This is a genomic window from Streptomyces scabiei 87.22 (assembly GCF_000091305.1).
Lineage (GTDB): Bacteria > Actinomycetota > Actinomycetes > Streptomycetales > Streptomycetaceae > Streptomyces > Streptomyces scabiei.
In genome coordinates this window covers 2,418,482-2,476,152 of record NC_013929.1, presented here as the reverse complement: position 1 = coordinate 2,476,152, position 57,671 = coordinate 2,418,482, and the positions used below count along the sequence as shown (strand labels likewise).

The 57,671-nt window shown below is 67.0% G+C and carries 46 protein-coding genes and 1 pseudogene (2 of these 47 running past the window's edge); 17 read left to right on the top strand and 30 right to left on the bottom strand.

Annotated elements, in window-relative coordinates:
* A protein-coding gene (locus SCAB_RS10260; RefSeq protein ID WP_013000002.1) for an amidase family protein crosses the window boundary here: on the top strand, positions 1-60 show its 3' end. Its footprint begins 1,371 nt before the window's first position; only the last 60 of its 1,431 coding nucleotides appear in the window; the start codon falls outside the window, past its left edge; it ends in the stop codon at positions 58-60.
* Between the two features lie 37 nt (positions 61-97).
* Here SCAB_RS10260 and SCAB_RS10255 read toward each other — a convergent pair whose 3' ends face one another.
* The 13 genes from SCAB_RS10255 to SCAB_RS10205 form a co-directional block, all read right to left on the bottom strand.
* Positions 98-610, bottom strand: coding sequence for an NUDIX domain-containing protein (locus SCAB_RS10255; RefSeq protein WP_041670503.1), 513 nt, complete (start codon positions 608-610; stop codon positions 98-100).
* A 54-nt stretch (positions 611-664) separates the two neighbouring features.
* Entirely contained in the window at positions 665-1,045 is a 381-nt protein-coding gene (locus SCAB_RS10250) for a hypothetical protein (protein WP_148274191.1), read from the bottom strand.
* A gap of 62 nt (positions 1,046-1,107) precedes the next feature.
* Positions 1,108-1,395, bottom strand: a complete 288-nt coding sequence (locus tag SCAB_RS43725; protein WP_012999999.1) for a hypothetical protein — start codon at positions 1,393-1,395, stop codon at positions 1,108-1,110.
* 51 nt (positions 1,396-1,446) lie between these two features.
* On the bottom strand, positions 1,447-1,719 hold the full coding sequence (locus tag SCAB_RS43720; protein WP_049875687.1) for an NUDIX domain-containing protein: 273 nt from the start codon (positions 1,717-1,719) through the stop codon (positions 1,447-1,449).
* A 77-nt stretch (positions 1,720-1,796) separates the two neighbouring features.
* Entirely contained in the window at positions 1,797-3,686 is a 1,890-nt protein-coding gene (locus SCAB_RS10240; protein ID WP_012999997.1) for an ATP-binding cassette domain-containing protein, read from the bottom strand.
* A gap of 294 nt (positions 3,687-3,980) precedes the next feature.
* Entirely contained in the window at positions 3,981-4,157 is a 177-nt protein-coding gene (locus SCAB_RS44645) for a TauD/TfdA family dioxygenase (RefSeq protein ID WP_078580092.1), read from the bottom strand.
* A gap of 36 nt (positions 4,158-4,193) precedes the next feature.
* The gene (locus tag SCAB_RS10235) at positions 4,194-5,174 is read right to left on the bottom strand and encodes a phosphotransferase enzyme family protein (protein WP_231884944.1); all 981 of its coding nucleotides are present in this window, start codon (positions 5,172-5,174) and stop codon (positions 4,194-4,196) included.
* 71 nt (positions 5,175-5,245) lie between these two features.
* Complete coding sequence (locus SCAB_RS10230) at positions 5,246-6,046, bottom strand: class I SAM-dependent methyltransferase (protein WP_041670502.1); 801 nt, start codon at positions 6,044-6,046, stop codon at positions 5,246-5,248.
* On the bottom strand, positions 6,043-6,894 hold the full coding sequence (locus tag SCAB_RS10225) for an aminoglycoside phosphotransferase family protein (RefSeq protein WP_231884940.1): 852 nt from the start codon (positions 6,892-6,894) through the stop codon (positions 6,043-6,045). The genes SCAB_RS10230 and SCAB_RS10225 overlap by 4 nt, the downstream gene beginning before the upstream one ends.
* Positions 6,895-7,397: 503 nt before the next feature.
* The gene (locus SCAB_RS10220; RefSeq protein ID WP_106437247.1) at positions 7,398-8,822 is read right to left on the bottom strand and encodes a glutamine synthetase family protein; all 1,425 of its coding nucleotides are present in this window, start codon (positions 8,820-8,822) and stop codon (positions 7,398-7,400) included.
* Positions 8,822-10,354 carry an amino acid permease gene (locus tag SCAB_RS10215; protein ID WP_012999992.1) on the bottom strand — a complete coding sequence of 511 codons (1,533 nt, stop codon included), beginning with the start codon at positions 10,352-10,354 and terminating at the stop codon, positions 8,822-8,824. The genes SCAB_RS10220 and SCAB_RS10215 overlap by 1 nt, the downstream gene beginning before the upstream one ends.
* A 51-nt stretch (positions 10,355-10,405) precedes the next feature.
* Positions 10,406-11,410 carry a hypothetical protein gene (locus SCAB_RS10210; protein WP_041670496.1) on the bottom strand — a complete coding sequence of 335 codons (1,005 nt, stop codon included), beginning with the start codon at positions 11,408-11,410 and terminating at the stop codon, positions 10,406-10,408.
* A gap of 200 nt (positions 11,411-11,610) precedes the next feature.
* The gene (locus SCAB_RS10205) at positions 11,611-11,805 is read right to left on the bottom strand and encodes a hypothetical protein (RefSeq protein ID WP_041669016.1); all 195 of its coding nucleotides are present in this window, start codon (positions 11,803-11,805) and stop codon (positions 11,611-11,613) included.
* Between the two features lie 459 nt (positions 11,806-12,264).
* Here SCAB_RS10205 and SCAB_RS10200 point away from each other — a divergent pair, with 459 nt between their 5' ends.
* The 5 genes from SCAB_RS10200 (at position 12,265) to SCAB_RS10180 (ending at position 17,842) form a co-directional block, all read left to right on the top strand.
* On the top strand, positions 12,265-13,662 hold the full coding sequence (locus SCAB_RS10200) for a helix-turn-helix domain-containing protein (RefSeq protein ID WP_012999989.1): 1,398 nt from the start codon (positions 12,265-12,267) through the stop codon (positions 13,660-13,662).
* Between the two features lie 11 nt (positions 13,663-13,673).
* Positions 13,674-14,384: an HAD family hydrolase gene (locus SCAB_RS10195; RefSeq protein ID WP_012999988.1), complete on the top strand. Its 711-nt coding sequence runs from the start codon at positions 13,674-13,676 to the stop codon at positions 14,382-14,384.
* 149 nt (positions 14,385-14,533) lie between these two features.
* The gene (locus SCAB_RS10190) at positions 14,534-15,976 is read left to right on the top strand and encodes a helix-turn-helix domain-containing protein (protein WP_231884937.1); all 1,443 of its coding nucleotides are present in this window, start codon (positions 14,534-14,536) and stop codon (positions 15,974-15,976) included.
* Entirely contained in the window at positions 15,967-16,842 is an 876-nt protein-coding gene (locus SCAB_RS10185) for a phosphotransferase family protein (RefSeq protein ID WP_041669015.1), read from the top strand. Before SCAB_RS10190 ends, SCAB_RS10185 begins: the two co-directional genes overlap by 10 nt.
* A gap of 169 nt (positions 16,843-17,011) precedes the next feature.
* A complete protein-coding gene (locus tag SCAB_RS10180; protein WP_012999985.1) occupies positions 17,012-17,842 on the top strand; it encodes an RNA methyltransferase in 831 nt (276 codons plus the stop codon).
* A 10-nt stretch (positions 17,843-17,852) separates the two neighbouring features.
* Here the strand turns inward: SCAB_RS10180 and SCAB_RS10175 are convergent, their stop codons facing one another.
* The 10 genes from SCAB_RS10175 to SCAB_RS10130 all read right to left on the bottom strand — a co-directional run bounded on the left by SCAB_RS10175 (position 17,853) and on the right by SCAB_RS10130 (position 28,312).
* Complete coding sequence (locus SCAB_RS10175) at positions 17,853-18,854, bottom strand: glycosyltransferase (protein ID WP_012999984.1); 1,002 nt, start codon at positions 18,852-18,854, stop codon at positions 17,853-17,855.
* Entirely contained in the window at positions 18,851-19,750 is a 900-nt protein-coding gene (locus tag SCAB_RS10170; protein ID WP_012999983.1) for a glycosyltransferase family 2 protein, read from the bottom strand. Before SCAB_RS10170 ends, SCAB_RS10175 begins: the two co-directional genes overlap by 4 nt.
* The gene (locus SCAB_RS43715; RefSeq protein WP_148274190.1) at positions 19,747-20,502 is read right to left on the bottom strand and encodes an HAD family hydrolase; all 756 of its coding nucleotides are present in this window, start codon (positions 20,500-20,502) and stop codon (positions 19,747-19,749) included. Before SCAB_RS43715 ends, SCAB_RS10170 begins: the two co-directional genes overlap by 4 nt.
* Positions 20,499-21,521, bottom strand: coding sequence for an NAD-dependent epimerase/dehydratase family protein (locus SCAB_RS10160; RefSeq protein WP_012999981.1), 1,023 nt, complete (start codon positions 21,519-21,521; stop codon positions 20,499-20,501). The genes SCAB_RS43715 and SCAB_RS10160 overlap by 4 nt, the downstream gene beginning before the upstream one ends.
* Before the next feature lie 113 nt (positions 21,522-21,634).
* The gene (locus tag SCAB_RS10155; RefSeq protein WP_078580090.1) at positions 21,635-22,867 is read right to left on the bottom strand and encodes a polysaccharide pyruvyl transferase family protein; all 1,233 of its coding nucleotides are present in this window, start codon (positions 22,865-22,867) and stop codon (positions 21,635-21,637) included.
* Complete coding sequence (locus SCAB_RS10150) at positions 22,864-23,919, bottom strand: glycosyltransferase (protein ID WP_012999979.1); 1,056 nt, start codon at positions 23,917-23,919, stop codon at positions 22,864-22,866. Before SCAB_RS10150 ends, SCAB_RS10155 begins: the two co-directional genes overlap by 4 nt.
* A complete protein-coding gene (locus SCAB_RS10145; protein ID WP_231884934.1) occupies positions 23,916-24,959 on the bottom strand; it encodes a glycosyltransferase family 2 protein in 1,044 nt (347 codons plus the stop codon). Before SCAB_RS10145 ends, SCAB_RS10150 begins: the two co-directional genes overlap by 4 nt.
* A complete protein-coding gene (locus tag SCAB_RS10140; protein WP_012999977.1) occupies positions 24,956-25,648 on the bottom strand; it encodes a phytanoyl-CoA dioxygenase family protein in 693 nt (230 codons plus the stop codon). Before SCAB_RS10140 ends, SCAB_RS10145 begins: the two co-directional genes overlap by 4 nt.
* A 17-nt stretch (positions 25,649-25,665) precedes the next feature.
* Positions 25,666-26,670 carry an NAD-dependent epimerase/dehydratase family protein gene (locus SCAB_RS10135; protein ID WP_046773411.1) on the bottom strand — a complete coding sequence of 335 codons (1,005 nt, stop codon included), beginning with the start codon at positions 26,668-26,670 and terminating at the stop codon, positions 25,666-25,668.
* A 976-nt stretch (positions 26,671-27,646) separates the two neighbouring features.
* The gene (locus SCAB_RS10130) at positions 27,647-28,312 is read right to left on the bottom strand and encodes a YdcF family protein (RefSeq protein ID WP_012999973.1); all 666 of its coding nucleotides are present in this window, start codon (positions 28,310-28,312) and stop codon (positions 27,647-27,649) included.
* Positions 28,313-28,529: 217 nt separating this feature from the next.
* On the opposite strand from SCAB_RS10130, the gene SCAB_RS10125 reads away from it, so the two are divergent.
* From SCAB_RS10125 to SCAB_RS10105, 7 genes are all read left to right on the top strand, one after another.
* Entirely contained in the window at positions 28,530-29,732 is a 1,203-nt protein-coding gene (locus tag SCAB_RS10125; protein WP_173402855.1) for a helix-turn-helix domain-containing protein, read from the top strand.
* A gap of 117 nt (positions 29,733-29,849) precedes the next feature.
* A complete protein-coding gene (locus SCAB_RS44640) occupies positions 29,850-30,299 on the top strand; it encodes an ATP-binding protein (protein ID WP_078580305.1) in 450 nt (149 codons plus the stop codon).
* Positions 30,289-30,849, top strand: a complete 561-nt coding sequence (locus tag SCAB_RS49005) for a helix-turn-helix domain-containing protein (protein WP_078580088.1) — start codon at positions 30,289-30,291, stop codon at positions 30,847-30,849. Before SCAB_RS44640 ends, SCAB_RS49005 begins: the two co-directional genes overlap by 11 nt.
* A gap of 467 nt (positions 30,850-31,316) precedes the next feature.
* Positions 31,317-31,505, top strand: coding sequence for a hypothetical protein (locus SCAB_RS10120; protein WP_012999971.1), 189 nt, complete (start codon positions 31,317-31,319; stop codon positions 31,503-31,505).
* Positions 31,506-31,513: 8 nt separating this feature from the next.
* Positions 31,514-32,704, top strand: a complete 1,191-nt coding sequence (locus tag SCAB_RS10115) for a JmjC domain-containing protein (protein WP_012999970.1) — start codon at positions 31,514-31,516, stop codon at positions 32,702-32,704.
* Complete coding sequence (locus SCAB_RS10110) at positions 32,638-33,471, top strand: aldo/keto reductase (protein WP_078580087.1); 834 nt, start codon at positions 32,638-32,640, stop codon at positions 33,469-33,471. Before SCAB_RS10115 ends, SCAB_RS10110 begins: the two co-directional genes overlap by 67 nt.
* Positions 33,471-34,304, top strand: a complete 834-nt coding sequence (locus SCAB_RS10105; RefSeq protein WP_012999968.1) for a protein kinase family protein — start codon at positions 33,471-33,473, stop codon at positions 34,302-34,304. The genes SCAB_RS10110 and SCAB_RS10105 overlap by 1 nt, the downstream gene beginning before the upstream one ends.
* Positions 34,305-34,308: 4 nt before the next feature.
* Here SCAB_RS10105 and gltX read toward each other — a convergent pair whose 3' ends face one another.
* Together gltX and SCAB_RS49000 are read right to left on the bottom strand one after the other, a co-directional pair.
* Positions 34,309-35,580 (bottom strand): glutamate--tRNA ligase, encoded by a 1,272-nt coding sequence (gene gltX / locus SCAB_RS10100; protein ID WP_012999967.1) that lies wholly within the window; start codon positions 35,578-35,580, stop codon positions 34,309-34,311.
* Positions 35,580-35,695: pseudogene (locus tag SCAB_RS49000) on the bottom strand (glutamate--tRNA ligase family protein); the annotation flags it as partial. The gene gltX and the pseudogene SCAB_RS49000, both read right to left, overlap by 1 nt.
* A 450-nt stretch (positions 35,696-36,145) precedes the next feature.
* Here SCAB_RS49000 and SCAB_RS10095 point away from each other — a divergent pair.
* Together SCAB_RS10095 and SCAB_RS10090 are read left to right on the top strand one after the other, a co-directional pair.
* On the top strand, positions 36,146-37,378 hold the full coding sequence (locus SCAB_RS10095; RefSeq protein WP_012999966.1) for a helix-turn-helix domain-containing protein: 1,233 nt from the start codon (positions 36,146-36,148) through the stop codon (positions 37,376-37,378).
* A gap of 5 nt (positions 37,379-37,383) precedes the next feature.
* Positions 37,384-37,938, top strand: coding sequence for a flavoprotein (locus tag SCAB_RS10090; protein ID WP_012999965.1), 555 nt, complete (start codon positions 37,384-37,386; stop codon positions 37,936-37,938).
* A 1,383-nt stretch (positions 37,939-39,321) separates the two neighbouring features.
* On the opposite strand, the gene SCAB_RS49380 is transcribed toward SCAB_RS10090, so the two are convergent.
* A complete protein-coding gene (locus SCAB_RS49380; RefSeq protein ID WP_078580086.1) occupies positions 39,322-39,831 on the bottom strand; it encodes an ATP-binding protein in 510 nt (169 codons plus the stop codon).
* Between the two features lie 425 nt (positions 39,832-40,256).
* On the opposite strand from SCAB_RS49380, the gene SCAB_RS10075 reads away from it, so the two are divergent.
* Entirely contained in the window at positions 40,257-41,312 is a 1,056-nt protein-coding gene (locus tag SCAB_RS10075; protein ID WP_012999962.1) for a PDDEXK family nuclease, read from the top strand.
* Positions 41,313-41,455: 143 nt separating this feature from the next.
* Complete coding sequence (locus SCAB_RS10070; RefSeq protein WP_041669013.1) at positions 41,456-41,986, top strand: hypothetical protein; 531 nt, start codon at positions 41,456-41,458, stop codon at positions 41,984-41,986.
* Positions 41,987-42,245: 259 nt separating this feature from the next.
* On the opposite strand, the gene SCAB_RS10065 is transcribed toward SCAB_RS10070, so the two are convergent.
* The 4 genes in view from SCAB_RS10065 to SCAB_RS10050 are tightly spaced (each overlapping or abutting the next) and all read right to left on the bottom strand, a layout consistent with a single transcriptional unit that may run on beyond the window.
* On the bottom strand, positions 42,246-44,540 hold the full coding sequence (locus SCAB_RS10065) for a UvrD-helicase domain-containing protein (RefSeq protein WP_012999960.1): 2,295 nt from the start codon (positions 44,538-44,540) through the stop codon (positions 42,246-42,248).
* Positions 44,537-51,259 carry a DEAD/DEAH box helicase gene (locus SCAB_RS10060; RefSeq protein ID WP_012999959.1) on the bottom strand — a complete coding sequence of 2,241 codons (6,723 nt, stop codon included), beginning with the start codon at positions 51,257-51,259 and terminating at the stop codon, positions 44,537-44,539. The genes SCAB_RS10065 and SCAB_RS10060 overlap by 4 nt, the downstream gene beginning before the upstream one ends.
* Positions 51,256-56,781 (bottom strand): hypothetical protein, encoded by a 5,526-nt coding sequence (locus tag SCAB_RS10055; protein ID WP_012999958.1) that lies wholly within the window; start codon positions 56,779-56,781, stop codon positions 51,256-51,258. Before SCAB_RS10055 ends, SCAB_RS10060 begins: the two co-directional genes overlap by 4 nt.
* Positions 56,778-57,671 carry the 3' portion of a DEAD/DEAH box helicase gene (locus SCAB_RS10050; RefSeq protein WP_231884930.1) on the bottom strand. 2,163 nt of this gene lie beyond the right edge of the window, so the window shows 894 of its 3,057 coding nt (coding positions 2,164-3,057); its start codon lies off the right edge, out of view — the gene reads right to left on this strand; its stop codon occupies positions 56,778-56,780. Before SCAB_RS10050 ends, SCAB_RS10055 begins: the two co-directional genes overlap by 4 nt.

Here is a 57,671-nt window from a genome sequence, read left to right as displayed (position 1 = left end):
TTGATCGCACTGGCTGAAGATCTGGCGTCGCTTCTTGGAGGGATGGCCGGGGAATTCTGACGCTCCCAGCGCCCGGGGCGGGGCGCCCCGGGCACGGCTATTCGATGGGCTGGTCGTCCCGGTAGGACCACACGTGGCCGGAGCTGAGGTTGTCGAGGTAGTCCAGCAGGGGTTCGATCTCGGGTCGGGTCGCGGTGGAGGACTCCAGGACGGACTTCGCCTTGTCCAGCGATAGCAGGACCGCGCCGGTCACTTTGCCGTCCGGGTCGTGGACCGCGATCTCGCCGTCCCACTCGGCGCAGTCGAAAGTCGCGACCACGGTGGAGGGGTACCGGGCGGTCGTGGTGTTGACGAGGTAGGCCAGCGGGCCCACCGCCGTCAGGTTCAGACCGGTCTCTTCCCTGACCTCGCGGACCAGGGCCTCGGCGAGGAGTTCGCCGCGCTCGACGCCGCCGCCGGAGATGGACCACATCTCCTTGCCGTCACGCTGTTCCTGGACCAGGACGATGTGGTCGCCGCGCCGCAGCAGTGCAGCGACGACCTGGACACCGGGCCCGCTGACCGGTGTCGGAGCCGGGGCGGCAGTGGTGGCGGTTTCGCTGGCGGTCATGTTCACTCCAGTTCGGTTCGCAGGGCCGTGGTGCACCCGGGGAGCTGGGCGGGGTCATGGCCGTGCCAGTACAGCAAGTACGACAGGCGATGACCCGGCGGTGGAGGCGGCGAGGCGCTGATCGAACAACTGGTCGGCCGGCTCCCCGCGTTGCTGCCAGTAGGCGTCCAGCAGCTGTTGCCGGTCGGGGGCGGCGGGCAGGCACCAGCGGTCGAGTTTGACGGAGTCGCTAGCGGCCTCCGCAGTGGTGGTGTGGTCGAGGTCGAGCAGGGCGATCTTGCCGCTCCAACGTCTCCGAGGGAGAGGTGCGGTCGGCGGGGGTGTGCGGGGCCGGGCGCTGTGGCGGAACGCGGCGGCCAGCTCGCCGAGCCCGCGGTGCATCCGCGCCTCGGTCGCCCGGTCCAGAACGGTGCCGTGCAGGTTGCGGCCTGCCAAGGCGGTCACCACGCCAGCTGCCGGTGGGGACTCGCCGAGCGGGCCACGACGATGCGCCGCCACTACGTGAAGGCCACGGAGTGGACGATGATGTTCTGCTCCAAAGGCGCGTAGGCGGAGTCGGGATGCCGCAGCCCGAGCAGGATCTCGCCGTCCCGCTCCAGATACAGGTGGACACCGATGACGTTCGGGACTGTCCTGGTGCCGGTGTTGTGCACCCGGAGTACTGGCAGCTGGCCGACGGCGCCGTCGCCTGGACGTGTGCCGTCCTGGTGGTGGCGGATGACGGCCGTGGTCTTGGGGTCCATGGTCAGATACTGAATCTGCTCGGGATCGGTCCAGCGCAGCATGATCCCCTCGGTGAGGGACAGCAGTGCGGGGTCGCCATTCCACGTTCCGACCTATACCTGGATCCGGCTGGTGGGCAGGTCGTCGGCGTCGCTGTTCTCGATGACGGCGAGAGGGACGAGGCTGGGGATGTGCAGGCCGGCCTCGTCCAGTAGTTCGCGGGCGATCGCGTCGTCGAGACTCTCGCCGGGTTCGGGATGGCCGCCGGGCAGGGACCACTGCCCGGCGCAGATGTTCTTGTTGGCGTCTCGCAGATGCAGCAGGTAGCGGCCGTCCTTGCTGACGAGCAGCGCCGCCGTGGACGTGGTTACAGCTGGTGCGGTCACGAAATCCTCCATCCATACGGCGGGCAAGTGAGGCTGCCGCGCCCCGGGCCGGGACGGGGCTAACAAGGGCGGTTGGGTCAGCGGTCGGTGGACAGGGCCAGGAGTTCGGCGAATAGGCCGCCGCCGTGGGCGAGTTCGTCGTACGTTCCGTGTTCGGCGATCCGGCCGTTTTCCATCACGATGATCCGGTCGGCGATCTTGGTGTTCTCCAGGCGGTGGGTGACCACGATGGTGACGTGGTCGGCGGCGATGTCCTTGATCTGCTCGAAGATCTGGTGCTCGCCGCGCGGGTCCATCTGGGAGGTGGGCTCGTCGAGGATCAGCAGCCCGGGCCGGCGGTACAAGGCCCTGGAGCAGGCGATGCGCTGCCACTGGCCGCCGGAGAGCTCCGAGCCGCCGAAGACCTCGCGGGACAGCAGGGTGTCCAGGCCCGCGGGGAGGTCCTCAACGGCTTCGCGCAGGCCGACCGCGTCGATGGCCTCCCATACGGGGGTGTCGTCGTGGGTACGGGGCTGGCCGAGGGTGACGTTCTCGCGGACCCGCAGCGGCCACTGGGCGAAGATCTGCGGTACGAGACCAGTGCAGCGCCAGACGGTCTCGGGGTCGACCGCGGCGAGGTCGGTGCCGTTCCAGGTGACCTTGCCCTTGTCGGGCAGGTAGATCCCGGTGAGCAGCCGGGTGAGCGTGGACTTCCCCGAGCCGTTCGCTCCCACGATCGCGAGGATCTGGCCGCGCTCCAAGGTGAGGGAGACACCGTCCACGGCGGGCTTGTCCTTGCCCGGGTACTGGTAGACGACCTCGTCGAGCTGGATCTCCTCGACCGGCGCGGTGAGTTCGCGGGGGCCGCGCTTGGGGGCGCGGGCGGCGGCGTCGTCGAGAAAGGCTTGCATGTCGCTCAGGTACAGGCTGGTGTGGAAGACAGCGGCGCCGTTGATGACGACCTGGGAGAGCGCAGCGAGCGTGGTCTGGACGGCGATGACGGCCGTGGCGGCGACCGCGAGTGCGATTCGGCCGGTCACGGCCAGCCATGCGAGGGCTGCCCAGGTCGCGACGAGGAAGACACCGCCGGCCAGCGAGGAGAGCAGGGCGATCCGCAGGGTCCTCGGAGCGGCGGCCAGGGTGCGCCGGTCGCATCGGTCGGACAGGGCCCGGTACCAGTAGACGAGGTAGTCGGTCATCGAGTTGGCGCGGACCTCGTCGCCGTACTTCGGCGTGGTCGCCCACCAGCGCATCATGCCGCGCACGTTGCGGTCGGCGACGTTGGCGTAGTGGATCTCGTAGTCGACTCGGGCGGTCAGGACGGCGCCGACACCGGCAGGTAGCACGGCGAGCAGTAGCAATGGCAGCATCAGCGGGTTCAGCACCGACAGCACGCCGCCAGCGGTGACCATGCGGATCAGCGCGGACAGGAATCGCTGGGCGTCGGTGACCATCACGTGGGTGCGGATCACCCCCATTTCGGCTGCCTCGTGCCGGTCCGAGAACCCCTCCTCCGCGTACGCTGCGGCCTCAACCCGGCACACAGCCTCCACCAGCGCAGTGTCCGTCTCCGTCGTGAGCAGCGGGGTGATCCGTCGCTCGGCGTACGTGGCCACCGCCCCCGCGGTGCGGCCCATCGCGGCGGCGAGCGCCACCACCAGCAGCGCGGGCACGGCGCCGCGCAGCCTCTCACCGGCGGAGCCGTCCCCGAGGATGGGCTCCATGGCGCGGGCGGTTGCGGCCAGCAGCACGGCGGCGGAGACGCCCGTGACCACCTGGCAGCCGAGCAGGAGCTGCACTGCGCGCCGGTCGGTCCGCCACGACAGCCGAGCGATCCGGCCCAGGACGGCCGGGATCTGCGCGCACATCCGCCGGAAGGAGACCTCGGCGAGGGGGTTGACGGAGTACTGCCCGCTGTAGGCGATGTCCGCCGGCGGTGGCGGAGGCGGCGCCGTGTTCTGCTGCTCTTGCGTATCGGCCGAGGTCAACGTGGTCCCCCTTGACGGTCGTTCGGCGTGGTCGTGAGGTTCAACGAGCCGGCCGAGATATCGAACACATGTGTTTCGGTCGCTTTCGAAATCCCGAGATTGAGCGCGTGGCGGAGCGTGGACGATGCATCGACCCGCCTCCAGCAACAGGTGTGCGAGGCATGAGGCTTGGCCGAAACGCCGAGCTTCCGCCCCGGCGGCTCACAGAAGGCTCCGAAGCGCGACCTCGGCCTTGGCTATGGCTTCGGCGAGGGCTTGCATGTACGCGTGAAAGAGCGGAGGGGCAGTGCGGCGCTAGCGGATGGACGTGCGGTACAGGAGTCGCTGGTGGCAGGTGCTGTCGCAGGGCAAAGCAGTGTGGAGCGTGGCGAAGTTGTCCCAGCCGACGAGGTCGCCCTGGCCCCACCAGTGGGAGTACAGGTACGACTCGCCGGTGGGGCGCCGCAGCAGCTCGGCGAGCAGAGTCGGCACTCGTCCGGGCCCAGCCGATGCGCGACTGCTGGTTCGTCACGAACAGCCTCCGTCCGGGGAGAGGCCGGCGAACGCGTCATCGAGGTCGGAAAGGCTGTTCAGCAAGCGGCGGATAGCGGTTTGCCGCTCGTTCCAGTGCTGCTTCAGGTCGGCTTCCGCTTCGGGAGGAAGGTCGTATTCGGCGGTGGTGGCTCCGTAGAAGCTGAACAGCATGTACAGCAATGCGATCCGGGCGCAGGCTCGTACTTCCACGAGGGGGAGGCTGGGGTTCTCTGCGTGGTAGGCGCTCACCATCGCCAGCGCGCAGGCGACCCATTCCGGACTGGTGGCCACGGTACGCGGATCGAACGCGGCCCGGCCCAGCTCCCAGGCCGGTATGCCGGTTGCGCCCCGGAAGTCGATGACACCGGTGACGGCATCAGCGAGGACGATCAAGTTGGTGCGGCTGAGGTCCGCGTGCAGTGCCTGCTCCACCATCGTGCCGGGCAGGTACTTCCGTAGCCGGTGGACGTGATCCTTTAGGTCCTCCCGCCGCTGATCGAGATCGATCCGTAGGTGCTCGAGACTTTCATGCCCCTGCTGCAGGGCCGTGGCCATCGCGGTGTCGCATTTGGCGACCGCGTCCTCGACCGTGCCTGTCCGCCAGCGGGACTGCTGCACGCGCTGCGGCAGCGGGTAGGCGGCCAGCACCCGGTGCATGCGTCCCATCACCGTGCCGATATGTCGGGCGAGGGGCACCGTCATCGCCGAGGAGGTCACGCGGCCGGGCGCCTCGTCGACCACGGCCCAGGCGCTGCCCTGCGCGATCGTGATGAGGTTGCCGTCCTCGTCGTCCCAGACGCGGGGGATGGGAAGTCGCGCGGCTCGGCAGTACTCCGACATGTCCCATGCGGTGCGGGCTGCCTCCAGGTCCGCGTTCGTCCGGTACTCCTTGACGAACAGTCGTATTCCGTCGTCGGTCAGGACCCGCCGGTTGATCGTGTCGGTGCCCATGTGCACCGGCTCGACCACGTCCACGACGAGCCCGTACCGCTCCTCCAGCACGTCAGCTGTCACCGACGCGTTCCACTCCGACTCGCTCATCCCCGTCACCGGTCCGTGGAAGAGGGGCGGCGCGCGGTGAGGACGGTGAATGTGTTGTCCTCCACGAGGAACCCGCCTTCCGCGAAGGGGACCAGGGCCTCGGTAAGTGCCGTCTCGAAGGCATCCTGGTGGTCGCCGAACAGATGCGAGGCCGCGAACGAAGTCGAGTACAGGTAGCCGATGACTTCGGCGATGCTCCATTCGCGGTGGACGGGGATGGTCGCGGTGGTGACCTCGCAGAAGGCGGAAGCGCGCAGCACTTCTTCGTAACGGGGCCCAGACGGGCCGAAGACGCCATCCCCCGCTCGCCGCTGCTCACCGAGGAACTGCTGGACGACGGCGCGCGCGGTTTGCTGCCAGGCACTCTCGGCGGTCCACAGGCTGCGATCGCTGAACACCGCAAGCGCACCTCTGGGGTCCACGTACTCGGCTAGTCGGTCGAGGAAACGAGGCCGGTCGAGCCAGTGAAAGACACGGCCACAGGTAACGAGGTGCGGCTGCCATCCCGCCGGCGGTTCGAAGTCCTCCGCCAGCGCATGCCGGATCTGCAACCGCTGACCGCCGGAGAGCGCGGGACGGAGCACTGCATCAGCTTCCGCGCACATCGCCTGGTCGGAGTCGACCGCGATCACCTCGTCGAAGTGCGGCGTGAGCGCGCGGGCAACGAGCCCTGGGCCGGTGCCGATGTCCAGCAGACGCCGTGGAGAAGCCGCGGGCGCCTCGTGGGAGAGAAGGACGGCAAGGTCGACTGGGATGCCGGGGCGGAAGCGCCTGTAGTAAGAGGCAGTTCCGGCAAAGGCGTTCACGAACCCCACCCGCCCCACATGCGCGCGCCGCTCTCCTGACGCAGGTTCTCCAGCATGGTGTGGGCCTCGTCGACGAGCCCGATGTCGTGGTGTGTGATCCCCCAGGACAGCGAGTCGAGGGCGTCCAAGGCCGCGTACGCCTGGCATGCAGCCAGCTCCTCTTCGGTGAGCTGGCGGCCGAATCCGTGGTGGACAGCGGCAAGGAGGTCGGGGCGCTGCAGAAGAATCCGGTAGCGCAGGCGGCTGAAGTCCCGGCGGGCAGCGGGCTGAAGTTCCGCTCGCTCAAAGTCGATGATCCGAAGCCGTTGCTCAGCCTCGTCCCACATCCAGTTCTTGGGCATGTAGTCGCCGTGCGCCGCCACCTGCGGCAGACGCGGCGGTGGCTCCTTGACGAGCGCACGCACGATCGTGATCTCATGCTCCGGCACGTGGGAGGCAGCCTCATCCAGTAGCTTCGCAGCCGTCGAGTCCCACGCCTCCTCGGTCATTTTCGTGGTCGGCTCGTCCGCCGCCGCGGTGTGATGCCGGGCCAGGAGTTCACCGGCCTGCTCATACGCCTTGCGCTCCTGCTCGGCCGGCAACCGCAGCGTGTCCAAGCTGCGGCCAGGCACTGCAGTGACCAGGACGGTTCGCGTCTCCGCGTTCGAAGCGATGAGCTCGGGCGCACGGTCGGCACCCAGGGAGACCGTCCACTTCCGGTACGCGTCAACCTCACGCCGGTGGAGCTTCGGGCCGACATGCTGTTTGGCGAACCATCGCTCGCCGCAGAGTCCGTCGATCTCCCAGAGGGATGGTCTGATGTCGCCGGGCCGGGAGTGTTCGGCAACCACGGTGTAGGTGTCGGTCACCGATTCCACCAGCTGGTGGAGTGCGCGGGGCATATCGGTCACGTTTGGTGCGCCCTTCCATTGGCCATGCCACCCAGTTCGATCACAAAAGGTGATTGATGGGGTGCTCTTGGTGGTTATGCGGGGATGGGGAGTGTGTCACGGGGGACTGACAACTCGGTCTGAGCTCGTACCGATGGCGATCACCGCCACGTCTCGGTCTCTGGGGCCGAGAACGTCTCCGGGAAGACTGCCTTCCCGGGACGCTTGAGCTGCCCTGTGACGTAGCACGCGTGGACGACGACGGCCCGACCGCTTACCCCGAGCTTCTGACCGCAGTGCTTCATCTGCACGTTGATCGTCCCCCGGTGATGGCCAGTTCGGATGCGATCGCATCGGTGCTCTTGCCCTCTGCGACCTTCTGGGCTCCGAACCTGAGCGGGTGTGAGTTCGAGGTACGCGGCGGGCGCGCCGGTCGTGCACTCACGGAAGTTCCAGGTCCTTCCTTCTGGGTGCCTTGACGGTCAGGCCCGGGCCAGCCACCTCTGGCGCTCGGCATCGGTGACCAGACGCTGCTGGTGGTCGAGTTCCAAGCGGGCGAGATGGGCGTAGTGCTCGACCACCTCGGTGCCGAACGCTCCATGGGCCAGGGCGCTTTCCTGGAAGGCGGCCAGGGCATCAGCGAGGGTGGGCGGCACAGGGATGCCGCCTCCGCTGTAGGCGTTGCCGGCCGCCTCAGGGCCGAGGGCGAGCTGCTGCTCGATGCCGTAGTCGATCGCCGCCAGCACCGCGGACAGGGCCAAATAGGGGTTGGCATCCGCCCCCGGCACACGGATCTCCAGATGGAGGTCCTCTCCGTGACCGACGACGCGGACAGCGCACGTACGGTTGTCGTGGCCCCAATGGAGCATGGTCGGCGCGAACGAGGCGGGCGTGAATCGCTTGTAGGAGTTGACGTTCGGGGCATAAAACGGGCCCAGCTCCGGCAGCCCTGCGAGCAGTCCCGCGATTGCGTGCCGTCCCATCTGGGACAGCTCGTATTCGTTGTCGGGGGCGTGGAGTTGGCTGAGGGCTTTCGACCACAGCGAGACGTGGAGGTGTAGGCCGTTGGCCCACCCGGTCTCCGGTGCCGCCATGAACGTGGGCGCCAGTCCGGCGCGCGTCCCCAGCGTGCGCACCGCGTGCTTGAACAGCAGGTGCCGGTCGCAGGCGGTGAGCGCGGGTCCGTACGGGAATGTCACCTCAACCTGGCCGGGGCCGGCCTCGGTCTTGATCGCTTCCACGGGCATGCCCGCCCCGGCCAGTGCCCGCTGCAGGCGGCGGAAGAACCGGTCGCAGGCGGGGGCATGGTCGAGTGCGTAGTCAAGATTCTCCAACGTCACGGGCCGCAGACCCTGGCACCCGACCCGTTCCGCTTCCGCGTACGTGCCCTGGTAGAGGGTGAACTCGGTCTCGATTCCCGCCTTGGCTTGAAGGCCGTGCCGTGACAGCCGGGTCAGCTGCTGATGGAGGATCTGGCGGGGCGCGACATCGATGGGGGTTCCGTCGTGGTGTACGGCGTCGCCGAGGACGATGGCGGTGCGCGGCAGCCACGGCACCACACGCAGGGTTCCGAGGGCTGGCTGAACGGACAGGTCCTGGTAGCCGCTGTCCCACGAGGTCAGTGCGAAGCCGTCCGCCGGGCTCATCTCAGCGTCGGTGGCTAGGACGTAGGCGCACAGTTCGGCACCGTGATGCGCGACGCGCTTGAGGAAGTGGTCGGCGTCGTACCGTTTTCCTTTCAGCCTCCCCTGCAGATCGGGAAGGGCCAGCAGCACGGTGTCGATCGCGCCGCCCTTTACGAGGTTGCGCAGGTCGCTCAAGGACAGGGCCTTCTCCGAGCGTGCCCCCGACGCGGCAGCCGCCGCTACGGCCAGGCGCGGGGCTGTGCCGTTGCTCGTTGTGGTCATCACACGACCTCGTCTTCGTACTCGCCCGTCGAGCGGTCGAAGTTCTGGGCCGGCACCTCGTACGTGCTGCCCTGCTTGTGCCACCACCCCCATGCCAGCGCGAGCACGACGAGCAGAGCCACCGGCGCGTAGTTGAACGTGTCGACCGTGGCGAGAGCGCCGCCCTCGGGGCGGGTCTGGGGCAGACAGAACAGGACGGTCACGAACACCACCCAGATGACGGCGATTGTGCCCACGATCACGCCCCAGCTGCCCAGGTTCCACGGGCCGGGCTTGAACCGGTGCCGGTTCTTGACCCGCAGGAAGATCGGGATCGCGTACGCCGGGGTGATGCCTATGACGTTGATGCTGGTGATCGCCGCGTACGCGACCGGGCTGTACAGACTCGGCAGCGCCAGCACCGCGGCGCACACCACGGACAGCAGCACCGCCTTGCGCGGGGTGCCGGTACGACGATCCACCTGCCGCCACAGTTGAGAGCCTGGGAGCGCTCCGTCCCGAGAGAATGCGAACACCATCCGGCTGGCCGCCGCGGTCTCTGCGTTGCCGCAGAACAGCTGGGCGACTATCACGACCAGGAGCAGCGCCTTCGCCCCCGCCATGCCCAGGGCGTCGAGGAAGATCTGTGCTGGCGGTACCCCCGTCGCTGTGCCCACGGTGCCCGCATAGTCCTGGATCGCGAAGGTGAGCCCGGCCAGCAGCACGAACCCGGCCAGCCACGACCAGCCGATCGCGTGGATGATCCCCCGGGAAGCAGACACCTGGGCGTCCGTGGTCTCTTCTGACAGGTGCGCGGAAGCGTCGTAGCCGCAGAAGGTGTACTGGGCCAGCAGCAGGCCGAGCACCGCCACGTACAAAGGGCTGGACCAGCCTGTGTTGTTGACGAACTCGCCGAACACGAAATCTGTCGACTGGTGGTGGGAGGGCACAAACGCCAGCGCGCCGGCGATCACTGTGACGCCGGCCAGGTGCCACCAAACGCTGATGCTGTTGAGGATGCTGACCAGCCGGACTCCGAACAGGTTCAGCGCGAGGTGCAGGGCGAGGATGCACAGGAAGATCACCATGATCTTGCCAGGGGTCGGCTCGAAGCCCCACTGCAGGTTGAGGAAGGCGCCCGTGAACAGCGCGGCCCCGTAGTCGATGCCGGCGATCGCACCGAGCAGGCCCAGCAAGTTGAGCCAGCCCGTGTACCAGCCCCACTTCCGGCCGCCGAGCTGCTCCGCCTGGTAATACAAGGCTCCGGAGGTCGGATAGGCGGAAGTCACCTCGGCCAGCCCGGCGCCGATGAACATCACCATGGCGCCCACGACGACCCAGCCCCACAGCATCACGGACGGGCCGCCGGTGTTCAGACCGAACCCGTACAGGGTCATACAGCCGGACAAGACGCTGATGACGGAGAAGCTGATCGCGAAGTTCCCGAACGGCCCCATGCGCCGGGTCAGCACCGGCTCGTAGCCAAGCTCCCGCAAGTACGCGTCGTCGGGCTTCCGGGCTGTTGCGCGATGGCCGGGACTCAAGTGAGACATGGGGATCCTCCAAGGTTCGAGATGAAACAGGGCAGGCTCATGCCAACCGGGTTATGGATGGGGTCTGGTACGGGGACGATGTGTGCGGGCGAAGGACAGGGACTCTGCACGCGCTCTCAGGAGCAGAGCAGCAGCGGGGTCTGGCCCCGCCGCCCCGTCATGCACTGAGGCCCACGGCTCGCGAGCCGCGTATGGGCCCATGGCCTCAAACACCTCGGCGGCTTCCACATACTGGTGGCCCGCCCACAAGGCGTAGGCGAGAAGGTTCAGATCGGCCACCGATCGCTCCCGAGCGGGTGCTTTGCGGAACCAGTCGTAGAACGCACTCAGCGTGTAGTCGAGCGTCGACTCGTGCGCCCACTGCCGCCGCCACAAAGGATCAGCGTGCGACCGTCGCCGCTGCTCGACCTGGGCGTACGCCGGCAGCAGCAACAACGGCGACCGTACGGGCCGTTGCGACACCACCCACCGCCCGAAGTCGAAGATGGCGGCCAAGGACGCGGCCTGCGGTCCGTCCAGGGCGAGCATGAACTGCAGGACGCGGTGATAAGCCTCGCGGTTGTACGGATCACGCTGGTTGACCTCGTACAGCAACCCCCACGGACCGCTCGGCAGCATCGGCTCGGCGGGCACCGCACGGTGCTCATGACGCAGCTGCCGGGTGTCAATCTGCGCCAAGGCCACGAGGCACACCCACGGCACCGGATCCTGCGGCACGCGACGAGCCGCGAGTATCACTTCGCGCCGCGCTTTGAACTCCAACTCCAAGGTCCCCGGATGCCGTTGACGGTGCGCACGCAGCGCCCGCTCGACGGCTACGCGAGCACCCATCACCTGCGCGTCGTAGCTGCCGGGCTCCTCGTGGAGCCACACACCGACCACATCCGACCGAGCTGCCGCCACGGCCAGCATCTGTGTGCGCGACGTCCGCAGCGCCCAGTGTGTGCCTGTGTCCAGAAGTAGCTTCCCGGTAGTTCGCCAGCGGCCCGCCTCCAGTTCCTCCAAGGCCACACGCAGGTCGTCGTCATGACCCGCTGGGTGATACACAAGACGCATCACGGGCCCTCGGATCGGAATTGGCCACGCCTCAGAGGCTGGACGGGACTGTTCGTCTGACGGGCAGCATGATGCGAGGTGCGTCTCCGGTTGAGCGTGAATGCCATTAGGGGGCCTCAGGATTGTGGGGAATGGGCCGCGGAATGCAGGGGCGCCAGGCAGCTCAGCTGGGTGGGCGCCCGGCTATGGCATGAGTCACCCTAAAAGCGAACCTGGCCGATCATGTCTGCAATTCCGGTAACGAACCGGTTGATGCTCGGAGCCATGGACGTGCTTGCAAGGAAGAACCCGAACAAAATGCACACGATGGCGTGCGCCGCGTTCAGTCCGTTCTTCTTGACGAAGATGAAGACGAGAATGCCCAGGAGCACAACGGCGGATATGCTAATGGCCACCGCACACCATCCAGCGAGGCGGTGCTCCTGCCCGGTAGGACGCATGAAATGGGCCTTGTGGGGACAGGAACAGGCTGCGGGCCAACCGTGTTCGTGAGGCGGAGGACAAAGTGGACTCCGTTGAGGGTCAGCGACTGGTTCGCGTTCCCGTGGCGGGACGAGTAGATGGGCCCGAATGGTCACTCTCTCGGCCGGTTCTGCGCGCCGCGCTGCGGGGGTGCTCCCAACACTGGCGGTAAAACGTCCCGCGCACACATTCCGCAGGTGATATCACTTGTGTGATTCCAGCTCGCGAGGAGTAGTCGAGGTTGCGTGTGCTCACTTATGGGGAGGCATGACGTGCATCAGCGGCCGATGCGAAGCTGTGACCGATGCGGTGGCCGACTGAGCAGCTACAACACGGACACGCTGTGCTTCACGTGCGCTCGTCACCGCGCCCTCGAACAACACGCCCCTATCGTGCCGGACCATGTTTGGTTCGACCCGGACGTTCGTATTGCGCTCGCCGCCTGGGACTTCGGCCAGGCCAGCCGTTTGATCCGACTGCGCGGTTCCCTCCGGCAAGGCGACATGGCTCAGCTCACCGGTCTGAGTCAGGCATTTCTGTCCATGCTGGAGGCGGGCACCCGTCGCCTGACCAACATCGACAAGATCATCGAGTTCCTGACGGGCCTGGGCGTACCTGCCGAACTCGTCCCGCTGCCCATCCCGCAGGCCACGGCCGATGTGCGGCAAGCAACCCCTGATCTGTTCGCTGGAGACGCGGACCCGACCCTGCCCTGGACCACTGCCCGTATGGTGGCAGCACTGGATACCGCGGTCGGAGGGAGCGCTATGAAACGCCGACGATTCCTCACCGCCAGCGGCGTAGCACTCACCGCCTTCGTCAACCAATGGGACAGCGCGGAAGCAGAGCCTCTCCAACGTGCCGCTGAAGGAAGCCCACTCACCTACGAGCTGCTCGACAGCCTTCAACACACAACCGACGGCCTCCGGACCATGGACGCCAGCGGCGGCGCCGGCCCCCTGACCGAACTGGGCAACACCCACCTCAGATTCCTCAGGCACCTTGTGGACCACACCTCCTACGACATGGCCACAGGACGGCGGCTCGCGGCGATCATCGCCGATACCGCGACCCAGACAGGCTGGTTCGTCTTCGATTCCGGCGAACGTGAGCAGACGCTCGGCTACCTGTACGCCGCCCTCCGTGCCGCCAAAGCCTCCGGAGACGTCCGGCTCGGCGCCGGCGCTCTCTCGTACATAGCCATCCATGCCTACTCCACAGAGGCACCGCACCACGCCGTCACCGCAGCTCAGACTGCACGGGAGAAAGTCAGGAAGCTCGGCACGCCCGCTCTCGAAGCCATGCTGCTCACCCGGCAGGCCCGCGGGCACGCGAAGCTCGGCGAGCGGCAGGCCGCACTCGCCGCACTCGGACGCGCTGCAGAACTCTGCGCCCAGGGCCGCTCAGAGCACGATCCGGAGTGGCTGTACTGGATCAACGAAGGGGAGATCCACGGGCAGGCCGGAAGCTGCCACCTTGACCTCGGCGATCCGCGGAACGCGGTCGCCAGCTTCACCAAGGCACGGGAAGCCCTCAACCCCGGTGACCACCGGACCAGGGGCCTGTTTCTCTCGCGCGCCGCAACCGCCCACTTGGCCAACGGCGATCTTGAAGCCGGATCCGTAACAGCACACGAAGCCCTCGACCTCGCTGACCAACTCCAGTCCGCCCGGCTGAACGACCACATCGACGTCATGCTCGGCCATCTCCGGCCAGTGATCCACAGCCCGTACGCTCAAGGCGTTCTGGAACGAGCCGCCGGCGCGGCGGGAACAGGGAGCCGAAGTTGACGGAGACCCCGATGACGCTTGTGCTCTGGGACATCGACCGCACGCTGGTGTACGTCGGTGACATCGACCGGCAGGTCTACCGTGAAACCTTCGCCGAAATCGTTGGACGTCCGGCGGAACGCCTGCCAGCACGGGGAACCGGCGTGACCATGCCCCTCGCCATCCGGTCCCTGCTTCTGGACAACGGCGTCCCTGAATCGGATGTCCCCCGCCTGCTGCCGCATATGGTGGAACTCCTGCCGCACCGTCTTGAGGCACATTCGAAGGATCTGTGCGAGCAGGGAGTCCTCATGCCTGGCTCGGTCGCGGCCCTGAAGGCGGTCCACAGGCAGCCGAACCTCTTGCCCACAGTCGTCACGGGAAACCTCAAGCCCAATGCACTACTGAAACTCGAAGCCTTCGACCTCGACGGGTACCTAGACACGGAGATCGGCGGCTACTCCTCGGACGACGACCACCGTCCCGCTCTCGTCGCCGTCGCGCAGAAGCGAGCCCAGGCCAAGTACGGGTCGGCCTTCACTCGCTCCAACACCGTCATCGTCGGAGACTCCCTCGAAGACGTCCGTACCGGGCTCGAAGGAGGCGCTCCGGTGATCGGAGTCGCGTCCGGCAAGACAACCGCCGCCGAACTCGCCTCGGCCGGGGCCGACGTGGTCCTTGACAGCCTCGAGGACGTACCGCAGCTCCTGAGCGCGATCGCCGCGACCACTCGCGCCAGCTGAGGCGCCGACAGGCAGCCACGGGCATCAACTGCGCGTATTACAGGAGTGATACCGACCGACTCGGACCCGACGTAGCCTGACGTGCGCAGACGAGAAACGGGGGTGCGATGCGACAGCACGCTCGCGTGTGTGCGGAATGCGGATGCCGGTTGAGCCAGTACAACGTCGAGGACCGGTGCGCCACATGCGCACGTGGCAGACGTCTTGGCTCCCGCTTCGAATCCCAGGTGCCGGACACCGTCTGGCGGGATGAGGAAGTCCAAAAAGCCATCGCCGCATGGGACTTCGGCCTCGTGAGCCGCCTCATCCGGGAGCGGGCGAAGCTCCGCCAGGACGACATGGCCGATCTGACCGGGCTGAGCCAAGGCTTCGTGTCGATGCTCGAAGCCGGAACCCGTCGCCTGACGAGCCTCGACAAAGTAGCCATGTTCCTCAGGGGAATCGAGACGCCTGATGTCCTTCTCCCGCCGCCGTTCCGCGAGCATCACGCCAGCTCGACGCCCGCCCTCTTGCCGCACCGGAGACAACCGGCAGCAGAACGTCAGGTCGCGACCGGCGAACGGACCGGGAACCTGTATGAACTCGCGGCGCAGGCCGCGGCACAGTCGCTGCAGTTCACGGAGGAGGTCACAAAGAGCAACGTAAGCGACGTCGAGCTTGAGGCGCTGGAATCCAAGATCACCCGCATCGCGACGGACTACGTTCACGCTCCTCTGTACCCGCTCTTCCACGACCTGTTGTCCACGCGAGACCGGCTTTTCGCCCTCCTGAGCGGTCACCAGCCGCCGGGACAAACCCGCGAACTGTACCTTCTCGCCGGCACGAGCTGCCTGCTCCTCGCTCACGCGTCACAGAACCTAGGTGACCAGGACTCGGCGATCGCACAGCTCCAGACGGCCTGGACGTTAGCCGATCACGCCGACCACAACGATCTCCGGGCATGGGTCAAGGGCACAGCCGCGCTAATAGCGGAGTGGTCGACTCACCGGTTCACAGCCCTGGAGTACACGCAGCAGGCGATTCGGCACGCTCCCGACGGCGAGACCCGGATCAGGACGGCAGCTATCGAGGCCAGGGCGGCGGCACGTATCGGCGACCGGGACACCGCACTGGCCGCGCTCCAGGAACTCGAACGTGCCCGTGAACAACACACAGGCCCTGACGGACTCACGCGTTTCGGAGGGCTGCTCACCTTCCCGGAGGCCAAGCAGGAGTACTACATCGGTGGAACATACGCTCTGCTGGGCGAACACGAGCTGGCCGAGCACCATGCTGCTGCGGCGATTGAGCTGTACGAGACAGGCCCAGCGGAGCACCGTTCGTACGGTGACGAAGCCCTGGCACGCCTCGATATCGTCACCGCGCGTATCGCCATCGGCGAGATCGAGGGGGTCGGCGAACTACTACAACCCATCCTCGAACTGCCCGTGGACCGTCGCATCCGACAACTCGGCGATGCCGTGCAGGGAGTGGCTAGGCTTCTGGAAGACCCACGGTTCGCCGGGAGCCGCGTTGTGCGCGAGCTTGCGGACGCCACCCGCGGCTATCAGTCGATCGACACCAAAGCGAAGGCCCTCACCTCATGTCAATGACGGTCTCTCCTGAGTCCGCCGCCCGCATGGCCTGCCGGGCATCAGGTCTGCCAGACCGATCCCTCACCCGTCTCCACCACCATGCCACCTCCGTGTTCCTCCTCGCAGCGGAGAGCATCGTCGTACGCGTGAGCCCCATCTCGCAGCAGCAGAACCTCGCGACGGCCGTCTCACTCACGCGCTGGCTCGTCGCACACGGTTTTCCGGCGACAGAACCCGCGGACGCGCCCCAGCCGGTTGCGTACGAGTCCTACGCCGTTACCTTCTGGCAGCACTATCCACAGCCTGAACACGGTCGTCCCCCGACCGGTCGGCTGGGCGGCCTCCTGCGAGCCCTGCACTCTCTGCCGGCCCCGCCTGTGACGCTGCCGCAGTACCAGCCCCTTGCCTCGCTCAAGGGTGCCGTGGAATCCAGCACACACCTTGGGCCCGACGCGGGAGCGTGGCTTATGGAGCGCAGGCAGGAACTCCTGAATGCTTACGTGGGGCTCGAATTCCCCTTGGGCCACGGCCATATCCACGGCGACGCATACCCAGGGAACACCCTCTGGGACGCTCAGAACATCAGGCTCGGCGACTGGGACGAGGCGGCACTCGGGCCACGCGAGATCGATCTGGCCAACACGTTCCAAGGGGTCCGCTTCGGGCGCACCTCCGCAGAACTGGATGACTTCAGCCGCCGGTACGGCTATGACATCAGGGAGTGGCCGGGCCTCCCGGTCCTGGTCGGCATCCGGGACCTGCACACGCTCGGCTCCTTCATCCGACGTGCGGATCGCGGAGACGTGGCCGCTGCCAACCAGTTGTTCTATCGCATCGAGACACTGAGAAACATGGATAAACAGGCGAAATGGGCTTCGTCCTGAAGACTCCGAGATCGCTCCGAAACCAGCTGCCCTCTGGACGGAGACGCCTGACCCCACTGGGCGAACACGTTGGGTAACGGCCCGGTACGTGTAACCTTCAGGGTGCCCTGGTGCCCTGTTCACCTGGGATGTCCGGGTACGCAATGATCATCTTTGGCTTGGAGGACGGGTGGCAGTCCAGCGGATCTCAACCCGCAATGCCCGTTTCCAGCAGCTGCAGACGCTGCTGAACAACCGCACCAAGCGAGGGCGTGCCAAGGAGTTCCTCGTTCAGGGGGTGCGGCCGATCACGATGGCCGTGGAGCATGGTTGGACCGTTCGGTCCCTGCTCTACGACGCCAGTCGTCCGCTCTCCCGATGGGCTGAGGATCTACTGCGCGGTGTCGGCGCCGAGCGCGTCGCGATGGAGCCGCAGTTGCTTGCCGAGCTGAGCGAGAAGGCCGACGGCGCTGCGGAAGTCCTGGCAGTGGTCGAGATGGCGCCGGACAGCCTTTCGCGGATCAAGGTTCGCGACGACTTCCTCGGCCTGGTCTTCGACCGGCCGACGCAGCCCGGCAACATCGGAAGCATCGTGCGGTCGGCCGACGCCTTCGGCGCAAGCGGGCTCATCGTGACGGGGCACGCGGCGGACCCGTACGACCCCAAGTCGGTACGTGCCTCCACGGGATCGTTCTTCGCCGTGCCCGTGGTGCGGAGCCAGTCGCACCACGAGGTCATGGAGTGGCTGGAGAAGGAGCGCGCTCAGGGGCGGCCGGTTGCCGTCGTCGGCACGGACGAGGACGGCGATGCCGAGGTCTCGGAATTCGATCTGACCCAGCCGGTTCTACTGCTCATCGGCAATGAGACCGCCGGCCTCAGCTCGGCCTGGCGAGAGCTCTGTGACCAGGTGATCAGCATTCCGATGACGGGCTCGGCCAGCTCCCTGAACGCGTCGAACGCCGCCTCCGTCGTTCTCTACGAAGCGCGCCGTCAGCGTCTGGCGAAGCAGCGCAAGGCGTGACCTTCCGAGGTCACGTCCAGACCTCGCCGCTGACCGCTCTCTTGTAGACCGCCAGGTACTGGCGGGCGATGGTGTGGTGGCCCCATCGGTCCACCGCTGTTTCGCGCACGACCTGGGCTGTGGGAAGCGACGCAAGCACTCCCTTCGCGTCGTCGGGTGTGATCTCCCGTCCGATCGGCAGCACCGTACCGACGCCGGGGACGATCTCCGGCAGGCATCCGTTGTCTGTGGCGATCACGGGGGTGCCGCTGGCGGCGGCCTCCGAGACCACGGAGGCGCCGGGCTCGATCCATTGTCCGCCGAACGGTCCTCCCCACGGCTGGGACAGCACGAGTTGCGCTCGGGCGCGTGCGATCAGTCGGGTACGGGCGCTGCCGCCGACCTCGCCCACGTAGCGGACGGTATGCGGGAAGTCGGCCAGCAGCGCGTCCAGGTAGTCCTTCTCCCAGGCCGGTCCGGCGACCGTCAGCGGCACGCCGGCGGCGTGCGCGAACGCCGCTGCCTCGCGCACGCCCTTGTGCGCGGAGACCCGGCCGAGGAAGAGGAGATAGTCGTCCTTCGCCTCCTGGAACTGACAGCGTGCGGGGTTGACCGGTAGCCGGATCACCGGGGCGGAGACGGACCCTGCGGCAGTGCGTTGTGCGCGGGAGAGGTAGATGCCGTTGGTCTGGAGCTCCGGCACACCGTTGAGGTGATGTGTGCTCACCGTTGGCCTGGGGGTATCGGCCGGCAGTGCGGCGGTGTTCGAATGGTCGTGGACGATGTCCGGGCCGAAGGCTTCGACGGCGGCGTGGATCTCGGCCGTCTCCACTGCGTCGGAGACCGTGATGCCGTCCTGGACCGGGCTTCCTGGAGCTCCGAGGAGGAGGATCTCGCACCCGGCCTCCAGCAGTCCGTCCATGAGCGTGGCGACGACCCACTGGATGCCGCCGTAGCCCTGGGGCGGCACGGTGATCCACTGGCTGGGGTCGGCACCGTACCGGTACGGCGGGATGACCATGGCTACCTTCATCGGTCGCTCCTGGTTTCGGCGTCGGCGGCGCTGGTACGGCTCCGTGTGACGGCCTCCCGGCACACTCCGAGAAGAACGCTGGCGGTGTAGGGCAGGGCGAGGGCGGCACGCACCGGACGGGCGCCGTTCCCCGAGCGGTTGCGGTGCCATTCCTTGGCGATGCCTCGCCGCGCGTCGTTACGCCGTGCTTCGCTGCGGCCCTGCCAGAAGGCGCGGCGCAGCAGGTAGGACAGGGTCAGCCGGTGGGCGGGGATCAGGTGTTGCACCTCGGCGTCGTGCAGGATCGTCGCGGTGGCACCGCGCGCGGTCATCTCCCGTACGAAGGTGGTGTCCTCGGCCGAGATGAGGGAGCCGCCGATCCGGCCGAGGCGCTCGTCGAAGCCGACTCCCAGCAAGCGGGCGTGCTCGACGTCGATGGCGAAACTGCCGCCCCAGATCGACGCCGGCTGGGCCGGCGCGTGGGAGCCGAGGTAATGCAGCTGTCCCGAGGTGAGGAACCACGGGCGGCGGCGCCCTTGAAGGTGGGCGGTGATCCTCGTCCCGGTGACGTGCGCGCCGGCGGTCAGGGCCTCGCGTATCCGGGTCAGTGCCTCGGCGGTGGGGACGATGTCGTCGTCGAGGAAGACGACGTGCTGCGTCGTGGCCTCCTTCATGGCCTTGTTGCGGCTGTGGGCGAGCCCCTGGTTCCCCTCGTTACAGATGACGCGTATGCGGGACGGAGGCGACGAGGCGCCTGTGGGCAGCGTGGGCAGGTGCCGGGCGGGCATGTCCGCGATGACCAGGAGGCGGTCCCTGGGGCCCATGGCCGCGGCCGTGCGGGTGACAGCTGCCGGCAGGCTGTCGGGGCGGTTGCTGCAGATGACGATGGTGAGAGGTAAGTCGGCGCCGAGGGTCATGGGCGCACCTCCTGGCGGGGGCGTGGGCTGCGCTCTTCGTGGCTGATGGTCCGCAGCACATCGGCCAGGTCTCCGAGGGAGCCGATGGCCCAGTGCCTCGTGCTTCCCTCGGTTGTGTGGACGCGTTGGATCTTCAGCTCCCGGTATGCGGTCACGATCTCGGGAGCGACCCCAGCAGGCGCGCTCCATCCGCTGCCGACGTGGACGATCACTGCCGAGCAGCCGAGAGCGAGTGCCGGAGCTGCGTCGTGGTCGGGCCGGTCGCCGATGACCGTGGTGTGTTCGGGCTTCCAGCTCAGCCGGTCCATGGCCCACTTGAAGAGGCGGGGGTCGGGTTTGGCGTAGCCGACGAGGGAGTCGAGCGCGACGAGTTGGACTTGCTGCTCGATTCCGAGGGTGTGCAGGGCGGCGAGGCATTCCGGGGGCTGGTTGGCGACGATGCACACCTCGTACTCCTCGGCGAGGTGGCTGAGGGCGTTGACGGCTCCGGGAACGGGCTGGACCAACGAGGGCCATCGCTCGCGGACACCCTGCCAACTCTTCGTGCCGTTGGGCGGGAACAGGCTGGGCGGGGGTGATCCGGGCGCGCGGCCCTGGTAGAAGTCGCGCACGGCCTGGAGGAAGGCGTCCATGGTGAAGGTGGGATCGTCCGCGCGCGTGAGCTCCCAGACGCCCTGGAGCCAGGCGAGGTCGAAGGGCTCGTCGTAGTAGAGGACGCCGCCGACGTCGACGGCCAGGGTGCGGCGCGTCATGACGTCGCCGCCCGTCCGGCGGCCCAGGTGAACCACTCGGGCTTGTCCGCGGTGTCGTTCTCGATGCTGAGGGAGGTCGCGGGTTCCACGGGGCCGTGTTCACGGGCCCAGGCCGCGGTGCGCCGCAGACCTTCGGCGAGCGGGGTGTCGGCCCAGTCGCCGAGCGTCTTACGGGCGAGGCTGTTGTCGGTGTACGCGGCGTGGACCTCGTCGCGGGCCGCCAGGTGCTTGATCGGGTGGTCGGGCACGCCCATGGCGGTGCGCACGGCGTGCGCCATTTCCAGCACGGTGCTGGTGTGCGACGAGCCGACGTTGAAAACCTGGCCCCAGGCGGCCGGCTGGTCGGCCGCGGCGAGGAAGGTGCCGACGATGTCCGGGGCGTAGGTGAAGGCGCGGATCTGGCTGCCATCCCCGTACACGCTGATCGGCTCGTCGCGCATGATCTGGTTGAGGAAGATGGCGACGGCGTTGCGGTACGGGTCGCCCATGTTCTGCCGCTCGCCGTAGACGTTGTGCATGCGCAGGGCGAAGTACGGCAGGCCCTGCATCTGCATGGTGACGGCGAGTTCGCGCTCCACGGCGAGCTTCGCGTTGCCATAGCTGTCGGCGGGGACGGGCCGCTCGTCCTCGCGCATGGGGACGTGTCCGTGGCCGTACACGGCGACCGACGAGGCGAAGCCGAAGAACCTGACCTTGGCGGCCAGCGAGGCGTTGATCAGGTTGATGCTGCCGAGCAGGTTGACGGAGTAGTTGTGGTGCTTGACGGCGTGGCTGATGCCTTCGGCGGCGAAGGCCGCCAGGTGGTAGACACCGTCGAAGCGGTACGAGGCGAAGAGTTCGGCGACCGTGGCCTGGTCGGCGACCGAGCCGACGACGAGGGTCGCGCCGACGGGCACGTTCTCGGTCTTGCCGCCGTCGAGGTTGTCCAGGACGACGACGTCGTCGCCGCGCTCGATCAAGGACGCGGCAAGGTGGGACCCGATGAAGCCGGCGCCGCCGGTCACCAGATGTGTGGGCATGGCGTGTCTCCTTTGGCGTGAGTGGGTCCCGCCGCGGCCCTGGACTGGGCCGCAGCGGGTCGTGCGCGATGCGATGCGGTGCGGGCAGGCGGACCGCCTGTGCGACTGGTGGTTCAGGCGCCGAGGAGCTTGTTGATCTGAGCAAAGTCGCTGCGGGCGCGGTCCGTGATCAGCGGGAGCCGCTGACGCAGGGTGGTGCGCAGCGCGGTCGCGTCGGTGTCGGTGACGAGCCGGTCGATGACCGTGGTGTCCTGGGCGAAAGCACGGACGTCCGCGTGGATGCCGGCAACGTCGACCGTGCCGCCGTAGGTTTCGGCGAGCACCCCGTTGAACTTGTGCGAGTGGCCGATCGCGATCGCCGGGGCGCCGCCGGACAGTGCGCCGATCGCGGCATGCAGGCGCTCGGAGATCACGAGCTCGGCCTGTGACAGCACGCCCTTGTAGTCGGAGGCCGTCAGCGCGCCGGGCAGCGCCATGACCTCGGGCACGTTGGCGGCTTCGGCGATACGGGCGGCGAGGATCCGGTCGTCGTTGTGCGGCCGGGAGTCGTGGCAGTGCGGCACGAGGACGACCGGCATCTTCCGGGTGCGGACGAGGGAGGTGGCGAGTCGCGTCAGCGCTGCCAGGTGCTGGGGTTCCTCCAGGGCGCTGAAGCGGGTGATGCCCTGGCTGGGGGCGAGGCAGAGGTAGGGGTCTTCGGGGGTGAGCCCTAGAGGTCTGAGCACGGCCGCTGTTCGCTCGCTGGCGGATGTCGGCAGCAGGAAGGCGGGGTCGGAGGACAGTCGCACTCGGTGTTCGGGAAGGCCGAGCTTGCCCACGAGGTAGTCGAGGGAGACGCTCTCCCGGACGGCGAGGAGATCGCACCGGTTGGCGACCGTGAGCCATGCCTCGGTATCGGCCGGGTCGTTGAAGGGGCCGACGGACTGGCCGATCATGACCGTCGGGATGTCCCGCTGTTGGGCGGCGGTGAGGGCGCGGAGGTACGGCGTGGAGACCCCGTAGTCCGAGGTGTGCAGGTCGCCCCCGGTGGCGATGACCAGATCGGCTTGGGCAAGGAGCTGTTCACGGCGTTCGGCCAGTTCGGCGGGGCTCTCCTGGGGGCGCATCTGCTGCCAGGACCGGGAGACGACGAACGGGTCGGCCACGCAACGGGCGCCGGCGGGGGCGAGGGCTTCCGCGTCGAGCACCGGGGTCTGGGTGAGGACGGTGACGTTGTCGCCTCCCCCGGGGCCTTCGGTGTTCAGCTGCTCGATGATGGAGCGGGCCAGGGCCTCGACGCCGCGACTCTCACAGCTGGTGATGCCGGTGATCAGGACGTTGGACACAGCAGACCTCTCAGGGATCATCGGGTGAACCGGATGAGTTCCGCCAGAACCGCGCGGTAGTTGAAGCGTTCGTGTACTCGGCGCTGGATGGTCGCCAGCCGCTCGCGGTACCGGATCGGCTCACGGAGCATCCGGGCGAGGCTGTCGGCTGGATCGTCGTCGAGCAGGAAGAGCTCCACGTCGTCGCCGTAGAGCGCGGACAGGTAGCCCAGGTCCGGCGAGAGCGCGGGGATGCTGCCCGAGGCGAGGGTTTCGAACATGCGGGGGGTCAGTAGCTCCATCCGCGCGAGCAGCGGACGGGCCAGCACCGGCGTGATCGCCGCCTGGGACATGGTGGAGACCACGTGCCCGAACGGAACGGGTGGCGCCACCTCGACACCGTGATCCCGCATCCAGCCGGACACGTTGGCGGTGGCGGTCAGGTGGTCGGGGTGCGGAGCGCCGGTCCACCAGCGTCCGCACACGCGGATGCGTCGCATCGGCGGCTGGGCGGCGGCTGCGGCCCGGATAAGGCTGGTCATCTCGCTCCAGCGCCACCAGTTCGCGCCGACGTACTGCAGCTCGTACGGCAGTGCCCGCGGGTGCGGGAGGTCGCTGGCGAGCGGGTGGATGTCCGGCATTCCGAAGTAGCTGAAGAACTCGGCCCCGTCAGGGAGGCGTTCGTTCAAGCGCGGCTGCAGGATCAGATCGCTGAGGTCGGCATACAGCTTGTGCCAGGACTCGATGGTGTCCGCACCCGCGTTGTCGTCCACGCCGGCGGTGACGTACAGGCCCCAGTGACCGTCGGGATCCACGATGATGCGCCGCTGCCGCGGCACGGCCTCGCAGAGTTCACGCTGCTGGGTCGAAAGGAACTGCCTGCTCTCGAAGACGAGGACCAGGTGGGTGGCCCAACTGATGTCGTCCACGAGCGGCAGGTGGCCGTTCACCGTGCCGTCCAAGCGCGACAGTTGGCTCGAGACGCCGACCTCGCATCCGGATGCCGAGGCAACCCGGGCGTACTCGGCGATCATGTGGCTGGAGCCCGCGTTCCAGTGGAAGACGCCGGCGAACAGAATCCGGGGTTTGATCACCGCTCGCTCCTTGCCCGCAGTCGCACACGACCGTCCGTCTGCAGAGCGAGTCGGCGGTGTGCACGTCGCCGGGCCCGGATCAGAGTTGCGCGGCGCACGAGCCAGCACACGGCTCTCGCGGTTTCCCAGGTCCCACGCCACCAGGTGGTCACCCCGCCCACGCCACGTCCGCGCAGATCGTCCCTCAGCCACCGGGACGCCAGGCTCAGCATGGGCAGCGGGCGCCAGTCGATGTCGGTGAGGAGGTAGTAGTAGCGGTTGCGGCGCATCTGGACGCGCCGATAGCTGCTGCCAGCCGTTCCCCCACCGCCGAAGTGCTGTATGCCGACGTCGAGCAGGAGCGCGACGCGCCATCCGGCCCAGCGGGAGCGGCGGCACAGGTCGGTCTCCTCGTAGTACGTGTGGAAGACCTCGTCGAGGAGTCCGACGGTGCGCAGCAGCGCGGCACGTACGAAGAAGGCGGAGCCCTGGACGTACGCGTGCTCCAGGGTGTTCGGGGCCCGGCCTTCGGGTGGGCTGGCCGGCGAGGGGTGGTTCGGCCAGTCGCCGGCGAAGGCGTGCTGCTCGCCCCAGCGCAGAGCGGACTTCGACCAGTCGTTGTACGCGCCCAAAGCGGTGCTGCCCGACTCGTCGTACTCGTACTGCATGGGGCCGACCACGCCGTAGTCGGTCCAGGTCTCCATGAACTCGGCCAGGTCGCGCACCAGCGACTTCGGGGTCTGGGTGTCCGGGTTGACGAGGAAGACGTAGTCGGCGCCGTCGGCGAGGGCCGCCCGCATGCCGATGTTGTTGGCGCGGGCGAAGCCGACGTTGCTCTCGTTCTGGATGACCCGCACCTCGGGAAAACGGTCCTTGACGAAGGCCGTGCTGCCGTCGTAGGAGTCGTTGTCCACGTACCAGACCGTCAGGTCGATCCCGGGGACGTCGCTGTCCAGGAGCGTGGCGAAGCAAGGCTCCAGCCAACGGGACTCGTTGGTGCCCACCGTGATGGTGGCCACCCGCACCCTGGCACTCTCGCCAGTGGGGTTGGGGATGGTCACGACAGCTCCAGCTCAGCGGGGGCGAACTCGACGACGATGCTGCGGCGGATCCTCGGGGAGGTGTTGCGGCGCGAGGCGTGGGCGATACGTACGTCGTGTACAGCGATGTCACCGGCCGAGAGCGGGAGGGCGCGGACCGGACCCCGCGCCCGGAGCGCCTCGGCCTCTTCCGCGTCGGACGCCAGGTGGGAGCCAGGAACGAACTCAAGGCATCCGTTGCCCACGTCGGAGTCGTCGAGGAAGACGCTGAGGTTGCACACGGTGTGCGGAGGAACATTGGTCCGGTCACGATGCCAAGGCACGGAGGCGGCCACTCCCGGCAGCTTGACGATCATGGCGCAGGCGGTGGCGCGTACGGGCCCGCCGAGGATGGCGACGGCCATCGGGTGCAGCGGGCCGTCGTCGGTGTAGAGGTGTGTTGCCGCCGGGGAGCCCTGATCCTCCAGGTTGTGGATGCGGTAGAGAACGGGCGCGCCCGTGCCCGCGGGGGTGAAGTGCCAGTAGTCGTCCGAGCGGAACCCGTCCTGGGTGAAGCGCCGGATCAGGGCATCAGACTCCGTGCGGAGGGCTTCGAGGGACTCTCCCGCGATCTTCTGGGATAAGACCGCGTAGCCGTCCGCACGGAAGTCCTGGAGGAACCCGTCGCCGAGCTGCTGCCTGTGCGACAGGGCCTCGGCGGACTCCGTCATTCGTGGTGCGTGTCGCGTCATCGTTCCCTCACTGCGGTGTCGTTGAGCTGCGCGGCGAACCAGTCGATGGTGGTGCTCAGGCCCTTGCGGGGATCGGTCTCCGGCTTCCAGCCGAACTGCTCCCAGGCGAGGGTGATGTCGGGTCTGCGGCGCTCCGGGTCGTCGACCGGGCGGTCGACGAACTCGACGGGCGCGGCGGAGCCAGTCAGTTCACGCACCAGGTGCGCGAGTTCCAAGACCGTGGTCTCGGTGGGATTGCCCAGGTTGACGGGGCCGGGGTGGCTGCCTGCGGCGACGGCGAGGATGCCCCGGACCGTGTCGCCGACGTAGCACAGGGACCGCGTCTGCGAGCCGTCGCCGGTGACGGTCAGTGACTCGCCAGCCAGCGCCTGGCGGATGAACGTCGGTACCGCTCGCCCGTCCTCCGCGCGCATCCGCGGCCCGAACGTGTTGAAGATCCGCACGATCGCGGTGTCGACACCGTGCTCGGTGCGGTAGGCGGTGGTCGCCGCCTCCGCGAACCTCTTCGCCTCGTCGTACACGCTGCGCGGCCCCACCGGGTTGACGTTGCCCCAGTAGGACTCCCGCTGAGGGTGCTCCAGTGGGTCGCCGTACACCTCAGAGGTGGAGGCGAGTATGAAACGGGCCTTCTTGCGCCGGGCGAGTTCCAGCGTGTTGAGCGTTCCCAGCGAACCGACACGGAGGGTCTCGATCGGCAGGCGCATGTAGTCCTGTGGGGAGGCCGGAGAAGCGAGGTGCAGCACTAGGTCAACAGCACCCGGTATCGAGAGCGGATCGGTGACGTCGTGCACTAGCAACTGGAAATGGCCATCCGTCTGCCGATGCACGACGTTGTCCGCTGTGCCCGTAAGAAGGTTGTCGACGCATACCACGTCGACACCGCTGTCGAGCAGCACATCGCACAGGTGGGAGGCGACGAATCCGCAACCTCCGGTGACGACGGCGCGGCGGAAAGACGCTCGGCCCGCTAACGGAGCCAGCCTCCTTGTGGAGGTACTCATAACACCTCTTTCTCGCAATTCGGACGGAACTTGGCGTGGCTGCGCCCGCTCAGGGTGTGATCAGGGTGTGGCGGTCCCAGCAGGGTTCGGCCTGGGGCTGCTCTTCGCGAATGAGTCGGGGGCCGTGCTGATGAGTCCCTGGTCGACTTTGTCCACTCGAGGAACGGTGTCCAGCCACTCTTGGGCGAGCTCTGCGACCGGAATCCGTTCCGGCCGATCTCCACCTATTCGTCGTGCGACATCCTCGGCCGGTTGCCAGCTGGCCCATCTACCTGGACGACACAATCCTCGTCAGCCGACCAGACACCGAACTTCACGGCACGGATGCCACATAGCCGCAGGGGGGTTGACGATCAGTTCGGTTGTGACCATGACTGTGCCGGCGATGACGCCCAGGCTCAGCCCGTTTGCGAATCGGGCGTACACAAGGTGGCAGGCTGCCCGGTCGGCAGCAACGCTCAGATGTGGGACTGCTGTGCAATGCGGGCGTCTGTGTGGACTGCCCGGTGGTGATCATCAAGGTCATCGTTTGGCTCTCGCCAACCGTGGTCCCCTGGCCCAGCACGGTGTCACCTCCGTCGGAGGCCGCCGAGGGATGCGGAGCGTGCTCGATCTGCCCGCACTCCACGATGGGCGGCGAGTTGCGCCCTCGTTCGGGGGCGCTTATGAGAGTGCCGTCCGCGTCCCGCCGTACTAGTACGGGTTCCGGACGCATTCCGTAAGACTGGTGACTGCGGCGGCGAGCCGCACATTTCACGAGTGATATCACTGGAGTGATGCAGGTGATCCAGTCAATTTGAGATGCAACGGCGACCGCGTGCACGGACCGGCGCTGCGGGCAAAGTGTGCGCGCCTGAGCGCCAGCCCGCTTTCTGATCGTTTCCCGAGCGATGTCTCACGGCCGCTGGATCGCCTGAGCGATACAACCGACGTGATACGCGAAGCTCGCCACATCTCAGGCTGGCTGGACCGGTGCTCAGGTCCGTTCCGCCTCTTCCGGCACGAGTCGACTTGTGAAGCCCTCGCTACGCAACCGTTCGAAAGCCGCCGCTACCTCGTCAGGGATCTCTTGCTCAATCATGAACCCTTGCTGTGGGTACACCATGAGCCGCTGCTGGGCCCCCACCAGCATGTCGATGACGAGGTGCGCGTCCTGGATTGAATCGACGTACTCGGGGAGCGTCATAGGCGTGGAGGCGCTCACCCACTCGACATCCGGCCAGAGCTTTCGCGCTGTTGCGTAGGCCCGTCGCTCCTCGTAGGGCTTGCTGACCAGTAGGACCGACGAGACGGGAACGCGCTGTTCTTCGAGCAGGGCGCGGGAGAGGCGGATGTTCTCGCCTGTGTTCCTGGCCTTCGGCTCGACGATGATGGCGCTCGCAGGAACGCCCAGCTCAACTGCGCGGTCTCGGTAGTGTTCGGCTTCACCGCGGGGCATCCGCTCACGTGTCGTACGGCTGGTCGCTCCGGTGAAGACAATGAGCGGCGCCATGCCACGGTGGTACAAGTCTGCGGTGGTGTCGGCCACCCCCAGGTCATGGCTGCCGAGTCCGATCGCCACGGAGCAAGGGCGCAGCTCGTGGCCCATCTGCTGGAAGTCCCACAGCCGCCGAGCATCCGCCCATGCCTGCGTTGAGATCACTTGCTCTCGCCCTCCATGTTCGCCAACGACTGCGACCCGCCGTTGAAAACGTACAGCCCCGTCTCCCGGCATCACACAGAGATCAGCCCCACCCCCGATGGGCACCAGCCTACGTTCTGGATCACAGACGTCTTCAGGCGATGGCTCTCCTGTCCTAGGCGCTCACACTGTGTGACACTCGATCGAGAAGGGTGAGGGGAGCGCGCCAATGCGGGGCATGACCGACCATCTTCCGTTCGGCAAGCGAGTCCGGTTCTACCGGAAACGCCGGGGCCTGAGCCAACGGCAGCTCGGCGATCTTCTGGGACGCTCTGAGGACTGGGTGTACCGCGTGGAGTCCGAACGCATACCGGTGAACAACGTGAAGATGCTCGCAGACCTGGCGCACGCTCTGCGAGTGCACGTTGAGGATCTTCAAGGCACGCCAACGCTCTTGGACGACCACGGGCCGCACACGGCCAGCATTCCGGCGATTCGAATGGCACTCATGCAGTCACGAAGACTGGCGGGCTCGCTGTACGACGACCGTGAAACCGTGCGCCTCGAACGTCTCTCCTTCGCTGTTGAGGAAGCCTGGCGGCTCTACCAGAATTGCCACTTCGCGCGACTTGGAGCGTGCCTGCCTGGGCTACTGGCGGATGCGCGGATGGCAACGCATGCGCGCACTACTGGCACCGAACACGCGGAGACACTCCGGCTGTTCGCACTGGCCTGCCACGTGGCAGCGGTGCTTCTGCGCAAGTTGGGCGAGACGAACCTGGCTTGGACTGCTGTAGACCAAGGCGACATGGCTGCCGCAGAGTGCGGGGACCCTGCCACAATGCTCGCACTTCGCCGCGGTGTCGCACATGTTCAACTCGGCGCTGGCATGCCGGCAGAGGCCGTGAGCGTCACACTGGACGCGGCCGACGACCTCGAACACGGTTGGTGGCGCTCCACGCCGGCCTCTCTCTCGCTGTACGGGACCCTGTTCCTGAATGGCTCCGTCGCAGCCGCTCGGATGAGGAACCGTGCGCTGGCAGATCACATGATGGGGAAAGCCGACGAGGCAGCGCGCCTCCTTGGAGGTGACTCCAACGAGATGTGGACGTCCTTCGGCCCCAGCAACGTAGAGATCCACCGGCTGGCGCTCGCCCTGGAATTCGAGGACATCCAACTGGCCGTGGATGTAGCACCCAGTGTCAGAGCGGCAGGACTACCCATAGAACGACGGGGACGGGCGCGACTGGATGTTGCCCGCGCGTACGCCGAGGCAGGACGGACCGATGAGGCGATAGACCATCTCAAGCGCGCCTACTGGACAGCTCCCGAGCAGATCAAGGCCCACGAGTTTGCCCGGGACCTAGCGCGTCGTCTCCACAAGCGTTCCCGCCGCCGGGATGTCCAAGACCTGGCGGTGCGGCTAGGCGCCATCAAGTAGAGCCTCCTGTAAGGCGGTGCAAGGTCAGACCCGGAAGAATTTTCCGGGTCTGCCTCCCCATCGGCTTCTACGGTCGTTGCGACCAAGCCACGTGTACGGGGAGGCATCGGAGTGCCCATGACCTACCGGCCGGACGATGGCGTCGGATCCGACGGCAGTGGCGACGCGGTGGTGCTCCGCTGGAGTCGCCATCCACGCTGCGTTGGTCTTGCGCGTCGTGAACTCCGCAAGGCGCTCGGCGAATGGGGTCTCTCAAGCATCGAAGACCCAGCAGTCATCGTGCTCTCGGAGATCTTGACTAATGCGATACAGCATGGCCATCTGCGGCAAATCAGCGAGATCGAGACTCGGTATCTGCGAATCGGAAGTGGCCTACGGATCGAGGTGCATGATGGGATCCATGAATTTCGGCAGCTGATCACGGAAGCCTCGGGTACCGTTCGAGATCTCAAGCAGAGGCTCATAGGCGCGTTGGCCGACCGGTGGAACGAATCTATGGGCCCTGGCGTATCGACATGGGTAGAGTTCGACTGCCCTTCACGGACCGGTGCGACCGATGTCGACTGACGCTCGCGATGGCTATCCGATCGCCTTAGCAGTCGACGAGGGCTCCCAGGAAATTCGGACGCCATTAGGCGCAGCGACGGTTGGGACACGAGCCCGGCAGGGCGGAATTTCGCCCTCGTCAAGAACTGACGCCGTTGGGCGTGAACGTCGGTGTCGATGGTGTCGACACCCCCTGAGTCGATATAACAGTGAACCGTACTGCAGTGCTTGCTCGCGCCATGTACCTACCGCCCCTTCGTCGCCGCCCCGCGTGGCGCCAGAAGTTTGGAAGCGGGAAGACGTCCGGGAAGCTCTCTACGCCCGAGATTTTGGTCGAGTCTGTCACCTTGTGCGAATTGGAAGCTCTCTACGACAGAGTGATATGGCTGAGCTTACGGGCCTGAGTCAAGCTTTCCTATCCATGCTGGAGTCAGGGGTGCGAAGACTTACCAACATCGACAAGATCGTCGAACTGCTTGACGGTCTTGAGGTGCCAGTCGAACTAACCGGCCCCATGCTCCGATTGCAGAGACCACTCGATGGGTGTGGCAAGGTGAGCGGGAATTTGTGAGGCGAGAGTCTCTCTGAAAATCCTCCGCCTGCAATATCTGCCGACGCCCACCCCCGAAGGGGATTTTGGATGTCCATTCCCTCTGCATTCGTACGCTATGCATTTCCTGATCCACCGCGATGCGCGACAGGTGACCTGGATTACCCGGGTGATATCACGACTGTGATGTGCGAAGTTGCCCCACCGGAAGCAGGGTTAGGACCAGTGGACGGGCAGCCCACAAGTTCGGGCTGACGTCCATGAGCAGATCAATCCGGCAGCGCAGGCGCCTCAGCGCCGCACAACCGCGACGCACCGCGCCGCCGACAAGCACCGCCCCCTGCACAGCCCGAAACGCCTCGGACACCCGGGGGCGGTTCCTGGCGCGTCAGCGCCAGGTTGCACCACCACTCAGCGGTTGCGTTCCTGCAGCCGCAGGATCCCTGGGTCACTCGCAGGCCGAGCGGCCCCGATGAGAGGAGAGCCGAGTGACCACGACCACGAAGGGCACGAAGGCCAAGGAAAGCGGCGGGACCAGCGTCAGCCTGCTGGTCGCCGTCGAGCAGCTCGCCGTGGCCCACGACCGCAGCGAGGCGGAGCGGTCCGACATCACAAGCTCGCAGAACAGCGCGGGCGATGACGGCGACAACCGCGACCTGAACCTTCCCAAGGAGTAGGAGGCACCATGGAGCACCGGCTCGTCACAGGTATCGAGAAGGCGCTCGGCTGGGGCGGGCCGGGGCCCGTGGGCACCGCGTTCGCTCGCGGGCACCTCGCCGACCCGGACCTGATTACCCGGCTGATGACCCCGAACCGGCTGCTGGAAACCATCCGGCACCGCCACCTTGCCAACCCCCAGCTGCGCTGCTACGCCGAGGGAGACGAGGTACACCCCTCACTCTTCCTGTCCACCAACGTCAACCGGCGCCGGCAGGCCGTCAACCAGGCCGACATGGCGGCCCTCGGCCGCATCCTCAACAGCGGCGGAACCGTGGTCCTGGACCACGTCGACTTCTTCGACCCGACGCTGGAAGTCGCCTGCCGCGCCCTGGGCTGGTGGTCCGGCGAGCTCACCTCCGCCAACGCCTACCTGGCAGTCGGCGACACGGACGGCTTCAACCTGCACTGGGACGACCACGACGTGATCGCCGTCCAGCTCTCCGGCGAGAAGTCCTGGGAGGTTCGAGGCCCCTCCCGGCCCGCGCCCATGTACCGGGACGCCGAACGCAACCTCGCTCCTTCGGAGGAAGTGCTCTGGAGGGGCACCATGCAGGCCGGCGACGTCATGCACATACCCCGGGGCTTCTGGCACACCGCAACGAGGATCGGCTCCGGCGACGACGGTCACTCCCTCCACGTGACCTTCGGCCTCACCAAGCGCACCGGCGTGACCTGGGCCAACTTCCTGTCCGACGCCGCACGCGCGGACGAGGACTTCCGTACGGACCTGGAGCGCAGCGACGGCACCGCCGACGGCGAAGTACTCGCCGCGAAGCTGACCGACCTCGCCCGCGAGTACGACCCCAAGCGATACCTCGCCGAACTACGGGCGAACACTCCGCCCGCTCGGCACATGCCCCACATCCCGGTGTTCGGCCCACTCGAATGCGTAGCTGCCGTCACCGAGTTCGAACCGGTCATCACCCCCTCTGGCGACACGGTCCAGGTGGTCGGCGGCGGCAAGCGCCTCACTTTCCACGGCCGCGCCGAACCCGGCCTCCGCAGCCTCCTGTCTGGGCACCCGGTGCGCCTCACCCACGATGACCAAGACCTCATCGCGCTTGCCGAGCACATGATCCAGGAGGGGCTGTGCGCACCGCTGACCGCAGAATCGCTCTCGGCCTATACCGGACTGGTCACACCCGACACCTTCTAGAGGGCGCACTGGAGCTGGGTGTCACGGACCTCGACACCGCGTTCAACTACCACCACTTTGCCTCGCACCGGACCCTCGCGGCGATCGCCGGCGACCTGCTCCCCGCCTTCACCATCTCCACGAAGGTCGGCTACTTCCCGGAGGGCCACGACTTCGACCCGGCGCGGCTTCGCGCTGCGGTCGAGCAGTCGGCGAGGGAACTCGGACGCGCCCCGGACACAGTGCTCCTGCACAACCCCGAGTCCTCGGTCGAAAGCTTCGCCGACGCGTGCGCCGTGCTCCTGGAGATGCGCGACGCGGGACTTTGCAAGAACTGGGGGTTCTCCACCTGGGACCCCCGGCGTCTCCTCGAAGCCCACTGGGCCATCCCACGTCCGGACGTGGCGATGGTCCGCGCCGGCCTCACGGTATCCGCCGCGGTCCTCAACGCCATCGACGAGCTCGTCGACCGTGCAGAGATCACCGAGCTGTGGGGAATGGCTCCCTTCGCGGGAAATGCGGACGACTCGATATGGCAGACCGTGGACACCTCCACGTTTCTCCTCCCGGGCCAGCAGGGCGGAGCGCTGCAGGCAGGCGTCGCCACAGCGTTTGCGATACCCGAAGTCACCCGTCTCGCGGTCGGTACCTCCGTCGTCGAGCATCTTGCCGAAGTGGTCGATGGCTCGCGACTTGAGGTCAGCACCGAAAGGGTGACGGAGTATCGGGTGCTGCTGCGGGAGAGGGCTACCGTGAGCGCAGGCGCCCTGTCCAGGAAGGACCGATAGTGCAAGCGACCTTGGACGACCTCTCGACCATTGCACTCGATGACGTTCTCGACGACGTCGAGCGGCGGCTCGGACGGCAGCTCAAAAGGGAGGACGGCCACTTCAGCAAGTACAACGGCACCGCCGGCTTCCGAACCGACGAAGCCACGTGGGTTCGGCTCGCCTGGCGGCGCACGGTGGAGATCGACTCCCAGGCTTGGACCGGCTACGAGGCTGCAGCTGCCATCGAAGGCGTGCCTCGTCCCGAATGGTTGGCGGCAGCCGTCTGGACCGACCAGACACGCGGCGTGGTGTGGCGTGCGGATGAGATGACGCTCGTAGAAGACGGGGCCCTCTCTGCTACAGGCGACATCACCGCGGATCCCGGACTGCCCGAGCAGTGGTGGATCGACCTGAGGACCGCGCTGACCAACCTCGCGGAGCACACCACAGACCGCGTGTCCATGGGCCAAGCCCACCTCACTCGGCGAATCCACGAGGTCTACGGGAAGGACATCGACACCACGATCACCGATTGGGCCTGCGCCCACGGAGATCTCGGCTACGCCAACCTTTGCGGCCCCGGTCTGTCGATCATCGACTGGGAGAGCTGGGGCATGGGCCCAGTTGGGTGGGATGCGGCTTGTCTGTGGTCCGCTTCCTTGACAGTGCCGGCGCTCGCAGAACGAGTGCAGGTCCTGTTCTCTGATGTCTTGTCGACTCGCAGCGGCAAGCTGTCCCGCTTGCTACTGTGCGCCAATGTCGAGCGCGCCTTCCGTAGGACCGGAAGGAAAGCACCGCTGACCGACACCATGGCTGAACTCGCCGCCTCAGTGATCCGCGAACTCCAATAGAGCACTAACAGAAACTGGTTTCGCCACGCCGGTTCTGCCTGCCTGTGAGCTTCGCTAGGGTCGCGTCGATCCGGGTCAACGTGCGGTCCTTGCCGAGGACCTCCAGGGACTCGAAGAGGGGCAGGCCAACCGTGCGGCCCGTGACGGCGACGCGCACAGGGGCCTGGGCCTTGCCCAGCTTCAGGCCGTGCTCCTCGCCGGCGGCCAGGGCCGCCTCCTTGAGGGACTCGGGGCTGGTCCAGTCGGCCGTCTCCAGCTTGGCGCGGGCCGTGGTGAGGAGAGCCACCGGGTCGCCCTTCATCGCTTTGTCCCAGGATGCCTCGTCCTCCTCCGGCTCCTTCAGGAACAGGAAGTCGACGTTGGCCGTGATGTCCGACAGGACGGCCACGCGGGTCTGGGCGTGGGGGGGCGATCGCCCCCCACGCGGCCTGGTCGAAGTCCTCGGGCGCCCAGTTGGCGTACGGGGCTCGCATACCTCGACGAACTTGTCCAGCGGCAGGGCGCGGATGTACTCGCCGTTGAAGGCGGTCAGCTTCTTGATGTCGAAGAAGGCTGGCGAGGTGTTCACGTCCTCGACGCGGAACTTCTCCTCCAGCTCCGCGTACGGGCGGAGCTCGATGTCGTCGCCGGGGCCCCAGCCGAGCAGCATGAGGTAGTTGGTCATCGACTCGGGCAGGTAGCCCTCGGCGAGGTAGTCGTCGAGAGCGACCTTGTCCCGGCGTTTGGACAGCTTCTGCCGCTTCTCGTTCACGATCACCGGCAGGTGCGCCCACACCGGGGGCTTCGCGCCGAGCGCCTCCCACAGCAGCTGCTGCTTGTGCGTGTTCGACAGATGCTCGTCACCGCGGATGACCAGAGTGATCCCCTCGTCGAGGTCGTCGACCACGTTGGCGATCAGGAAGACTGGAGAGCCGTCGCCGCGGGAGATGACGAAGTCCTCGATCGCCGAGTTCGGGAACGACGGCTCACCCCGGATCAGGTCTACGACGACCGTCTCGCCCTCGGTGGGCGTGCGGAACCGCAGCGCCCGACCCTCCACGTACTCCAGGCCCCGGTCCCGGCAGAAGCCGTCGTAGCCGAGGTGCTGAGAACCGGTCCGTTCCTGGAGTTGCTCACGGGTGCAGTCGCAGTAGTACGCGCGGCCCTGCGTGTAGAGCTGCTGGGCGGCCTCGCTGTGACGGTCGGCGTTCTGCGACTGGAAGTACGGACCCTCGAAGGCGGATCGGCCTTGGAGATGCCGATGGACGCCAGCGCGTTGATGATGCCGTCGATCCACTGCGGCTTGTTGCGTGCTGCGTCGGTGTCCTCGATCCGCAGGACGAACTTGCCCCCGACTGTCGTGCGACGGCCCAGTTGTAGAGAGCCGACCGGGCCCCGCCAACATGGAACATTCCAGTGGGAGACGGGGCGAAACGCACGCGTGTGGAGGCGTCAGGCATACAGGCAGCCTACCGATTTCCAACGGGCGCTCGGGTCGGCACGGGCGATCACAGTATTCAGCTCTACCGGAGATTTCGCGATGCCTTCTGACTGAAGGCAAGGCGCTGCTGTGCGCAACGAGCTCGCTGGAGACTTCTTCATGATCCGGCGGCTCCGAGACTTCCATGATGTTGTGCCGCCAGCAGGCACTCCCCTCAGGGCCTCGAGCGCGGCAGGGATGGCGGACGTGCAAAGCTCTGGCACCTCCTGGACGCGTGGTGTAGCCGGACAAAGTGTCCGGCCTGTTCTAGGTCCGAGAGCGGATGTTGAAAATGGCCCCGCCGCCCGAATCGCTGCCCTGATCTCGCGGCCTGCTCGGCCGCTACCGTGAATGACGGACCAAAGTTGGGGAGGCAGCGCGCATGCGTGGTCTTGGTGATCACCTCAGCATAGGACAGCGGATCGCGTTCTACCGCGAGCGCCGGGGCTACACGCAGCCGGTCCTCGCCGGCCTCGTCGGGCACAGCACCGATTGGCTGTCGAAGATTGAGCGAGGAGTACGAAAGCCGCCGAGAATCGACAAGCTAGCTGAGCTCGCTCGCGTACTGCGTGTCCCGCTCAGTGACTTGATGGGGCAGCCCGTCCTCTTGGAGGACGAGGAAAAGCACATGGACGACGTGCCGGCAGTCCGCGATGCGCTGATGAGCCCTCGACGGCTCTCCAAGCAGCTGTTCGGTCCCACGGCGGAGCGGCAGTTGCCGAGGCCGGAGCAGGCGCAGGTCTTCGTTGAGCGCAGCTGGGGTGACTACCAGGCTGGCGTTCTTGGCGACGTCATCGCCGCCCTGCCCGGTCTGCTGCGGACTGCCCAGGAGCTGGAAGACCTTCCACCTGGCGATCAGCGGCGACGCGGCCTCGTTGTCTCGGCCCGTACACATCACCTGGCGGCAACCACCCTCGCCAAGGTCGGCGAGTCCGACTTGTCGTGGCTCGCGGCCGAGCGCGCAATGCGGGCCGCCGACGAATCCGAGGACCCGTTGTCGCTCGCTTCCGCCGCCCGCTCCGGTACGCACGCACTGCTGGCCAACGGGCGATACGAGGACGCCCTCGAACTGAGCGATACCGCGGCGGCCTGGCTCGCCGGTCAGGTTGGTGACGACGACCCGGCCGCCTTGAGCCTGCTTGGCATGATTCATCTGCGGGCCGCTGTGGCCGCTGCACGGTACCAGGATCGGCACACCGCCACCTCCCTGTTGGAGAAGGCGAAGCGGCTCGCCAACCAGCTCGGTTCCGACGAGAACTACTGGCAGACGTGTTTCGGTCCGACGAACGTCGAGCTGCACCGCCTGTCGATCGAGCTTGACCTGGAGAACATCCCGTACGTCGTCGAGCATGGCGGTATCGACGTTTCTCACATGCCGGCGGAACGCGCCGTGTCTCATCGCATCGACTATGCCCGCGGCCTCTGCCTCAGGGGGCGCGTCGACGAGTCCTTCAGGGAACTGCGGGAGGCCGAACACACCTCACCCCAGCTCGTGCGGAACAATCCACGTGTACGCGAGACCCTTCGCGACCTGCGGAAGCAGTCCCCGGTCACGGGCGGCAGCCACTCGTCCGAGCTGCTGGCCATGGCCCAACGATGCAGGGCGGTGCAGTGACTTCGATGCAGGGCAAGGTGCTGGGCGTCGTCGGATCGAGCGCCGGCGGGATTGAGGACCTGCGCACCGGGCTCGTGATCCCGGCGCTCGAACGGGGCTGGACAGTTGCGGTCACGCTCACACCGACCGCAGGTCAGTGGCTCCGCGCGAGTGGGGAGACGGCGGAGATCGAGCGGCTGACCGGCCTTCCAGTACGGTCCGAATCGCGCCTGCCGGGTGACTCCCGGCCGCATCCGTCTGTGGACTGCTACGTCGTGGCCCCGGCAAGTGCCAACACTGTCGCCAAGCTCGCCCTGGGAATCTCGGACAACCAGGCGTTGACACAGGTCAACGAAGCCATCGGAACACTGGACCTCCCGGTGATCGTCTGGCCCCGGGTGAACGCCGCGCACGCTCGCCACCCCGCATGGGATGGGCACATGCGAGCCCTTCACGATTCAGGGGTGCGGTTGATCTACGGTGGCGAGGTATGGCCGCTCGCCGAGCCGCGGTCTGGGATGCCGGGGCGCCGGTACCCGTGGGAGGCCGTACTAGACGAGGCCAGCACGGCAGTCTCCTGACATCCCATAAATAACGCCTAGAAATAAGAAGAATTGGACCCGGACAGTCTGTCCGGGCCCTTCGCTCTGACTGGCGCCAGCCTGAGGGCATCACCCGGCTAACGGAGGGACCGGATGCCCGATCAGGGATTGAGCGCGGCGCTCCCCGGCGCAACGACCTGCGGCGACGCATCCAAGAGCTACCCGAACTCACGCACGGATGCTGTGGGTGGCAATGACTACTCAGCTCGATGCTCGTCTGATGCCGCCCCAACGCCATCGGGCACGGAGTGCATCGCCGTGAGCGCCACAAGAAGCACCCCCACGCCAACCAGCCGCACCCGGCTCTGCAGCCTCTGTCGATGCCGCCTGAGTCGGTACAACACGGAAGACATCTGTTCCGGCTGCGCTCGCAGTGGGACAGCCATACAGCCTGCCCGCCCCGTTCCACCCCAGGTATGGGCTCGCCAGGACGTCAGAGATGCCCTGTTACATAAGGACTTCGGCAGGCTGTGCCAACTCGTGCGAGAGTACGGTCACCTCCGTCAGGAGGACATGGCCCTCGTCACGGGGCTGAGCCAGGCTTTCCTGTCGATGCTGGAATCTGGGCAGCGACGCCTCACCAACATCGACCGGATCATCGTGCTCCTGGACGGAATGAACGCACCCGTCGATATCACGGGGCCGATGCTCCGCCCCGTAGCTGCCGCTTCAGGCCCACCTCTGCGGACAGTCTCCTGACGCTCAACTTTAGCTCGTGATCTTGTCGTCAGACTGCGGTGGCGCGTAATCGCATCGCGTGCCGCGGTCGCGTGTTGGCGCGCTGTCCTCATGGATCACGGGTGGGATGGCAGAGTGCGGCAGACGAAAAGCGACACTTCGCGATCTACGATCGACTGTCGGTAACGGCGTGCGCCCGGCCCTCGTTGCGGCCACCCTCTGAGCCGTAGCCTCCTTCGGTCTCCTCTGTAGCGGGAGGGCAAGGCATCATCACGGCATCTGCTGCAACGAACTGGTGCTCGGTATCGAGTTGCCTGATCAGCAGTGATCCCCCAAAAGGGCCGGGCGCCGAACTGCTGCATCTCTTGTACCTGGGTCCCTATGATCCACGATCCGTCGTGTGGATCACCGCAGTCCTTCAGGGCGTCATTGCGTTCCCCTTGGGGTGCGTGCGAGAAGGGTATTTGCGGTTCCACCACGCCTTCACCGCCACTTAACGGCGGCAGCCTCATTCGCGGCCGGTAAGGGGGCCAGTCGGCGGGCATTGGGCCAACGGGCCATTCCTTCATGCACTCGACAGGGTCTCCACACCCCGGAGCGCGAGGCTCCTTCCCAGCTGCTGGCAGCTCTCTCCGCACGCGTGAACCCGGGCTATTTGTCTCCGTCGTCGCAGGGCGGGACAGTTCAGGCCGCTTGATGCTCGATTCGCGCAGGTGCACAGGTCACGGGCACGGATTCCTCTGAAGCGGCATCAACATGTTGTGAGGCGGTTACGGATGTTGTGCCCTCTGAAGAAGGGGGGACTGCCAATTCGAACCACGTTTTCTTCCCCGCCGTACACGGCTGTGATCCCCACTCGGTTGCCAATGCGTCAACGAGGAAGAGACCCCGCCCGCTTTCGTCCATCGCCTCGGCTTGGGAGGGACGCACCAAGTTGTGGTCAACGTCGGTGACTTCCACGCGCAGCCGCTCTCCGGTCCACTGGACGGATACCACGCACGCGGCCTGTGTGTGCGTGACCGAGTTTGCGACTACTTCCCCTGTGAGCAACCGCAAGTCGTTGGTCAGCTCTTCATCCAGGATCAGCCCGAGTCGCTGCGCACGGTGGACGACGCGGTCGCGTGCGGCTGGCACCGCCTCGACCGACGGCGGGACAGTGAACGCGTAGGGCGAATCTCCGAACGGGCGCGGCATGGCTGTGACCTCTCGCAGGGCAGGAGCTATGGCGTTAGCGCGATCTCCGAGAAGTGAATGGATCGCTCGCCGACTTCACTGGGTGCGTCCGCAAGTAACCCAACGAAACCGTCAGCAGCCCAGCAGATGGCGGACGACCACCATGGACTAGAGGCGGTCTGACGTCCTATCTCTAGGGTGATATCACCGCCGCAATGTCATTCGAATCTGAGCTGGCCACGCACTCAGAGCCCAGTGTCGAACCCTTCGCTCACTCGTCGATCGCGCGCTCCTGTGCAACAGTCGCACTGCCGCGACTTCGCTGGTGTCGGGCAGCCTGCCTGCCATGCGAGGCGAACAGAAGATTGACCGGGCGACCAGCCACCTCGGACGGATGAGAAGATCGAGGCGGCGTGACATGGCGGTTCACAGGGAGGGGCGGGGTAGTGGCCAAGGATTCCGCGTTGCGGGGCTATCTACTGGAGGAGTCACTGGCTTGGCTGCTGCGCTTCAGCGGGTACCGCCTGCTGGTTCATGAAGATCAGGATCCGGTGGAGCTGGTGTCGACCGGAGACACGCTGCGGGTGCGTGGGAGGGGAGCCCTCCACCAGGTTGATGTGCTGGGAGAGTTCGCCTTCACTCCCGCGTTCTCGATGCCGGTTCGCCTGTTCCTTGAGGCCAAGTTCTACCAGACCTCTTGCGGACTGGAGGTTGTCCGCAATGGGCATGGCGTGCTGCACGACGTGAACGAGAATTTCATGACGCACGCTGGCACGAGGCCCAGGCAGCGTTATCAGTATTCGTACGCCCTGTTCTCTGCGAACGGCTTCACGTCGGAAGCCCAGAAGTACGCACTGGCGCATCAGATTTCGCTTGTCGACCTCTCTGGGGCGTCCTTCTCATGGTTGCTCGGGATCATCGGGAGCACGGCATGGTCTCTGTTTCAGGCACAGGAGCAGTACTGGCCCGAAGGCGAGCCCTTCCCCCTGTCGTGGTTGCGCACGGAGCTACGGAAAGCGCTGAAGACGTCTCCGACGAACCTGCTGCCTTCGGTGTCCCTGGGCGGGGGCAAGTTCAAGCATGCCGCCGACGCGGCGATCGCGCAGTTCGTCGCGGTGCTCCAGCAGCACAGCGATGCAGAGCTATTGCTCGGGTTCCCGTCGGCACCGTTCATCCTTCCCCTTGCGGCTGATGACCACAAAGGCTTCCTGGCCTACGCGGAGACGATGCCGGATCATGCGGTGCGGATCAGGCGGCGGGGGCACGGAGCGGCGGCAGAGTGGACCCTTGCGCCGGTGGCCGCCGAGGGGGCATACGAGCTGGCCTTCAAGCTCCCGGAGCACGTGGAGCGGTGGATCAGCGGTATCGCGGAGAAGGAGCGGAGCCGCACCACGGAGGTCAAGGAACAGTTCCTGTCGGCGATCACGATCTACCGGATGAACGGCAGTGGAGTGCGCGCCTACCAGCTGCGGTACGAGGCGAGTTCTCTGTCGCGCGCCTGATCAGCGAGAGTGCCGGCCTCGCCCTGACCTGATGCGGCTCCCTGAAGAACGACGACCACCGTGTATCCGTGGGTGACCTTGTTACGCCTGGCCCCGCTTCTGGCCCGCCTCAACTCGGGCCTTGCCATAGGCAGAATGGGGCCATGGACGCTGGACTCACCGCGCTACTCGGCGCTGCCGTAGGCTCGCTTGCCACCCTCGGTTCAGCGATGGTCACCGGGCGCGCTGCGGCGCGGTCGCAGTTCGGCCAGTGGCGCCGGCAGCACCGCCGGGACGCCTACGCGAACTACCTAGGCGCGGTGTACGACCGCGATGTCGCCCTGGACGCAGTGCGCGACGCGCTGCGGGCGGACCGGCCTGACCTGCGGGACGTCGACGAGAAGATGGAGCGCTTCGCAGGCCAGGTTCGCGGCGTCCACCGGGCCGCCGAGTTCGTCATTCTCGAGGGTCCGCCTTCCGTGGTGCAGGCGCTCTATCGTGTGGTCCACGCGGCCGACGACCTCGCCGGGGTCATGCAACGGATGGTGCATGATGCCCACGCGGAAGACACCTCCCGCAAGGATGCAGACACCGCGCTCGCTGCCGAGCGGGAGCACCTGCTGTACCAGGCCGTGAAGGGCTTCCGAGCGGCGGCCTCCGACGTCCTCGGCGACAGCCGGATACGGGTATCGTAGTCGCGCTCTTCGGCGGACCTGCGGTTCGCCAGTGGAGTCGAGGAGCAGAAACTCATCGCGTAGCGACGACGATGACTGAAGCTTCCCCTTGACGGGCGGCCCTGCTTGCACCTCAACAAGCGTGCGGTCCCGCCACGGTTGCTCCAAGCAGCTCACTGGGGAACGAAGAGCAGCACTGGCCGTCTGTTCAGAGGTTCTCATCCGCCCCCTCTCGTGAGAGACAGCCAGTGGACAGGGTGGAAGGTCCGGGCCTGTGTTGTCATACCGGCAGGTATGGGCTGGGTTTGCCGTGCCAGCTGATGTTCAGGGCGTCGCGAGCGCGGGTGGTGGCGACGAAGAGCAGGGAGCGGGCCTTGCGCTGCTCGCGCTCGTAGCGCGGAGGGTCGTCCCTGCGGTAGCGCTCGATGACGCTGGTGCGCGGAATGATGCCGTCGCTGGCGCCGACGATGGCGAGCTTTTGGTATTCGAGGCCCTTGAAGCGGTGCATGGTGCCGACGTGGACCTCGCCGTCGCCTTTGGGCCCGTCCTTGGTCAGTTCGGCGCAGGTGATGTTCGCTTTGGTGATCAGGTAGTACATGGTCTGGCTGACCATGTCGCGGTCGGCGACGCACACGGCGATCCGGCCGCTGGGGTCGCGGTAGGCGCCGTTGCCGCCGGTGGACAGTTCCTCTCGCCAGGCGCGGAGGGTGGAGGCGAGGCCGGCGAGCTCGTCGTCCCAGGAGCGGAAGGGAGTGAAGGTGGGGGCGGGGCCGTGGAGGACGGAGCGGTAGCCGGCGAGGTTGTCGGTGCCGTCGTCGAGGTCGTCATAGGTGACGCGTTTGTCTTCGACGACGCGCAGAGCTTCGGCGAGGATCTCCTTGGTGGTGCGGTAGCTCAGCGTCAGGCGTGAAGCGCGACCGCGGATGTTGATGCCGAGGGCGCCGAGGGCGACCTGGTGGTCGTAGATGCGCTGGTGGGTGTCACCGGCGATGAACATGTCGTTGGGCAGGTCAGGGTCGGCCATGGCGCGCAGCATTTTCCAGTGCGCTGGGCGCAGATCTTGGGCCTCGTCGACAACGATGTGCCGATAACGGTAGTTGAGGTAGCGCATGCCGGAGCTGTCGTCGCGGTGGATGAGGTCCTTGCCGCCGACTTCGGCCTTGTGCGCGCGGCGGGCCTGGATCTTCGCGGCGCGCTCGATCTCATAGCGGGCGGCACGTTCGGCGGCCTGTCCCCACGTTTCGACACCGAGCTTGTCGAGGCGGGCGGTGAACTGTTCGATGAGCTTCCAGATGTGGTTGCGTTCGGGGCGGGTGAGGGCGCGGCCCCGGCCGGCGCGGCGGGCCTGGAAGTACGCGGAGCGGGTCGGTACCGACTGGCCGAGGATGACCTGTTCCCACTCTTCGAGAAGGAACTCGGGTTCCCAGCGGCGGTCGTCAAGTTCGGCGAGCAGCTGCCGCATCTCGTTGAGTGCCACATTGTCGTAGACGCGCTGTTTGCCGCGGCCCGGCGCGGTGTTCTCTCCCAGGACGCGTGAGGCGAGCTGGTCGATGTGGGCGATCTCGACGCGGGCCAGGAGTTCGGGCTCGACCAGGGAAGCCAGGCGCAGCCGCAGGTCCGTGGTGAGGTTCTTGGTGAAGGTGGTCAGCAGGATCGGCCTGTTGTGCCCGGGGGGCAGCTGTTCGGCGAGGTGTTTGACCCGGTGCAAGGCGACGATGGTCTTGCCGGTGCCCGGACCGCCGGAGACACGGGCGGGGCCGGTGTAGTGGCGGTGGACGATGCGTTCCTGCGTGGGGTGGAGGAAGACCTTCCAGGCGCGGAAGTCGCCTTCCTCGATGACGGCCTGTACCGCGTCGTCGACCGTGGTGACCTTGGTGCGGGTGAGGGCGGCTGCGAAGTCGTCGGGGTCGGGCTCCTGGCGGAGTTCGACCGGTGCGGTGATTTCCTTGCGGACCTCGTCGATGCCCATGCCGGCGGCGAGCCCGTACAGGATGTCCTTGGACAGCAGAGGGGCGCCCTCGACCAGCTGATCGAGCTCCTGGCTGTCGGTGACGGTGAGTGCCAGGTCGATGAGCTGGTCCGCAACGCCCAGCCCGCGCAGGTCGTCGGCGCTGTACCCGGCGAGCAGCGCGGGCGCTGCCTCGGGCTGTGCCGGTTCGGCGACGGGCGGCTTGGGCGTGTCGTCCGGTTCAGCGGGGGTCAGGGTGATGCCGGCGCGGCGCAGGGCACTGTCCCCGACGACCGCGAGGTCAACGAACTCGATCTCGCCGGTGACACGGTTGACGGCGACCTGGAGCTCTTCGTAGACGTCCCTGCGGTGTCGGACGGCAATGATCAACCAGTCCTCGGTGCCATCCGCGTCGGTACCGGTGCGGGTCAGAAGCGCACGGTAGTGCTGGTTGATCTCGGCCCGGTAGATCCGGGAGTCACCCTTGAGCTTCCGCTTGACCAGCCCTTGCTGGTCGGGGTTGTCCCGGAAGGCGTGGCAGAAGTCGTAAAAGTCGGTCTTGATCGAGAGATCGAGCCTGTGGAGCTCCTGTTCGGCCTTGCGGTACAGGCTGAGCCGGGCGGTCATCGGGTGGTGCCTTCCGTGCCGGGGAGCTGGGGGAGCAGTTCGTCGAGGTGGTCGAGCCATTCGGCGGCGGTGCGCGCCGTCCAGCCGGCCTCGGCGTACGCGGCGTCGCGTCGCTGCGCCTCGGGGTCGTCCGTGCCGTGGTGGGCCGTCACCACGGCGATCTTGATGCCGGGGGTGTCCCAGGCGAACTCGGCTTGCCAGCCGCTGTTGCCCAGTTCGTAGCCGAAGACCGGTGCGTGTTTGCCGTGGTCGGCAAGGACTTCGGCGAGGCGCAGGAGTTCGGGTGCCTCGCTGGGATCCTCGCGCAGGATCTCCAGGATGTCCTCGTCCCAGGCCGCATCCCGCGGTGCCGGGGCGGGGGCAACTGGGGCCTCCCCAGCAGGCTCGGGTTCCTGGGCGGCGGGTTGGGCGGCGGCGGGAACGGTGACGCCGTTGAGCGACTCGAGTTCACCGACCCCGCCGCACACGGCGAGGACTTCGACTTCGAAGTCGGCGGCGTCGCTGGTGGCCAGCTGGACGCCGTCGCCGCCGGCCAGGGACAGGAACTGCGTCAGGTTGGTCCAGTACAGCCAAGACCGCCAGCGCAGCTTGTGTTCCTCCGTCTCCAGGACAGCGTCCGTATTGTCCAGGACCGCGAGAGCGGACCAGCGGGGGTTCTCGGGGTCGGCGGCGTCCAGGGTGAACAGGATCGGCAGCCCGCTGCTGTCCTGGGCGCGGAAGACGTGGACGGGGCCGATCCCCGCGGCCTCCGCCGCGAGGGGAGCATCGTTACGCTGGCCGTCGGTGAATGTGGCCAGCTGTGTGCGCAGGGCGGCCACCAGCTCGCTGCGCCGCCCGGTCGCGGCGACCTGGGTGGTGCCGGCGGTGGCGACGAGCCCCGTGACCAGGGCCCGGGCACGGCGGGCCCAGCGGGCGGGATCGGGGTCGCGCAGATAGGCGATCAGCGTGTCGATCGGGTTGGCGAAGACCGCTTCGGCGAAGTGGGCGCGCTGTCCGCCGTACTGCTCGTAGGCAGCCTTGGCCTGTTCCTGCGCGGTGCCCGGGTAGGGCGGCCAGACCGGTGCGGACTTGGTGGGGCGCTGCTCGAACAGGTCGATGTCGGCCCAGGTGACCTGGAAGACCACTTCACCGCCGGCGCGCAGCCTGGTGCGCTGCGCCGCGTCGGTGGCGATCCGGTTGTGCTCACGGCTGGCGTGGAAACGGAATCCTTCGAGATAGACCTTGACGCTCTGGGCCGGGCCGTCGACACGGGTGAAGGTGAAATCCGTCCGGGTACCTTCGAGCTGCTGTTGCGCGGTCAGCCGCCAGTGCATGACGTCCGATCCGCTGGTGAAGCGCAGATGCCCGCTGGCGTGCCCGTCCTCGTCCAGGGCGGCGTCGTCGGTGACCTTCACCCAGCCGCGTAGCGCGGCCAGGAACCGGGCCTCCAGGTCGGATTCGACCTGCTTGTCCAGGCCGACCAGCCCGGTGTGCCGGACCTCGGTGGTCTCCCAGCCGTCCTCTCCCTCGCCCGTGAACAGCAGCGACTCCAGCATGGCCAGGGCCGCGTTGCGCGAGACGACGTCCTGGAACTGTTCGGGGGCATAGCGGTGCAGGCAGCGGTGGCAGGCCCGGCGCTGCTCCTCTTGGCATGGGCACTGCTTGAGCAGGTCGTACGCCTTGACGAGGGTCTCGCGGAAGGCGTCCGGCTTGGTGAGCCGGTCCAGGTAGCCGGTGCCGCCGGGCAGGGAGTCGAATAGGACTAGGAACCAGCGGCGTTCACCGCTCTCGGCGTCCGGCATGGACGACACGGTGGTGTCCAGGTGCTGGGGGTCACCACCGAAGTGCAGATCGACCCCGAGCCGTAGGGCGGCCCGGAAGGACTGCACCTTGGCGTCGATGTCCGCGGTGGCGGCCGGGATCAGCACCCGCAGGGCCTCGGTCTTCAACTGGTGAGCGAGCAACACCGGTTCCTGGGTGACCCCGCCCGGCTTGCCGCGCCGCAGCGGGCACCACGGACGGTGGTGCTTCAGCTGCGGGGTGCGCGCGGCTGAGGAGCTCAGCGCATCGGTGTCATAGTCGAAGACGGGTTTGCCGTCCGCGCTCGCCGCGCCGCACGCCGTACACACATGGAACGGGTTCAGCCGCACATAGTGGCCGGCGAAGTCGTCACGCGCCGGGGCGTCGTAACGGACCGGTCCGACGTTGATCCGTCGGATCATGGCCGTACGGCAGTAGTCGACGCCGAAGGTCTGCTTCGCATGCCGCCACGAGCCCGGTTCGATGTCCTCGATAGGGATGTCGACCGCGTCCACCACCGTATAGAAACGGCGGTCGCGGTCGTCCTTGTCATCGCGGATCCGGGCATCGTCCCGCTTGCCCCTGGACGTCACGGTGGTCGGCTCGACGATCTGGAACAGGCACGAGCCGTCATCCGCGATCTGGCTGGTGGCGCAGCGCGGGCAGGGCGAGCGGTCGGTGGCTGCGTCCTCGGTGCGCACGTATCCGCAGCCCGGGCACACGCGCCAGGTGCGCCACGCCTGCCCGCCGCCCGTGGAGATCTCCAGACCGGTGATCTCGTGCCGGTAACCGTTGACGTAGAAGGTATTGCCGGGGGCCAACTCCTGGAGGGCGTAGCGGCGCGGTCGCTCGTAGGCGGCGGTCGTGGAGGTGAACACCACCTTCCCCGTCCTGGGGTCGATCCCCTCCTCCCCGTACAGGGTCGCGGACAAGGTGGTGGTCGAGTCGATCAGCGCATAGTTGGGCAGCAGGCCCAGGTCGCACAGCGCGCTCTGCGCCGACGTCTCACCCAGGTCCAGGAGCCGCTTGCCCACGCCGCGCCGCTCGGCGTCCAGCTCGGATTTCTGCCGTGCCTGTTCGGGATCGGTGTCGTGCAGCTCGCCGTAGGCTTCATCGATCTCGCGAAGCCGCGCCCGCAGTGCCTGTGCGCCTTGGCGCCACTCGCGTTCGGCTTCCTCCACCCTGCCGCGCAAGCCGTGTGTCGCATACGCCTTGAGATCAGCCTTCGCCTGGTCGCTGATGCCGGTGGGGAACATCTTCAGGAACCTGTCGACGAGGACCTCGCCCTGGGCGATGGCCAGTTCCACCAGGTCGATCAGATAGCCCGACGGACCGAACAGGGCGGGCGCCTTGTTCGGGATCGCGCGCAGCACGATGCCGTCCGCCCGCACGAGCTGTCCCGCCGCCGCGAGGTCCAGCAGGTGCGCCAGGTACTGGCGGCGCAGGATCTCCACCGCGGACAGATAACAGCCCGGCGGCACGATCGTGCCCGCGATCAGGTCCTTGGGACGTTCCAGGAAGTACAGGTCGCGACGGCGCCGGTCGGGGATGGTCAGCAAGAACGCATTGCCGGTCCGGCGCCCGGCCCGGCCGACCTGCTGAGCGTAGTTGGCCGGCCGGCGCGGGAGCGCGGCCAGCACCACCGCGGACAGGTCGCCGATGTCGATGCCCATCTCCAGTGTAGGGGTACAGGAGAGCACGTTGGGGTCCTTGAAGCCCCCGCCGCGCTTGAACGCCTCCTCCACCTTCTCCCTCTGCGCCCGGGTAAGCATCCCCGTGTGCTCGGCGACTACCACCTGATACGGCCCCGCCTTCCGGTACAGGCGCCGGTAGTAGTCCTGGGTGTAGTCCCGGTCGCGGTGATGGACTCCGAGGGCCTCGGGCCGGTCACCGGCCACCAACCGGCCCCGACGGCACCGGTAGGAGGGGCACGGCTGGTCATGCCACTGATCCAGCAGCGACGGGTGGACCGTCTGCTCCCAGAAGCACACCGGGCAGCGCACATAGGAGTGCCGCACCTGCTCGTCTTCCAGCAGCAACGCCTCGATGTTGCCCGGCTTGAGGCCGTAGACGCGCAGTGAGCTGTCGTTCGGGGTGCGCACCGACAGCAGCCCGGCCCCGGCCAGCTCAGGCAGCAGACGGCTCCAGAACTCCGGCGCCACCTCCCGCGGCACATCCAGGCAGCGCCCGGCCCACCGCTCGTACCAGGACAGCCGGCCGGTGGCGAAGTCGAACTCGCTGCGGTCCTTGGGCTGGCCCAGCAAGAACACCGGTGCCGCCACACCCCTGGGGAAGGCCCGCATGCCCGGAGGACGATTGCCCCAGATGAAATAGCGGGTGGTGCCCGCCTCATCCACATACTTGTCCAGCCACTTGTGGGACACCGCACCCCGGGTACGCAGCCGCTCCAGGAAAACCCGCAGGAACGCCAGATACCGGTCGTCGCTCTGCTCCACCAAGGTCAGGTCGGTGCGGTTGCACTCCTCGTGGACGCGTTTGACCAGGGCCACCGCCGCGGCCGGATCCTCGATCCGTACCTGGGCCGCAGCGGTCCGGGTCAATTCCAGCGTGCGGCCGTTACGGGAGCGGAATCCGAACTCCATCAGCGCTTCGAAGGCCAGCCGCTGACCGATCAGCCGCCACGTTTTCAAGTCGCCGCCGCGGCCCTGTCCGGACAGCAGACGGTCCACCCCCTTGAAACCGTGCAGATCCGGAGGCACCACGGCGGACAGCGTGTCCTTGTCGGTGGTCGCCTGCACCACGTTCGCGATCAAGTCGTTCAGCGCCGTGGGAGCGTCGTGGCGCAGGTGCCGGGCCAGCAGGGCGCGCAACGAGAAGGTGTACGAACGATTGGCGACGAACCCGGCCCGGTGCGCGGCATCCTGCACCGAGTCGTTGAACATCAGCGTCTTGTCCTCGCGCAGCTCCTTGTCGAGCTCCCCGCCCGTGAACAGCCGCGTGATCGACGCCGCCGCCATCGCCGCCGCGCCCGTACCCAGATAGCGAATCGCGTTGCGCTCACCGCAAGCCGGACACCAGTCCTCCCTAGCCGCGGTATTCGCGGTCGCCCCGAAGTGGACCAGAACGAACGCCGAGTCCCGGGCCGTAAGGCGGGGTTCCTTGGTGTCCTTGTCGTAGTCGTTGAGCGGATCGGGCAGCCGCAGCCGCTTGCGTGCCCCGTCCAGAACCATCAGCATCCCGCCGGCCCCCTGCAGCGCAGGAGAGGCGCCCCTGCCACTACGGCCACTGGCCGGCATCGGCGCCGCGCCGGACCCCTCGCGGGCCTCCTGGTCGGAGGCCGCGATCAGGTTCCGCACCCGGATCTTGTCCTGCCCGGTCGAGGCGCGACGGATCTTGTAGGTGTCGAACTGGACGTCGTGGTCGTCACTCTCCGGCGAGAACACCGCCCACCCGGACCGCCCACAGTCCCGGCAGTAGACCGCCGGCAGGAACAGATTCGCGCTCTGCCCCGACGTCGCCGTGGTCACCGGCGCCATGCGGTGACTGTCCGCCGCACCGGCATCCGCCGCACCCGCCATGTCCCAGCGGAACTCCGCCTTCGGCCACGGCAGCACGCCGCGCAGCAGCCGGGTCACCGAGCGGGCCCACTGATGCACCTCGAGATGCACAAACGGACGCGGCTCCCCGGGCTTGGACTCGGGATCACGGGCGTAGGAGAGCAGAGCCACGAAACGGGCCAGCGCCTCGGCGGCCTGCTCCGGCCTGCTGGCCACCGCCTCCGACCAGCCGGCCGCCCCGGCGCGCCACATGACATCCAGCACCTCGGCGCTGGTCCTGACCTCACCGCCCAGCCCGTGCATGATCGCTCGGGTGAACAAATGACGCTTCAGGTTGTCGCCCAGCACGAACGGGTCCAGATCACGCATCCCGGTCACGGCCTCGATGAGGTCCAACAGGGCCTCATCACCCGTGGTGGGATCGGGCAGCGCCAGCAGCTCGTCCGGCGTCGGCTGCGGCTGCATCTTGATCTCCGTCAGCGGGATGAACTCCTCCACCGACAGCCGGTCTTCTCCGACGATGGATTCGGCGGTGAACTCCGTGCCGAAGACCTGCGTCGCGACCTCCAGCAGGCTGGCCATCCCCGCGCCATCGGTCCCCGACGCGAGCGTCGCCGACGTCGCCACCGGGCAGATACGACCAAGGGGCTGGTCCTCCTCGGCCGCGCCCACCGCCGCGGCGAGCCGGCGCAGCAGCATCGCCACATCGGTGCCCTGCGCGCCGTCGTAGGTGTGGAACTCATCCACCACCACATAGCGAATGTCCGCATCCCGCCACAGAGGGGCATCGTCCGAACGCTGCAGCAGCAGGTCCAGCATCTTGTAATTCGTAATCAGGATGTCCGGCGGGGAGAGCTGCATGTCCGAGCGCCGCGTATAGACCTTCTCGTACCGAGTCGCCGCCCGGTCCCCGATGTACAGGCCCGCCGACAGCTTGCCGAGCTCCGTCTCGTTCCCGGTGAGCAGCTCGTTGATGCGCTGTGCCTGGTCGGTGGCAAGCGCGTTCATCGGATACAGGAAGACCGCCTTGATGCCGGCCTTGCCCGCGGCCTGCTCCCGGCGGCAGTGGTCCAGCACCGGGTACAGGAACGATTCCGTCTTGCCCGAGCCCGTGCCCGTGGTCACCAGCGTCGGTTGCGGAGTGTGCCCGTTCGCCGACGTCAACCGGGCGAAGGCCGCAGCCTGGTGGGCGTACGGCGTCCAGCCCTCCCGCTGCCACTCCAGGTGCGCGCGCCACTCCTCGCCGGCGACCGTGAACGGCGTACGGATCCTCAGGAACGGGCCCCGGAACATCCCCGATGTCTCGTCCCCGAGGAACCGGTGCAGCGCCTCACGCGCCCCCTCGTCCGTCAGCGCGTACGTCGTCGACAGGTACTGCAGCAGGCTCTCCTTGAGCCCCCGCGCCTCCAGCGTCGGCCTCACGGCTTCGGTACCTCCTGCTTCTCCGGGTCCCACTCACCGCGGGCGACTGCGGCATCCAGCCGCGCCTGGAACACTGCGTGCGCTTCCCGCATCTCCGACTCGCGGTCTGCCTTGTAGAAGGGTGCGGTGTAGCCGTCCGGTACGGGGGCGGTCTTGGGGTCGGCCTTGTCGGCCAGGTAGGTCTGGAGCTGCGTGAAGTGCTCCTTCTCCTGTCCATGGCCGTAGGTGTAGCGGTCACCAGCGATCTTGCGTTCGTTGGCATCGAACCAGGTGACCAGGTCGAAGCCCTGCATGATGTCGAAACGGGCCCGATACATGGTGATCAAGGTGTCGGCGTCAATGCCGAGCCAGACAGCGACCAGAGCATCGATCTCCACCAGCGCGGCGCGACGCGCGTATTCCGTACGAAGGGGCGTGTCACGTTGCCAGGTAGCGGTCACGGCGTGGAGCTCCGTGTTCATGCCTGCCCACTTCCGGGCCCAGGGCTCGCCGGTGTTCCAGGTGGGGTCGTAGAGCTTCTGCCAGAGGCTGGCGTAGGCAGTGGTGAGGCAGTTGAGTCGAAGCGTGCGGAGAAGCAGCGCGGGGGCAAGCGGGTGATCGGCGGTGGGAGCCGGAAGGCGACGCGCCTGCGCTACGTCGAGGTGCCCCACGCCTGATGTCTGGAGCAAGTAGTCAGTAGGCAATGCGGCCCAGTAGCCAGCCATGAGAGTTGAGCTGCGAACATCGCCCAGGGCCGCGGAACGGACGGAATGGACGTGCGTAGCTCCTGGGGGAATCAACGCAACGTACAGACCACGTTCCGTGTCTGCCGCGATCCGCTCGCGCCAGGCAAGCCGGTAGAACTCGGTGTACGGCTTAGTTGCCTTCGCGATCAGTCGGCGGTCCACCTCCGTGTCCGACACCTCGCTCGGGGAGCGGCCACAGGACAGCGCGATCTCCGAACGCGCCAAGAACAGCGCTACGTCATCCATGCGCATTCGAGCGAGCAGTTCATGATCAAGCCACTTGGCCTGCTCGCCCCGGTACGTCGCGTCGTCCGCCACCTGCCGGTACTCCGACTCCGGTACCGCGTCGGACGGGATCTCCAGGTGGTTCAGCCCGCGGACTTCGCCGCCGCCCTGGCTGGGCTGTTTGAAGAGTGGATTGGCGACGCCCAGCTGGGGACCCTTGAGGATGACCTCGTCCCAGGAGCTGGCTTGGTAGTCCTCGCGCCCTTCCTGGTCCTTGTTGTAATCGATGAGCGGCTTGTCCTTGGCAGGGCCAAACACGGACTTCTTGGCGCCACTCTCATGGAGACCGCTGCTGATCTGGGGCTGGGGCTGGAGCGCCCCCAGGCGCAACGGGTACGCCGCCAGCGCGTCAATGCCCGGGTCCTCCGCCGTACTCACTGGCGTGAGCAGCTGCGTCTGCTCAACGGGCACATCCTGCTCACCGGACAGCTTCTGCCACCGCGCAAGGGTGCGGGGCGTCACACGGATGACGCGCTGCCGATGCGGGCGTTCGTCCCAGTCGCCCCCGTACTTCACCCCGGGCGCGTCGCCGCTACCGTCGTGCGTGCTCGACAGTCGCAGTGCATCGACGGAGAACAGCCAGGACAGGTGGTCGAAGTCGATCTCACCGCGCTCGCCGTAGATGTGAACCCCGAAGTGGCTGGACCGGCCCACCGGAGGTGGGAAGAAACGGTTGCCAGCGTTCACGAAGTCCCCGTGCACCCGCAGCCGCCGATAGGCCGCCTCACGGAGGGCCGCTTCCTTGTCACCGCTGAAGTGGGTGTCCGGATGAATGAGTCCGACGGCCCCGCCTGCAGCGGTGTGGTCCCAGGTCTGGCACATGAACGCGCGATAGAGGTCGGGTTGGCTTCCCGCGATGAGCGGATACACCTGTGGTGATGCCAGGTAGTCAGCGGTAGTGGCCGTGGCGGTCAACTCGCCGAGAAGGTAGTTGCGCACCTCGGGCTTGGCCAGTTCGGCTGCGCGCCGCCGGTTCTTCTCTGCCGATGGAGGCTTCTCCGTGAGCATGAACCACGGCTCATACTCAGCAAGGACGGAGTTCTCCTTCCACTCCGGCCGCACCCACGGTGGGTTCCCCACCTGAAGGTCGAAGCCGCCGCCCTCTGCGAAGACGAGCGCGAACTCCAGCTCCCAGTGGAGGAACCCCTGGCTCGCGGCGATCTCGCGCACCGTGTGCAGCCACGGGAAGCGCTGTTCGGGGTTGAGGGTGTCCATGCCCATGAAGTCAGGGAGCGTTCGCTCGTACTCCTTGAGGTCGTCGAGCGTTTCGAACTGGTCGATGAGGGTGCCCTCGGGGACTTCCGCCGTGCCCAGCATCGCTTCCAGGAAGTCCAGCCAGTCGTCGAGGTCCTTGAGGGGGATCACCGGCCGACGTGCGGGCTGCTTCAGCTGACCCAGCTTCTGGGTCTTGGGCGTGATCTCCTTGGTCTCGACGACGACTTCAGTACCGGTTGTCAGTTCAAGGTGCTCCAGGGTCTTCTGCCCCTTTTCCACCTCGAAGAAGCCGATGTTCTCCACCACGCGGGGTGTGGCCTGCGGTTCGGGCGCGGGGATGGTCTTGGGAGACTGATCGCGGGGCTGTCCATCGAGCATCGGCACGCCCCCAAGGAGCGTCGCGAGACTGTCGATGGTGCTGACGGCAGCGGGCCTGGTGTAGACGCCGTCGGTTCCGTCCAGCAGGCTCGTCTTGTCCGCCGGCCAGAACCACAGGGCGCACCAGGCGTCCATGACCGTCTTCAGCCGCCAGTACGGGGTGTCGACCGTGTTGAAGAGGTCCTTGAAGACCTTCTCCTTCGGCACCGCCCGATCGGGGTGCTTCATGAAGGCGAACTCGGGGTCAGACGGATCGGCCTTCCAGACGTCGATCCTGCGCGAGATCTCTTGTTCGGAGATCTGCATGCGCTTGATGACGAGCGACCAGAGGAATTCTGTCCGCCGGGCGGCATCGCGCAGGCGCGTGAACTGCGACGAGGCTTCCGCCTTAGGCTGCTTGGTCTTCGGATCGCGCTTGGGGCTGCCGTCCTTGTTGAGGTGCGCGGTGCTGCGCTTGGGCCGCTGGAGGATGCCCTTCTTCCAGGCAGCCAGCTGCTCGATGCCTTCCTTGGCGAGTTCCTTGGCTTCCTTCGACCCGGTGACCGCGGCCCATCCCGGGCTCGGCAGCAGGAAGTGGTGCACTGCATCCTGAGGCAGAGGCTGCGGCACCCTCTCCTTGAGAAACGGCAACGGGGTTGGTGCCAGGGCGCCCTTGGCCTTGAGCCACGCCTTGTCCGGTGAGGCTACGTCGTCTCCCGCATACACGGCGCGTCGGCTGCCGATGAGCGAGTTGCCGCGGCGGAGGTGGAGGCCGAACCAGGGGGCTTGCATGCCGGGGTGCATGGTGTTGAGCCACAGGGAGACCTCGGCCAGTTCGACGCCGGTGGCGTTGAGGTCCACTCCGTAGGCGTTGTGCAGGGCGATGTACGCCTTGGCCTTCTGCTTTACCGTGAGGGCATCGGCTGTTGGGATGGATGTGCCCAGCTCGTCCTGGCGGCGGCGCAGGTACTCGTCGGCGACCTGGTTGATGGCCTCGTTCAAGAACGCGCCCGAGCCGAGAGCCGGCTCGCAGATCTTGAACTTGAGGAGTTCGGAGGCCCGGGTCTTGATGATGTTCCCGTCCGCGTCGCGGTCCTGGTCGAGGCGGTTCTTGAGGGCGAGTTCGACGGTGACCTCGGTCAGCGATTCCGGGGTGTAGTACGACGCCGACGTCTCGCGGGCGCGGCCGGCGAGCCGGTAGACGAACTCGCCCTTCGCGTATTTCTTCACTCCGCGCAGGCCCTTGCGGGCGTCGTCCTCGTTGTAGTGGACGAGGGTCTTGTCGGGGTACTGGTCCTGGCGGTGTGAGGGGATGAGCCAGGAGCCCTTCTCCGGGTCGCCGCCCTTGGCGACCTCGCACAGTTCCTCGTCGGCGATGATGCCGGTGTAGGACATCAGGCCCTCGTATACGGCGCCGAGCTGGTTGATGCCGAGGTTGCGGTAGGAGATGAAGCCGCCTCGCTCGCCGCGTTTGCCCTTCTTCATGGTCAGCAGGCGCAGCACTTCGTGGAGGGCGGAGTTGCGCAGGCGCAGGTCGAGCCAGCGCGGGGCGCTGTCCTCATCGCGGTTCGGGTCCAGCACGCCGCGACCGATGAGGCGGATTGCGGCGGGCTCGAAGAGCTCGCTGCGCAAGGGCTCGAAGCGCAGGCCGAAACGGTCTTCGCTGCGGCGGTCGGCCTTGGCCTTGCGGGTTGCTTCGTCGTCGCCGGGTTGGTCGTCGTCGGTTCCGGTGCCGTACGGGCGGTGGCCGAAGTTGACCTTGTTGAACAGGACGTCGAGGGACTGGAAGAGGTGGAAGCCGTTCTTGGCTTCCTCGTCGATGAGTTCCTCGTCGGTGGCCACGAGTTCGCGCAGTCGGGCCACGGAGTAGCCGGCCTGGTAGGTGCCGTCGTCGGCGGGGAGGATGCCGAGTTCGGGGCGGGCTTCGGCGTACAGGAGGAAGAGGATGCGGTAGAGGTAGCGCAGGGCTTCGCGGGTGAGTTCCCGGGTGAAGGGGATCTTGGGGCTTTCGATGTCGGCAGGGGTGACGTTGTTCTGTGGCTCGGCCATTCGTCGCAGGACTTCGTTGGCGATGATCTCGACGGAGCGCTGCAGGCCATAGCGCAGTTCGCCGGAGACGCCGGCGGCGTTGGCGCTGGAGGACTTGAGGAGGGCGTCGATGGGGCGGGTCTGGTCGTTCTCGCCGGGCCGGAGCATTTCCAGGCTGAACAGGGCGGCGATGGTGGCGAGTTCGCCCTGCTGGGCGCGGTCGTTGCGCTCCAGAGCGGCGTCGAGGTTGACGGCCAGGTAGCGGCCTTCGTTCCAGGCGCTGCGGTCGGCGAGCAGGAGTACTCCGCCGTGGAGGAGCAGGACGAACCGCGGGTGCGGGCCTCCGGGCTTGCCGAGCTCGCTCTGGAACAGCCAGGAGGCCAAGGCCGCCCCGGTCTCGTAGGTTTCACTGCTGCTCACGCGTTGGGGCGACAGCAGACGTCCAGGCCCGTCGGGGTCGAGGGCAGCGTCGTTGTCTGCGGCCCATCCACAGTCGATCGCGACGATGCCGTGGCCTTGGGAGGCGACGGGCAGGGTGTGTGTGCGGCCGGCGCGGTGGACGGTGAGTTCGCCGGGGGCTGTGTTGTAGCCGAGGGCCTTAAGGACGTCCTGGTGCCAGGAGGCCAGCCGCTTGGTCCACTCAGGGTTGTCGTAGGTGCGCAACCGGGACTCGTCGTCCGCGTCGAGCTGGGTGGTTTCGGCGAAGTAGCCGCGGACTTCCGGGGTGTGGTAGGCGCTTCGCAGGCTACGCAGCTGTTCGCGGGGGGTCTTGCGGGGGTCGTTGTCGTCGCCCTCGCGCATGGTCCAGGTGGCGAACAGACCTCTTTTGAGGTCGATGGCGAGTTGCTCGGCGAAGTAGTGCGCGGACAGGTATTCGCCGCGGTTGGTGAAGGAGTCGAAGTCGATGCTCATCGTGCGGTGTCCCCTGCGGTGGCGGCGTGCGGTTCCAGGACGGCCAGCAGACGAAGCATCGGTTTGCCCGCCGTTTCCAGGGACTTGACCAGGCTCAGGCGGCGGCTGGCGGCCAGGTCGACTTCCTGCTTGTCGCGGCGTGTGCCGGCGAAGAGGGCTTCCTGTTTCCAGTAGGTGACACGCTTGCGGTAAGGAGCGAGCGTCTTATCGATCTGGAACTGGTAGTCCTCTTCCCTGCTCTTGAGGAAGCGCTCGGCCTCGTCGATGGCGGCAGGCACGAGGTCGGTGAGCCCCGGCAGGTCACGCGGAGTGGCGCGGCCCGGCATGTTCGGGCCGACGCCATAGTCTTCCAGCAGCTGTGCGGTCAGCGGCTTGATCTCGGGGGCGTCGGGGAGGCCGGTGACGGCCATCCACTCGACGACGGTGGGGCGGCCCACCGCGTTGGAGTAGATGCCCTGGACCAGGAAGACCGGGCGGTCCACGGCGGCTGCGAGCACCGGTGCCTGGTGGCGGCCGACCTGCACGAGCACCTTGTCGGTGAGCCAGTCCAGCACCGGGTGCACATCGGTCACGTAGGACACGTTGGGCCACTGCGACTTGGAGGAGTCCCGAGCGGCCTTCAGCCGCGCACTGGCGAGCGTCTTGGAGAAGGTGATGCGCATCCGGCCCTTTTCGTTCTTGCGCGGCAGGATCCGCTGCTCGTCCAGGTAGGACTTGGGCAGCGACTTCAGCCGGTACAGCAGGTCGCGCGGGGGCTCGAAGGCGATCGTGCCGTCGTCGTAGCGCAGCAGCGACAACTGATCCTCGGGATTGGGATGGCAGATCTGCCGCAGTGCCTCGTCGAAGTAGTCGGCCGTGGACCGGAAGAGCTTGGGGACCGCTGCGCGGGG

What these genes read in the sequence shown, in the direction of transcription:
- SCAB_RS10255 (WP_041670503.1), bottom strand. Translation starts at nt 610, where the DNA reads ATGACCGCCAGCGAAACCGCCACCACTGCCGCCCCGGCTCCGACACCG.
- SCAB_RS43725 (WP_012999999.1), bottom strand. Translation starts at nt 1,395, where the DNA reads ATGCTGCGCTGGACCGATCCCGAGCAGATTCAGTATCTGACCATGGAC.
- SCAB_RS10220 (WP_106437247.1), bottom strand. Translation starts at nt 8,822, where the DNA reads ATGACCACAACGAGCAACGGCACAGCCCCGCGCCTGGCCGTAGCGGCG.
- SCAB_RS10215 (WP_012999992.1), bottom strand. Translation starts at nt 10,354, where the DNA reads ATGTCTCACTTGAGTCCCGGCCATCGCGCAACAGCCCGGAAGCCCGAC.
- SCAB_RS10210 (WP_041670496.1), bottom strand. Translation starts at nt 11,410, where the DNA reads ATGCGTCTTGTGTATCACCCAGCGGGTCATGACGACGACCTGCGTGTG.
- SCAB_RS10195 (WP_012999988.1), top strand. Translation starts at nt 13,674, where the DNA reads ATGACGCTTGTGCTCTGGGACATCGACCGCACGCTGGTGTACGTCGGT.
- SCAB_RS10185 (WP_041669015.1), top strand. Translation starts at nt 15,967, where the DNA reads ATGTCAATGACGGTCTCTCCTGAGTCCGCCGCCCGCATGGCCTGCCGG.
- SCAB_RS10175 (WP_012999984.1), bottom strand. Translation starts at nt 18,854, where the DNA reads ATGAAGGTAGCCATGGTCATCCCGCCGTACCGGTACGGTGCCGACCCC.
- SCAB_RS10170 (WP_012999983.1), bottom strand. Translation starts at nt 19,750, where the DNA reads ATGACCCTCGGCGCCGACTTACCTCTCACCATCGTCATCTGCAGCAAC.
- SCAB_RS43715 (WP_148274190.1), bottom strand. Translation starts at nt 20,502, where the DNA reads ATGACGCGCCGCACCCTGGCCGTCGACGTCGGCGGCGTCCTCTACTAC.
- SCAB_RS10160 (WP_012999981.1), bottom strand. Translation starts at nt 21,521, where the DNA reads ATGCCCACACATCTGGTGACCGGCGGCGCCGGCTTCATCGGGTCCCAC.
- SCAB_RS10155 (WP_078580090.1), bottom strand. Translation starts at nt 22,867, where the DNA reads ATGATCCCTGAGAGGTCTGCTGTGTCCAACGTCCTGATCACCGGCATC.
- SCAB_RS10140 (WP_012999977.1), bottom strand. Translation starts at nt 25,648, where the DNA reads ATGACGGAGTCCGCCGAGGCCCTGTCGCACAGGCAGCAGCTCGGCGAC.
- SCAB_RS10135 (WP_046773411.1), bottom strand. Translation starts at nt 26,670, where the DNA reads ATGAGTACCTCCACAAGGAGGCTGGCTCCGTTAGCGGGCCGAGCGTCT.
- SCAB_RS10125 (WP_173402855.1), top strand. Translation starts at nt 28,530, where the DNA reads ATGACCGACCATCTTCCGTTCGGCAAGCGAGTCCGGTTCTACCGGAAA.
- SCAB_RS44640 (WP_078580305.1), top strand. Translation starts at nt 29,850, where the DNA reads ATGACCTACCGGCCGGACGATGGCGTCGGATCCGACGGCAGTGGCGAC.
- SCAB_RS49005 (WP_078580088.1), top strand. Translation starts at nt 30,289, where the DNA reads ATGTCGACTGACGCTCGCGATGGCTATCCGATCGCCTTAGCAGTCGAC.
- SCAB_RS10115 (WP_012999970.1), top strand. Translation starts at nt 31,514, where the DNA reads ATGGAGCACCGGCTCGTCACAGGTATCGAGAAGGCGCTCGGCTGGGGC.
- SCAB_RS10095 (WP_012999966.1), top strand. Translation starts at nt 36,146, where the DNA reads ATGCGTGGTCTTGGTGATCACCTCAGCATAGGACAGCGGATCGCGTTC.
- SCAB_RS10090 (WP_012999965.1), top strand. Translation starts at nt 37,384, where the DNA reads ATGCAGGGCAAGGTGCTGGGCGTCGTCGGATCGAGCGCCGGCGGGATT.
- SCAB_RS49380 (WP_078580086.1), bottom strand. Translation starts at nt 39,831, where the DNA reads ATGCCGCGCCCGTTCGGAGATTCGCCCTACGCGTTCACTGTCCCGCCG.
- SCAB_RS10070 (WP_041669013.1), top strand. Translation starts at nt 41,456, where the DNA reads ATGGACGCTGGACTCACCGCGCTACTCGGCGCTGCCGTAGGCTCGCTT.
- SCAB_RS10065 (WP_012999960.1), bottom strand. Translation starts at nt 44,540, where the DNA reads ATGACCGCCCGGCTCAGCCTGTACCGCAAGGCCGAACAGGAGCTCCAC.
- SCAB_RS10055 (WP_012999958.1), bottom strand. Translation starts at nt 56,781, where the DNA reads ATGAGCATCGACTTCGACTCCTTCACCAACCGCGGCGAATACCTGTCC.